The following is a 56,799-nucleotide window of genomic DNA, read 5'->3' as shown; positions in this document are numbered from 1 at the left end:
GATCCTTGAGCACGTTTACGTGGATGCCGCGCTGTTTACCGGCCTCGATCGCGACCCGGAAATTCTGCCCAATACCCTTTACCAGCTTTATCAGCAGAAATTCGCCTGCACCGTGGCGAATGCGCACGAACAGATTAAAGCCGTCAATGCGGGGCCGGAAGAGGTGCTGCATCTGGAGGCGGAGGAAGGTGAGGCGCTGCTGCGCGTTTACCGCATCGCGCGGGATTTTCAGGATAAACCGGTGGAGTACCGCGTCTCCACGGTACTCACCCGGCACCACGCGTACTTTAACCAGCTCTGATCCGCAACTGTTCCATGAGCGCGCCGGGCATCAGCAACGCATCGCTGTTTTGCCTGGCGACTTCCCGCCGCCGTTCGCCCGGCAAGCGCACCCCAGGCTGCGCCAGCATCGCGCTGAACAACGGCTCGCTGCGTTGCAGATACCCCGGCGGGAAAAACGCCGGGTTAAACAACAGTACCAGCTGCGCAATCAGCGGCGGTTCGCCTTCAGCGGTGAAAAACGAACTGGCCTGGAAGCCGTAGTTGCTGCCGGTTAAGCCCGCCGTTAACAGCTCCACCATCAGCGCCAGCGCGGCGCCCTTCGCGCCGCCGGTGGGGGCCATACTGCCCGCCAGCGCGGCATCAGGGTCGGTAGTCGGCTCGCCGTGGCGATCGAGCGCCCAGCCACAGGGGATCGCCTGCTGCTGCTGGCTGGCTATCATGATTTTCCCGCGCGCCACCTCAGAGAGCGACAGATCGATCACCAGGGGTTCGTCGTCCCTGCGCGGCGAAGCGAAGGCGATGGGATTAGTGCCGAACAGCGGCGTCTGCCCGCCCCAGGGGGCCATCGCCGCCGGGCCGTTGCTGAAGGCCAGGCACAGCATACCGCGCCGCGCCGCCTGCTCGACATAGTATCCCGCCATGCCGAAATGGTGCGAACGGCCAATCGCCACCGCCACCACGCCACACTCGTCCGTCAGCGCCAGGCCGCGCGCCAGCCCGGCCTGCACGGCGGGGAACGCCAGCCCGGCGTCAGCGTCGACGTTCAGCACCGCGCCGCGCTGGGTGATGGCGGGGCGCGCAGCCGGGTTGAGTTTGCCGCTGATCAACTGATCGAGATAGAACGGCAGCCGCGCGAAACCGTGCGAGGCAATGCCCGCACGTTCCGCCGCCATCAGCGCCTGGCAGGTCGCATCGGCGGCCTGCGCCGTGACGCCGGTTTTCACTAACGCCTGGCGGGCAAGGGCATCCAGCTGCGCCACGCTGACAGAAACGAGATCGTTCACGGCATACTCCTTTCTTCCGGCTCAGGGACCAGTGCATCCTGCGGCAGGGTAATCTTGCCGGGGCCGATGCGCAGCTGTTCCCGGGCCGTCGCCAGATCGAGCTTTTGCTCCCAGCGGGCGATCACCAGCGTCGCCACCACGTTGCCGATCATATTGGTGACGGCGCGCATCTCGTTCAGAATGCGGTCGATGCCCAGCACCAGAGTAATCCCCGCCAGCGGGATAATATTGTGGGTCGCCAGCGTCGCGGTGAGCGCGATCAGCGCCGCGCCCGCCACCCCCGCGCCGCCTTTGGAGGTCAGCAGTAAAATCAGCAGCAGGCTGATTTGCTGCCACAGGGTAAGATCGGTATTGGTGGCCTGGGCGATAAACAGCGCCGTCATGGTCAAATAAATCGCCGCGCCGTCCAGATTGAAGGAGTAGCCGGTCGGCAGCACCAGCCCAACGATGGCGCGGTCGCAGCCTAACTTTTCCATTTTGACCATCAGCCGGGGCAGCACCGATTCGGTGGTCGAGGTGCCCAGCACGATCAGCAGTTCTTCGCGGAAATAGAGGATCAGGCGCCACAAACTCACCCCCACCAGTTTGCAGATCAGCCCCAGCACGCCGCCGATAAACAAAAAACTGGTGATATACAGGCAGACGATCAGCATCCCGAGATGCTGCAACGAGGTCAGGCCATATTTCCCTACGGTAAAGGCGATCGCCCCGAACGCGCCGAGGGGCGCAAGGCGCATAATCAGCTCGACGATGCGCATCAGCACCTCGCCGCACTGCTCGATGGTTTTGGTGATAAACGCGCTGCGCTGGGACGCCAGCGACAGCGCCACGCCGAACAGCACCGAGAACAGCAGTACCTGGAGCAGGTTGCCCTGAGCGAATGCGCCGATCACCGAATCGGGAATGATCTGCTCCATAAAGCCTTTGCTGTGCTCGCTGGCATTGACGTAATGGTTCACGGCGCTGCCGTCCAGCTTGCTGGCGTCAACGTTCATGCCCGCGCCGGGCTTCATCACATCAGCGACCACCATGCCGATCACCAGCGCCAGGGTAGTGACCACTTCGAAGTAAATCAGCGTTTTGCCGCCGACTTTGCCCACCTGTTTCAGGCTTTCCATCCGGGCAATGCCAATCGCCACGGTACAAAAAATCACTAAGGTCACGATCATTTTGATAAGACGGATAAAGGTGTCGCCAAGGGGTTTCATCTGAACAGCAAAATCAGGAAAGGCGTACCCCACAGCGACCCCGGCGACCAGGCCGATTAAAACCTGGACGTAGAGGTGCTTGAGCAATCGCATCTGGATATCCTCGCGTGAGAATCGGCGCCCGAACGGCGCCGCAGGCAAGCGTAAAGAGAGACCCGCCAGGACGGCGGGCAAAGGGTCAGGCGCTTTCGAAAATACGGGTAAGAACAAACTCCCGGTGCCCCAGCGCCTCGGCGGCGGTCAGGCGGCCATTGGCGGTGCGCAACAGGCTCTCCAGCAGCGCATCCCCTGCGCCGTCGAGATTCATTTCGCGGCGTAAAATCGCCGAGACATCCACGTCAATGTGTTCCGACATGGTGCGCACGGTGCGCGGGTTGGCGCACACCTTGATCACCGGCAGGATGGGGTTGCCGATCACGTTGCCCTGGCCGGTGGGGAAGAAGTGCGCCACATAGCCCCCGGCGGCGCACAACGTCACCATTTCGGCGGCGGCGGAGGAGGAGTCCATAAACCACAGCCCCGGCCCGGTGGGCATTTCGGCTTTATCCAGCACGCCGTCCACCCGGCATTTCTTGCCGATTTTCTGGATGTTGCCGAGCGCTTTCTCTTCGATGGTGGTCAGCCCGCCTTCGATATTCCCTTTGGTGGGCTGCGACTCGGACAGATCGCTGGTTTTCCAGCGGTCGATCATCGCGCTGTAGCGGTCGAACATAAACTGGAACTTCTGGCGCACATCGTCACTGGCGCAGCGCGCCGCCACCAGATGCTCGCCGCCCGTCAACTCCGAGGTTTCACCGAACAGCAGGGTGTTGCCATTCTCATACAGCCGGTCGAACAGGTTGCCCACGGCAGGGTTGGCGCCGCAGCCGGAGGTGGTATCCGATTCGCCGCACTTGGTGGACACCCACAGCTCGCTGATGTCGCACATTTCGCGCTGTAGCTCAGAGGCATATTGTGAAAACTCGCGCGCTTTACGCGAGGCATTGCAGATGGTGTTGTGATCGCCGTTCTGCTCAATCCAGAAACCGGCGACCGGTTTGCCGGTGGCTTTAATGCCATCCACCACGCGCTGGGTCCAGCCCGGCTCGATGCCGATGACGATCACCGCCGCCACGTTAGGGTTGCAGCCGGTGCCGATCAGGGTACGAAAGTGCAGCTCCAGATCTTCGCCAAACTGCAAACGCCCGTAAGGGTGCGGCAGGGCAATGGTGCCCTTAATGTTGTTCGCCACCGCTTCCGCCGCCGCGTTGGAGATATCATCCACCGGCAGCACAATCACATGGTTGCGGATACCGACCCGGCCATTTTCACGGCGATAACCTGCAAACTGACGTCCTTTGATTTCCATCATTACCACCTTTTGGTTTTCACATTGTGTACATGCAGATGTTCGCCTTGCTTGATTGCCGAAACGACCCGGCCAATGTCTTCGCCATATTTAATGACCGAGTCATTGACGGCGAGATCGCGGATCGCCAGCTTATGGCCGATAGGGATGTCATTTTTGACTTCGAATTCAATGGTCTTGTTCTGATCCATAATCCAGCCGGTCAGCTTCTGTCCGGCTTCGACGCCCTCTATCACCACCACACCGACTGAATCACCGTCATCGTGTACGACAAAATCGATACTCATGTTCGCCTCCGTTTAGTGCACATTAAATCAACTCATGTATATGACATATATTAAATGACTGGAAAGGGGCAAATTTAATTTTCGCTGATGGCGCTTTTTTGGGATCCGGCTCACGAATAGCAGGGGGGCGCTGACAGGCTGCTGAAAGGGGAAAAGCGTTAATCGTTTAAATCGATGATTAATAATACTTTATTTAATAAGGGCTTTAAGATGTGAAAAAAATGTGATCGCGACAGGAGTTCTGGGGAACAGAAGCGATCGCGATCACTTTTTGTTCGATTGCTTTTTGCAGTTCGCGGCGTGGGTCACTATAGATAACGTTAGTCATGTATATGACAAAGGAATAACGCTTAGCCGTTCGGTCCGACCCCTTAAACAATCCGTGGAGAGACATATGTCCAGTAACTGGTTAAAGAAAGCGAGTAAAACACCGGAGTCCAACACGTTTGAAGCGCGTCGCGTGGTGGATGAGATGCTCGCCACCATTAAAGAGCAGGGTGAAGAGGCGGTGCGTCGCTACGCCAGTAAACTCGACAACTGGTCGGGCGACATCATGTTGACCCCGGAACAGATCGCTACCCAAATTCGCGAAGTGCCCGGCGACGTGCGTCGCGATATCGATTACGCCATCGAGCAGGTTTATACCTTTGCCTGCGCCCAGCGCGAATCCGTGAAAGATTTTGACGTCACATTGCCTTCCGGGCTGGTGGCGGGTCAAAAAGTGCTGCCGGTGACCACCGTCGGCTGCTACGCGCCCGCAGGCCGCTACGCCCATATCGCCTCCGCCTATATGGGCGTGGCGACCGCGAAAGCGGCAGGCGTGAAAAACATTATTGCCTGTTCCGGCCCCTATTCAGGGCAGTCGATTCATCCTTGCGTGCTGTACGCGTTTCACCGGGCAGGTGCGCACACCATTATGACGCTGGGCGGCGTACAGGCCATTGCCTCTATGGCGTGGGGGCTGTTTACCGGCAAGCCTGCTGATGTGGTGGTCGGGCCGGGCAACAAATTCGTCGCGGAAGCCAAGCGCACGTTGTTTGGCCAGGTGGGGATTGACGTGTTTGCCGGGCCGTCCGAAGTGGCGGTGATCGCCGACGACACCGCCGACGCCCATATCGTTGCCAGCGATCTGGTCGGCCAGGCTGAGCACGGGCATGAATCCCCCGCCTGGCTGTTCACCACCTCCCACGCCCTGGCGCAAGAGGTGCTGGAACGCGTCCCGCAGCTTATCGACCAGCTGCCGCCGGTAGCACGCGATGCCGCCAGCTGCGCCTGGCGCGATTACGGCGAAGTCATTGTCTGCGACACCCGCGAAGAAGTGGTGGAGATTTCCGACCGCTACGCCTCCGAGCACCTTGAAGTCCACGCCAGCGATCTGAACTGGTGGCGCGATAACCTGAGCTGCTACGGCTCGTTGTTCCTCGGCGAAGAAACCACCGTGGCGTTCGGCGACAAGTGCAGCGGCCCTAACCACGTCCTGCCGACCAAAGGCGCGGCGCGCTATTCCGGCGGCCTGTCGGTGCACAAATTCCTGAAAACCCTCACCTGGCAGCAGATGCCCCGGGAAGCGGTGCCGCAAATCGCCGAGACCACGGCGCGCATCTCGCGGCTGGAAGGCATGGAAGCGCACGCCCGTACCGCAGAAGTTCGGCTGGAGAAATATTTCGCCGGCGAGTCTTTCCTGACCGGCGTCCCGGTCACCCGTTGAGGAATTCCTATGCAACCTTCAGCTCTGTTTGATTTGACCGGCAAAACCGCGCTGGTCACCGGCGGCGGCAGCGGGATCGGCGCAGCGATGGCCGACGCGCTGACGCAGTCCGGGGCCATGGTGATCATCGCCGCCCGGCGCGAAGGCCAACTGGCCGAAACCGTCCAGCGCCTGTCAGCGGCGGGCGGGCGCGCCAGCTACCTGTGCGCGGACATCACCCAAAAAGCGGATATCGACAAACTGGCGGCGGCCTGCAGCGCGGTGGATATCCTGGTCAACGCGGCGGGCGTCAATTTGCGCCAGCCGTTTGAAGAGGTCAGCGAGTCGGCGTGGGATCAACAGCTGGCGCTGCATCTCAAAGCGCCGTTTTTCCTGACCCAGGCGCTGGCCCCGGGCATGGCCCGGCGGCGCTGGGGACGGATTATTAATATCGCCTCGCTCCAGTCGACGCGGGCGTTTGCCAACAGCGCGCCCTACGGCGCAGGCAAGGGCGGCGTGGTGCAGCTGACGCGGGCCATCGCGCAACGCTGGGGGCGTGACGGTGTCACGTGCAACGCCATTGGACCGGGTTTTTTCCCCACCGCATTAACCGGGCCGGTATTTGCCGACGAGGCGCTACGTGAACGTCACGCGCAGCACACCTGTCTGGGGCGTAACGGCGAGATGGAAGATTTGTATGGCGTGACGCTGTTTCTCGCCAGCCACGCCAGCGCCTATATCACCGGGCAAACCCTGATGGTCGACGGCGGATACAGCGCCATTTGATCTCTTCTTTTTAGCGCAGAGGAACACATCATGCATAAACCCGCTGCCGGTAACCTGCGACGCGTTACGCTGTCCAGCCTGTTTGGCTCGACCATTGAATGGTATGACTTTTTTCTCTACGGCACTGTCGCCGGGATGGTGTTTAATAAACTCTATTTCCCGGAGGGCGATCCGTTTATTACCACACTGCTTTCCTACGGCGTATTTGCTATCGGGTTTCTGACCCGGCCCCTCGGGGCGATTATTTTCGGCCACTTCGGCGACACCCTTGGGCGCAAAAATATGCTGATCCTGACGCTGGTGATCATGGGCGGCGCGACGGTGGTGATAGGGCTGATACCCAGCTATCAGCAGATTGGCCTGTGGGCGCCGTGCTTGCTGATTACCTGCCGTATGATTCAGGGCATCGGCCTCGGCGGCGAATGGGGCGGCGCAGTGCTGATGACCTACGAATCGGCTCCCGAAAAGAACCGGGCGTTCTTCGCCAGTATTCCCCAGGTCGGCATGTCTCTCGGGCTGCTGCTGGCCTCCGGCGCGATTGGCCTGGCGTCGTTTACGCTTTCCGATGAGGACTTTATGTCCTGGGGCTGGCGCGTGCCGTTCCTGCTCAGCGGGGTGTTTGTGATTATCGGCACCTATATCCGTAAAAACGTGGCGGAAACCGAGGACTTCCTGAAAGCCCAGGAAAAGCAAAAAGATGCGCCGAAGCGCATCCCGCTGGTGGAGTTGTTCCGCACCCATACCCGGCTGGTGTTTACCTGCATGGGGATGCGCCTGATCGACGGCGTGTTCTTTAATATCTTCGGGGTGTTTTCGCTGACATACCTGACGCAGACCCTGGACATTCCGCGCGATCAGGCGATTGTGGCGATACTCGGCAGCGCCTTTGTGATGAGCTTCTTTATTCCGTTCTGGGGCTATATGGCGGACCGCTGGGGTCGGGCGCGGGTCTACGCCATGGGGGCGGCGCTGTCCGGGCTGTCGGCCTTCCCGGCTTTTGCGATTATGCATTACAACGCGGATCACATCTGGCTGGTGTGGGCGGCGATCATCGTGCCGTTCGGGATTTTCCATGCGGCGGTGTTTGGCACCATGTCGTCGGTCTATTCGGAATGTTTCGACGCTTCGGTGCGTTATACCGGCATTTCATTTGCCTACCAGATTTCCGGCGTCTTCGCCGGGGGGTTAACGCCGGTGCTGGCGACCCTGTTCTCTGAATCGCTGGGCGGCGAGCCGTGGTTAATCTGCGCCTATGTACTGGTTATCGGCCTGATCAGCGCCGCCTGCGCGGTCTATCTGTGGCGACGTACCCACGGCGCGGGCCGTGTGGCGATCGCCCAATCCGTCATGATGAAGTGAGGATGCATGAAAGCACTTGTCTATACCCGCCCGATGGGCGTTGAGATTCAGGAGCGGCCTTATCCGCAGCTGCCGGAAGGCGGTGACCAGGTGGTGATCCGCATTGCCGCCGCCGGGATTTGCGGCTCGGATATGCACGCCTTTCACGGCAAAGATCCGCGTCGCCAGCCGGGGCTGGTGCTGGGGCATGAGCTGTCCGGCGAAATCGTCGAAAGCCAGTCGCCGCGCTTTACACCGGGCCAGCGGGTCACCGCCAATCCGCTGATCACCTGCGGGCAATGCGATTACTGCCGGGAAGGGCGCGACAACCTGTGCAGCGACCGTCATATGATCGGCATGGACTGGCCGGGCGCCTTCGCCGAATACGTGGCCATCCCGGCGGCCTCAGTGGTGGCGTTGCCCGATGGCTTATCCTTGCAGGACGCGGCAATCACCGAGCCCGCCGCCACCGTGGTGCACGCCCTGCGCCTGACCCAGCAGGCGATGCAGATGCCGCTGGCCGATGCCAGGGTGCTGGTGATCGGCGGCGGGGCCATCGGTCTGCTGACGGTGCTGGCGCTGCGGGCGTGGGGATGCCGGCAAATCACCCTGGCGGAAACCAACCCGCTGCGCGCCAACACGGCGCAGCAGTATACCGGGTGTGAGTGCGTTAACCCCATCGAGCAGTCGATTGATGGATCCAGCCGTCAGGTGGTGATTGACGCGGTGGGTTCCGCCATTACCCGCAAGCTGGCGATCAACACCGTGAAGCCGGGCGGCGTGGTGATGCACATCGGTTTGCAGGACTGGGACAGCGATATTGATATGCGCAAAATCACCCTCGGGGAAATCACGTTGCTGGGAACCTACACCTACACCATGGAAGATTTCCACTTAACGCTGTCGATGCTGGAACAGGGCGCATTTGGCACGCTGGGCTGGATAGAACAGCGGGAGCTGCTGGACGGGCAACTGGCATTTGATGACCTGGAGTTTCAGCGGGTGTCATCCGCGAAAATCTTGCTTATCCCCTGACGACAAAAAGAGAGCGGCAAAAATGCCGCTCTCTTTATAGATAATTAACCTAACGGAGGATAATCGGTATATCCCGTTGCGCCAGGCGCATAAATGGTGGCGTTATTCAGCTCGTTAAACGGCCCTTGCTGGCGAAAACGCGCCACCAGGTCGGGGTTAGCGATATACAGTTTGCCGAACGCGGCGGCATCCGCGTCGCCACGTTCAATCAGGGCTTCCGCCGATTGCCGGGTCAGCCCTTCATTGGCAATCCACGCGCCGTTGAATTTCTGCTTCACCTGCGGTCCCACGCGACCCGGGAAATCCTGCGACTCGCGGGCGAAGATATACGCCACGTTGCGCAGGCTAAGCTGTTCCGCCACGTAGCTGAACAGCGCCAGCGGATTGCTGTCTTCCATGGAATAGGAATTGGACATCAAATTCAGATGCACGCCCAGCCGGTCGGCGGGCCAGACGTTGAGCACCGCGTCCACCGCTTCCAGTAAAAAGCGGGCGCGATTTTCAATGCTGCCGCCGTAGCGATCGGTACGCTTGTTGGAGCCGTCATGCAGGAACTGATCGAACAGGTAGCCGTTGGCGGCATGGATCTCCACGCCATCGAACCCGGCGCGTTTGGCGTTTTCCGCCGCACGCACAAAATCCGCCACGATGGCCGGGATTTCGTCGGTTTCCAGCGCGCGCGGCGTTTCATACGGGCGCGGGGGGCGCACGGTGGTGACATGGCCTTCCGGCGCGATGGCGCTGGGAGCGACCGGCAGTTCGCCGTCGAGAAAAATTGGGTCGGAGACGCGGCCCACGTGCCAGAGCTGGCTGACGATTTTACCGCCCGCGGCATGCACCGCCTCGACGATCTCTTTCCACGCCTGTACCTGTTTTTCCGACCAGATACCCGGCGTATTCGGGTAACCCACGCCCTGCGGCGTGACCGAGGTAGCTTCGGTGAAGATCAGCCCGGCGCTGGCGCGCTGGACGTAATACGCTTTGGTCAGCGGGCCGGGCGCGCGATCGTCTACCGCGCGCATGCGAGTCAGCGGGGCCATCACGATGCGGTTTTTCAGCTCAAGCGCGCCGATTTTTACGGGGTCATACAGGGTTGGCATAGGTTTCTCCGGGTCTGAATCGTGCCCTCATTATGGACGCCCGGAGAAACGGCGGTTATCACTTTATGCGCTTAATTATTCCCACCGGTACTTACAGCGGCATGGATTTTCTGATCGAGGCTAACAGTAACTGCGCGCCCGCCGGGAGCGGTTTATCGACGCGCGTCAGAATGCCGATGGGTTCACCCACGCCGGGGTTGGCGATGGGCAGGGCGGTCAGGGTGTTCTGGCGCAGATCCTCTTTCACCGCGCCGGACGGCACAAACCACACATAGTCATAATCCACGGTCAGCTGGCGCGACAGCGAGGCGGAAAGCGTCTCAATGCAGGAGTTGGGCAGCTTGCAGTTCTGGCTCGCCAGCAGCGCGTCGGCGTGCTGGCGCGGCGCGGTGCCTTTCGGGGAGATCACCACCGGCCACTCCAGTACCCGGCTTAGCGTAATTGTATCGGCTAACAGCGGATGATTGGGGCGGACCACCAGCTTCATCGACTCCAGAAACAGCAGCTCATAATTAAGCCCGGTCATCATTTCCGGGTCGGACATGCGCCCGATGCCTAAATCCAGCTCGCCGGATTTCAGGCCCGACAGCAACATCGGGTTATTCATGGTGGCAACCTGAAGGGTCAGGTTGGTTTGCTGTTTGTGAAACGGGCCGATCACCGCAGGCAGAATGCCCAGCGCGGCGGTAGGCAGCGCGCCGATGCGCACCACGTCTTTGGATTGTTCTTCTTTGCGCGACAGGGCCTGCCCGGCGTGGTTTAGCGCATCCAGCACTTTAATGGCATGGGTGAGAAACTGTTCGCCCACCAGCGTCAGCTGCGCGCCCAGGCGGCCGCGATCGAACAGGCGCTCGCCCGTGAGCTGCTCGAGTTCATTGAGCGTTTTCGACAAGGCTGGCTGGCTTAAGTTAAGGGTTTCTGCCGCACGCCCCAGCGTTCCCTGTTGAGCGACGGCAACAAATGTATGTAAATGGCGCAAACGAATGCGCTGACTAAACAAACCGTTTTTTTCCATAATCGATGTTAAAAACGAAACGTGATCCGTGACAAGAAAAGTTGTGTGATTTTGATAACTTGATAGCAAATAATAATTAACATTACGGCATTTAAGTTAACAAAACAACGCGGATATATTCTAAAAATGGGGGATTTGCCCAGGCGTTGTTTGCAGATCAAATTCGACGTTCGGCTTAGAAAAGCATCACCCTCGCCTGAGATCACAGATTCCACATTCTTCCCGCCAACGTATTCCGTCGTTTCCTACAATCTCAGCAATATTCACTGGAGAAATGACATCATGGCGAACAGCATCACGGCAGATGAGATTCGGGAACAATTTTCGCAGGCTATGTCAGCGATGTACCAGAAAGAGGTGCCCCAGTACGGCACGCTGCTGGAGCTGGTGGCGGATGTGAACCTGGCGGTGCTGGAAAATAATCCGTCACTGCATGAACAACTGGTCAACGCCGACGAACTGGCGCGCCTGAATGTGGAGCGCCACGGGGCGATCCGGGTCGGCACGGCGGAGGAATTATTCACGCTGCGCCGGGTGTTCGCGGTGCTGGGCATGTACCCGGTGGGCTATTACGATCTCTCTCAGGCGGGCGTACCGGTGCACTCCACGGCGTTTCGCCCCGTCGACGATACCGCGCTGCAACGCAACCCGTTTCGCGTCTTTACCTCGCTGCTGCGCCTCGAACTGATCGAGGATGAAAAGCTGCGCCAGAAAGCCGCCCGCATCCTCGCCGCCCGGGATATTTTCACGCCGCGCTGCCGTGAACTGCTGGATATCTGTGATGCGCAGGGCGGGCTGGATGACAGTCAGGCGAAAGCGTTTGTCCGGGAAGCGCTGGAAACCTTCCGCTGGCACAGCCATGCCACCGTCGACAGCGAAACCTATCAGGCGCTGAACAAGGCCCACCGGCTGATAGCTGATGTGGTGTCGTTTCGCGGCTGCCACATCAATCACCTGACGCCGCGCACCCTGGATATCGACCGGGTCCAGTCGCTGATGCCGGAATACGGCATCGAACCGAAGATGATTATCGAAGGCCCGCCGCGCCGGGAGATCCCGATCCTGCTGCGTCAGACCAGCTTTAAAGCGCTGGAAGAGCCGATTATGTTTAACGGCGAACATCACGGCACCCATACCGCGCGCTTTGGCGAAATCGAACAGCGCGGCATTGCGCTCACGCCGAAGGGCCGGGCGCTGTATGACAAACTGCTGGGCGAGGCGGGCAGCGGCAGCGATAACCTGACCCATCAGCTCCATTTGCAGGAGGTGTTCCAGGCGTTCCCCGACAGCGATATGCTGCTGCGCCATCAGGGGCTGGCCTATTTCCGCTATCGCCTGACGCCGGTTGGGGAAACCCACCGCAAGCAAATCAATCCTGGCGACGATCCGCAGGCGCTGATTGAGCGTGGCTGGATCACCGCCCAGCCGATTATTTATGAGGACTTTCTGCCGGTCAGCGCGGCGGGGATTTTCCAGTCCAACCTGGGCGATGACGCGCGGGGGCGCAGCCACGGCAACGCCAGCCGGGAAGCGTTCGAAGAGGCGCTGGGCTGCCCGGTGCAGGATGAATTCGCGTTGTATCAGGAAGCCTCCGATCGCAGCAAACGCCGTTGCGGGCTACTGTAAAAGACGTCTTTTACAGGAAACCCGATGAAATCACTTCAACATCCGCAGGTCGCGACGGCTCAGGGGCAACTGCTCGGCCAGCAAATTGACGATATTTACGTCTGGCGCGGTATTCCCTATGCCGCGCCGCCCACGGGGGACTTACGCTGGCGCGCCCCGCAGCCGCCTGCGGCGTGGCAGGGCGTGCGCCATGCCGATACGTTCTCCCACGCCAGCTGGCAAAACCTCGACTACTGTAAGGCCATCGGCGGCGGCGATCCGGGGCAATTCTCTGAAGATTGTCTGTATCTCAATATCTGGGCTCCCGTCGACCCGCCTGAGCCGCTGCCGGTGATGGTGTGGATCCACGGCGGCGGCTATACCCTTGGCGCAGGCGGGTTGCCGCCCTATGACGGGCAGGCGCTGGCAAAACGCGGCGTGGTGCTGGTCACCCTCAATTACCGGTTGGGTCATCTGGGCTTTTTCGCGCATCCGGCGCTGGAAGGCGAAGATCCTGACGGGCCGACGCACAATTTCGCCTTGCTGGATCAGATTGCCGCGCTGCGCTGGGTGCAGCAAAACATCGCGGCGTTCGGCGGCGATCGTGACAACGTCACGCTGTTTGGCGAATCCGCCGGTGGGCGCAGCGTCCTGTCGCTGATGGCGTCACCGCTGGCTGCCGGGTTATTCCACAAAGCGATAGTGCAAAGCGCTTACACGTTACCGGATGTGGAGCGCGAGCTTGCGCTGGAGAAGGGCCAGCGCATCGCGCAGCATCTGGGGCTGGAACATGCCAGCGCAGAGCAACTTCGTCAGTTGCCCGCCGACGCCTTCTGGCCGCTGGAAGCGCCGTTAAATATCGGCCCCGCGCCCATCTGCGGCGATCGGGTGCTGCCGCAGCCGATGCTGGACGTGCTGTTTCACGCCCGGCAGCATCCGCTGCCGCTGATGATTGGCAGCAATAGCGATGAGGCCAGCGTGCTGGCTTATTTCGGCGTGTCGCTGGAGGCGCAAATCCAGAAACTGCGGCGGGAAAAGCGGCTGGGGCTGGGGTTAATCAAACTGCTCTATCCCGGGGTGCGCGACGACGAGGAATTAGGCCGTCAGGTATGCCGCGATATGGCGTTCACCACCATGGGTTATGTGGCGATGCAGGCCCAGCAGCGGATCAGGCAGCCCTGCTGGCGCTACTGGTTTGATTATGTGGCTGAAGCGGAGCGTGAAACCTATCCCAACGGCACCTGGCACGGCAACGAAGTCCCTTACGTGTTTGACACCTTAACGCTCAGCGAACCGGCGCGCCATTACGTTAACGCGCGGGATTTAACGTTCAGCGCCCGGGTGGCGGACTACTGGGTGAGCTTTGCGAAACACGCCAGCGCGCAACATACGGTATTAGAAGGGCCGCTGCGCTGGCCTGCCTGTTTGCCTGGCCGGGATCGGCTGATGCGCCTCGGCGTGGATCGGCAGCCGCGTTTTAAGGTGGAAAATCGTTTTATGCGCGCCCGGCTGGCGCTGTTCCGGCGGGTGATGCGCCATCATGTCAATCTGGAGTAAGTAACTGCGCGACAAACGCCGCCATCGGTTCGCTCTCCTGCGGCGCATCGCGCAGTACCAGACGGTAGCTGGCCCCGGTTTTCACGCTCTGCGGGAACGGGCGGATCAGCCGACCGGCGCGTAAATCCTCCGCCACCAGCCGCTCATCGGCAATCGCCACGCCAAAGCCCTGGATCGCCGCGCTGATGGCTAAATCCATGGTATCGAAGTGTTGATTTTTGCGCATAACCGGGCGCGGCGACGCCTGCCGGGTCAGCCACAGCGACCAGTCGGTTTTATCCCGGGTGGGATGCAAAAACGTCAACGGCGCCAGCGCGTCCAGCGCAGCGGGAGGGGGGGACGTGAGCGCAGGGCTGAGCACCGGGGTTAATGCCTCATCAAACAGCAAAAACCCCTGGGTTTTATGCGCGCCGAAAATAATCGCCGCGTCGTAGGGTTCGGTTTTGAAATTGACGTCATGATCGGTGGTGGTGGTAAGCGTCACCTGCACATCGCTAAGCGTTTTTTCCAGCTGCATCAGCTTCGGCACCAGCCAGCGGATGGCGCAGGTCGGCGCTTTCAGGCGGATGACGTTGTGCTGCTGGCGCGCCTGTTCGGCGGTGGTCATAAGCTGATCCCACGCGCTTTGCAGTTCCGGCAGCAGGGCGCTGCCCTGCGGCGTCAGCCGCAACCCGCGCGCATGGCGCTCAAACAGCGCAAAGCCGAACCAGCTTTCCAGCGCGGCGATTTTACGGCTCACCGCGCCCTGAGTCAGATACAACGAGCGCGCCGCGTGGGTGAGATTAAGGTGGCGGGCGGTGACCAGAAACGCCTCAAGCGCATTTAACGGCAGTGTACGGCGGGTCATAACGACTCCCTGAAGTCCTGAGCTATGCATTTTTTGCATGGCTATTATGACAACAAATCGGTTGTAGAGCTATCGCGCTGCGGTTTGAATAGTTATGCACTCAAAACGAGAAAGGAACCATTATGTCCCATCACACGCCGGTACAATTACGCTCTAAACTGCCCGATGTCGGCACCACTATTTTTACTGTGATTGGCCAGCTTTCCGCCCAACACCAGGCGATTAATCTTTCTCAGGGTGCGCCTAATTTTCCGTGCGATCCGCAGTTGATTGCCGGGGTCACCCGGGCGATGGAAGCCAACCGCAACCAGTACGCGCCGATGACCGGACTGGTTACGCTAAAGACGCTGATCGCCGAAAAAGTGGCGGCGCTGTATGGCGCGAACTACGACGCCGACAGCGAAGTGCTGATCACCGCCAGCGCCAGCGAAGGGATTTACTGCGCCATCAGCGGGCTGGTGCATCCGGGAGATGAAGTCATCTATTTCGAACCGTCATTCGACAGCTATGCGCCGATTGTCCGGTTGCAGGGCGCGACGCCGGTTGCCATCAAGCTTACGGTGCCGGATTTCGCCGTGGACTGGGATGAAGTGCAGGCCGCGATTACGCCGCGCACCCGGATGATTATCGTTAATACGCCGCATAACCCGAGCGGCCAGGTGTTCAGCCGCGACGATCTGGATAAGCTCGCCGCGATCACCCGTAATACCGATATCGTGATTTTGTCGGATGAAGTGTATGAGCATATCGTGTTCGACGGGCTGAAGCACCACGGTATGGCGACCCATCCACAGCTTGCGGAGCGCAGCGTGATTATCTCGTCGTTCGGCAAAACTTTTCATGTTACCGGCTGGCGCGTGGGCTATTGCCTGGCGCCGGCGGCGCTGATGGATGAAGTGATTAAAGTGCATCAGTTCCTGATGTTTTCCGCCGATACGCCGATGCAGTACGCTTTCGCCGATTACATGAGCGACCCGGCACGCTACCTGTCGCTGGGCGAGTTCTACCAGCGCAAACGCGATTTGATGCAAACGCTGCTGGCGGCGTCGCCGTTTAAACTGCTGCCGAGCGCCGGATCGTTCTTCCTGCTGGCGAGCTACGAACATTTCAGCGATGAAAGCGACAGCGAGATGGTGAAACGGCTGATCGTGGATTATGGTGTAGCAACGATTCCGCTGTCGGCGTTCTATACCGACGGAACCGATAATAAATTGATTCGCCTCTCTTTTGCCAAAGATGAAGCGACGTTACGGGCAGGGGCGCAGGCGCTCTGCCAGGTTAAGCCACGCTAAGAAGGGGATCACAATGAATAAAATGAAAATGCTGTGTCTGGCACTGGGGATGGTTTCATCGTTCTCTTCTCTGGCGGCGACCGAGCTGCGCTATGGCCTCGAAGCGGAGTATCCGCCGTTTGAAAGCCGTAACTCACAGGGCGAACTGGAAGGGTTTGATATTGAACTGGGGAAAGCCATTTGCCAGGCCGCCAGCCTGAAATGCAGCTGGGTGGAAACCTCGTTTGATACCCTGATCCCGGGCCTGGTGGCGAAGAAATTCGACGCCATCAACTCGGCAATGAACATTACCGAACAGCGCCGTCAGAGCATCGATTTTACCCAGCCCATCTACCGTATACCGTCTCAGCTGGTGGGGAAAGAAGGCAGCGCGCTGGACGCTACCGCAGACGCGCTGAAGGGCAAAACCATCGGCGTACTGCAGGGCTCCATCCAGGAGACCTATGCCAAAGAGCACTGGGAAAAGCAGGGCGTGGAAGTGGTGTCCTATAAAGATCAGAACCTGGCGTGGGGCGACCTGGTGAATGGACGTATCGACGCCACGCTGGTGATGTCGGCCGCCGGTCAGGGCGGTTTCCTGAGCAAACCGCAGGGTAAAGGCTTTGGCTTCATCGGCAAGCCGGTGGTTGACGATAAGATCCTCGGCAGCGGCATCGGATTCGGCCTGCGCAAAGGCGATGCGGAAACCAAAAAACAGCTGGATGCGGCGATTGATAAAGTGCGCGCCGACGGCACTATCACCAAACTGGCGGCGCAATACTTCCCGGGGATCGACGTTAGCGTCAAATAACCGTTCCCCCTGAAAAGTAAAAACCCCGATTTCTCGCGAAACGGGGTTTTTTTATGCCGCTGGACGTGTGAAGAGAACCCGGCAACGCCGGGCCACCACAAGCTATCATCATTACTATAATTTGGTGTCCGCCCGGTATTTTTTATTGTGTTACCGGGCCCTCTCAATGAGAGGAATAAAGGCATATACGCCAGGGAGAGGGTAATCCCACCCCAGGCGCGACGCTGAAACTACCCCGTCTTTTGCCGCCTGGCAAGCCCGCCGCAGGATATATTTCCGTTATGTGCGGACGTGCAAAATCACTCATCAGATGATTCTGTTTATCCCCGCGAGCGAAACAGAAACCGATTTGTCAAAACGTGCAAACCGCCAACCGTTGATGCTGCGAAATGAACAAATAACAACAGCTTATTTTATCTGAAAATTGACCTTTCTTTACATGGCGCACGATAACGCGTTTTTCCTTTCGGCAAGCGTGATGACGCGCGTGGAAAGCTATTGGCTTCAAAATGAATTTTGACTAGAGTGAGCGGTCGTAACAAATACAATAAATTGCCGCTGTTGACGCCGTGCGTCGCAGCACACTTTGACTCCAAAAGGACGCGTTCTCAGGCATGAATCGCAGACGTTTTATTAAAGCCTCAATGGCACTTGCCGCCGCTTGCGGTACTCCGGGTCTGATGACCCTGTTTTCCAACACAGCATGGGCGCAAGAGTCTGATATCGCCGACGGTCTGTCGCGCGCATTTGATTTTGACGTTCTGCAATCCATGGCGGGCGATTTAGCCAAAAAGCCCTGGGGCGGTGCGCCGCGTCCGCTGCCGGACACCCTGGCGACCCTGACCCCGCAGGCCTATAACAGCATTCAGTACGATGCGGAACATTCCCTGTGGAATAACATCCCTGGCCGCGAACTGGATGTGCAGTTTTTCCATGTCGGTATGGGATTTCGTCGCCGCGTGCGGATGTTCTCTCTCGATCCGTCCTCGCATCAGGCGCGTGAAATCCACTTCCGCCCCGAGCTGTTCAAATATCACGATGCGGGTGTCGATACCCGACAGCTGGTAGGCCAGTCGGATCTCGGCTTTGCGGGCTTCCGCGCTTTTAAGGCCCCGGAACTGGCGCGCCGCGATATCGTGTCGTTTTTGGGCGCAAGCTATTTCCGCGCAGTAGACAGCACCTACCAGTACGGCCTCTCCGCGCGCGGTCTGGCGGTAGATACCTTTACCGACACGCCGGAAGAGTTCCCGGATTTCACCGCCTTCTGGTTTGAAACCCCGAAAGCCGACGACACCACCTTTGTGGTGTATGCGCTGCTCGACAGCCCCAGCGTCACCGGTGCCTACAAATTCATTATCCACTGCGAAGAGAAGCGGGTGGTGATGGAAGTTGAAAACCGCTTGTACGCCCGTAAGGACATCAAACAGGTCGGGATCGCGCCGATGACCAGTATGTTCGCCTGCGGCACCAACGAACGCCGGATGTGCGACACTATCCATCCGCAAATCCACGACTCCGACCGCCTGGCGATGTGGCGCGGCAACGGCGAGTGGGTATGCCGTCCGCTGAATAACCCGCAGCGCTTGCAGTTTAACGCCTTTACCGACAACAACCCGAAAGGCTTCGGGCTGGTGCAGACCGACCGCAACTTCGAGAGCTATCAGGACATCATGGGCTGGTACAACAAACGCCCGAGCCTGTGGGTCGAGCCGACCAGTAAATGGGGCAAAGGCACCGTGGGCCTGATGGAGATCCCCACCACCGGGGAAACGCTGGATAACATCGTCTGCTTCTGGCAGCCGGAAAAACCGGTGAAAGCGGGCGACCAGCTTAATTTCAAATACAAGCTGTACTGGAGCGGCGAACCGCCGGTCCGCTCGCCGCTGGCGAATATCCTCGCCACCCGCACCGGGATGGGCAGTTTCCCGGAAGGCTGGGCGCCGGGCGAGCATTTCCCGACCACCTGGTCGCGCCGCTTCGCCATTGATTTTATTGGCGGCAATCTCAAAGAGGCCGCGCCGAAGGGCATCGAACCGGTGATTACGCTGTCCAGCGGCGAAGCGAAGCAGATTGAAATTCTGTATGTCGAACCCTTCGACGGCTACCGCATTCTGTTTGACTGGCACCCGACCTCCGATTCGACGGAGCCGGTGGAAATGCGCATGTTCCTGCGCTGCCAGGGCGAAACCATCAGCGAAACCTGGCTGTATCAGTACTTCCCGCCCGCGCCGGATAAACGTAATTACGTTGACGATCGCCAGATGCGCTAAGGGGCTGACGAATATTGAGGGGAGCGATGGCTCCCCTTTTTACGTTATGCTAATAAAAAAACTTAACCGGAGACGCCGCGTGCAAAATCCCGCTGACTGGCATGACGACATTATTATCGTTAACGACACCCTGAAACTGCACTCGGTGAACGATCCGTTTATTGAGCCGCTGTATGAACTGGTTGAACGTAATAAAGAGTATCTCCAGCAGGCGATGGACTGGCCAAAGTCGGTGACCAGCAGCAACGATATCCGCCGCACCGTGCAGGGCAATTATCAGTTGCACCATCGCGGCTACGCCAAAATGTTTATGATTCTGCATCATGACGCGGTATGCGGCGTGCTCTCCTTTAATCAGATTGAGCCGACCAACAAAGCCGCGTATATCGGTTACTGGCTGGATGAAGATTTACAGGGGCAGGGCATTATTTCTCAGGCGTTACAGGCGATGATGCAGCATTACGCCCGGGAAGGCAGCGTGCGCCGCTTCGTGATTAAATGCATCGTCACCAATCATGCCAGCAACCAGGTGGCGCTGCGTAACGGCTTCACCCTCGAAGGCTGCCTGAAACAGGCGGAGTACCTGAACGGCGCGTATCACGATCAGAATATCTACGCGCGGATTATTGATAAGCCGTGAACAAAAGGGGCCTTAAATGGCCCCAATCACCGGCGTGCGGGTAATGTACTCATCACCATTAAGTATTTTCGCGCCGCGGATATGCAGCGGATCGCCGTTAAAAGCTTCAATCGCCGCGTTATCCGTCACCGTCACCTGATTTTCGATCACGACGTTGCCGGTGACCCGCGCCTTGCCGCAAATCGTTACCCGATCGTCGAGCTGCACCGGGCCGCCGGTAATCACCGCGTCGTCAAACACGTGAACGTGATGCTTCAGCACACAATCGCCTGTAATTACCGCGTTACCGAACACCTGTGAGCTGTAGCGGAGGGTCGGGCACTGGTCGATTTCACTGCCGGCGACGATGCGCGCCTGGCCGTAGACTTGCGCGCAGTCGCAGACCCAGACGTTGTTCTCGTCATTGCCTTCTAAGATCGCGTCCTCATACACCGCGGCGCGATGCTCGATAAACGCATGCTTCACCAGCGCCCGGCCATAAATTTGCGCCTGATGGACGATGCGCGACGCGTTAACCGTGGCGTTATCGTAAATTTGCAGCCGCAGGTCGCGATCTTCGGTTAACCCCACGGCAGCGATCACCTGGCTTTGATGCATCACCCGCGCATCGCCAAAAATCCGGCACTCGCCGCGCACCTGCGAGGCCTGGATCATGGCGCGGTCAGATATCGTCGCGCCGTGGCTGATGTCCGCGCGATCTGCCCAGCAGCGATCGGTAAGCGATGCGCCATGGCTAATGGTGCAGCGCTGGGTAACGCGCGCGTCACCGCGAATGACCGCTCCGGCGAACACCGCGCTGTTGTGATCGTAAATCCAGCAGTCGCCGTCGTGGCTGAGGTTGTGCTCCTCCTCGATCCAGCCGCCCAGCGTTCCGGCTTTGATATCGCTGAAGTCACGCAGCGCCTCAATCTGGCGCAGAGTAAATTTGTGAGTGACGCCATTTTCCTGATAATCCACCGTTCTGGCGGCGTCCGTTAAGCGGTATTTTTCCATGCTACTGGCTCCGTAATGCGCATGGTCTAACCGTAGCAAACTTTTCTGCACCGTGCGGGTTATGGTAATTCATCCCCGACTGCCATAAAATGCATATCAAATATATTTTTAACCTTTAAACAAAATGAGTAAAACCATTGCCTGGCAATCGGCCAGCGAATCATTCCCCATCCTCAATTTGCCCGCCGGGTATTTCGGCATGGTACTTGGGACCATCGGGATCGGTTTCTCCTGGCGTTACGCAGCGACGATCTGGCCAGTGTCGCCGTGGATTGGCGAGGGGCTGATTGCGCTGGCGACGCTGATATGGTTTTTGCTGGCAGCGGCGTTTATCTGGCGTCTCATGACGCATCCGCAGACGGTAAAAGCAGAAATCCTGCATCCGTTGATGAGCAGTTACGTCAGCCTGTTCCCCGCCACCACCATGCTGGTATCGATCGGGCTGGCTCCGTGGGTGCGCCCGCTGGCTGTCGCGCTGTTCAGCATCGGCGCGGTGAGCCAGCTGTTGTACGCCGCATGGCAAAACGCCGGGCTATGGCGCGGCAATCATCCCCATGAGGCCACCACGCCGGGGCTTTATTTGCCCACGGTCGCCAATAACTTCATCAGCACCATGGCTTGCGGCGCGCTGGGTTTTCACGATCTCGGGATACTTTTTTTAGGTGCCGGGGTACTGTCATGGCTGAGTCTGGAGCCGGCAATTTTGCACCGCATGCGCAGCGCGGGTGAGATGCCGCCGGCGGTACGCACCTCGCTGGGCATTCAGATGGCCCCGGCGCTGGTGGCCTGTAGCGCGTTGTTAAGCATCAACGGCGGCGAGGCGGATATGTTCGCCAAAATGCTGTTTGGCTATGGCCTGTTGCAGGCGCTGTTTATGATCCGCCTTGCGCCCTGGTATATGGCCCAGCCGTTTAATCCCACTTTCTGGAGCTTCTCGTTCGGCCTGTCGGCGCTCGCCACCACCGCGCTGCATCTCGGGCACGCCGTACCGGGCGGCATTTTTGATTTTTTGGCGTTACCGCTGTTCGTATGCAGTAACGTGCTTATCGGCCTGCTGCTTACCCGCACGCTGATGTTGTTGTGCCAGGGCAAATTATTGATTCGTACTTCTGTTTCTCATACTTCCAGGAAATCACTATGACCGTTCGTGATGAAAACTATTTTACCGACAAATATGGCTTAACCCGCACCCATTCTGAAGTCATCGCCGCCATGCCTTATCTGACCCCGGGGAGGGTGCTGGATCTGGGCTGCGGCAATGGCCGCAACAGCCTGTATCTGGCGGCCAACGGATTTGACGTCACCGCCTGGGACAAAAATCCGATGAGCATCGCCAATCTGCAACGCGTCGCAGAAGCGGAAGGGCTGAACAACTTACAAAGCGACGTGCGCGATCTGAATAGTCTGACCTTCGACGGTGAATATGATTTTATTCTCTCCACCGTGGTAATGATGTTCCTTGAACCGACCACCATTGCAGGCCTGATTGACAACATGCAGCGCTGCACCAAAAGCGGCGGTTACAATCTGATTGTCGCGGCGATGGATACCGACGACTTCCCGTGCAACGTCGGCTTCCCGTTTGCCTTTCGCGAGGGCGAGCTGAGCGGCTATTACGCCGGTTGGGAAATCGTAAAATACAATGAAGAGCCTGGCGAACTGCACCGTACTGATGAAGCAGGCAACCGCATTAAATTACGTTTTGCCACCTTGTTGGCGCGTAAACGTTAATTAGCTGCTGGCGCGTTCCCCACGTGCCAGCTATTTATTTTCCCGCCGGTTGCTTACTCCGCTAATTAATTTTTAACATATCTTAACCTGTTTCATTTGCGTAAAAAATAAAGCTGCTTCAAATTTGCACAGATAAAAAAAATTTTTCTCATATAGCTATTTATGCCTCATTTCACTTCGCTGGCTTTGCTATAACTTCTTTGCTTATGTGCAATTACAGGTGCAAAAAATGAGAACCTCTTTATTAGTTAAGGCTTCGGTGCTTTGCGCAGCGCTCGCGCTTGCAGGCTGTGCGTCAAAAGTAACCTCACCGGAAAAATACTCCGGATTTTTGAAAGACTACTCCGGCTTACAGGAAACAACTTCTTCCACCGGCAAAACCGTGATGCGTTGGGTTGCACCTGACTTTAATCCGAACAATTACGACAGCATTGTCTATAACCCGATTGTGTATTACCCGGTACCTAAACCCACCACGCAGATTGGTGAGAAGGTCCTGACGCAACTGCTTAATTACACTAATCAGCAGATGAAAACAGCGGCCGCAGAACGTAAACCGCTGGTTGCCACCCCCGGCCCGCGCAGCCTGATTTTCCGTGGCGCGATCACCGGTGTTGACAGCAGCAAAGAAGGATTGCAGTTCTATGAAGTGGTGCCAGTTGCGCTGTTAGTGGCCGGAACGCAGATGGCCACCGGGCATCGCACCATGGACACCAACCTTTATTTCGAAGGCGAGTTGATTGATGCTGCAACCCAAAAGCCGGTATTTAAAGTGGTGCGCAAAGGTGAAGGCAAAGACCTGAACAATGAAAATACCCCAATGACATTAGAGAACTTAAAACAAGTGATCGACGATATGGCGACCGATGCCAGAATGTTTGATGTCACTAAAAAACAATAATCATATCGGGGGAGTTCGCTCCCCCGTTTTTGCGTCATGCAATGTCTTAAACACGCTTTTTTCGCCAGTCTCGTACCATTCCCGGCACCGCGTAGCCTATTCCACCGCCAATTAGCCCCCAGAACGCTGAGCCTGTTCCGCCGAGCGTCATACCCGACGCGGTAATTAAAAATGTCACTATCGCAGCGTCGCGCCCGGATTCATCAGTGAGCGCCTGTTGCAGACTGCCGCCAATGGTGCCCAGCAGCGCCAGGCCCGCCAGCATCTGGATCCACGCCAGCGGTAGCGCCGTCATCAGCGCGGTGATTGCGCCGCCGAAAATCCCGGCCAGCAGATAAAATCCGCCTGCCGCCGCCGAAGCAAGCCAGCGTTTATGCCTGTCGGGATGCGCATCGGGGCTCTGGCAAATCGCCGCCGTGATCGCGGCGATACACACCGAGAACACGCCAAACGGCGCCATCACCAGCGCAATCAAGCCGGTAACCGTCATCAGCGGCGACACCGGCACCTGATAGCCCGACGCTTTTAACGTCGCCACGCCGGGCGCGTTCTGCGACGCCATGGTCACCAGGAAAAATGGCACCCCGACGCCGAGTAAACTTTGTAGCGTGAAGTGCGGCAGGGTAAATCCGGGCAGCGCCGGGGCGATATTCGCCTGGCTGGGGGTAAACTGCCCGGTGACCAGGCAAATCGCCAGCCCGGCCACCAGCGTTGCGACAATGGCGTAGCGCGGCACAACGGCTCTGGCGATAAGCCAGGCGATCACCATCACGCCGCACAGCAGGCCATTAGCGGGCAGGGCGGCGAAGGCGTCTAGGCCAAAACGCAGCAGAATGCCGGCCAGCATCGCGGCGGCCAGGCTATGGGGGATCAGCTTCATCAGCCGGGCAAACAGGCCCGTTACGCCGCACAGTACAATCAGCGCGGAGGCAAAGATAAACACGCCGATCGCCTCATTCATCGTCACGCCATGCAGGCTGGTGGCGAGCAGCGCCGCACCCGGCGTCGACCAGGCGGTCAGCACCGGCGCGCGATACCACAGCGACAGCCCCAGGGTACTGACGCCCATGGCGATACCCAGCGCGGTCATCCATCCGGCGATCTGTTGCGCACTGGCACCTGCCGCAGCGGCGGCCTGCCAGATGATTGCCGCCGAGCTGGCGTAACCCACCAGCACCGCGACCAGCCCGGCCATTAACGTGGGGAAAGTGAATTGACGCATGGTTTGTGTCCGTTGTGCGTTATAGCGTCCATGGAAAATATCACTGTGCGTTATAACGCACAAGCAGCTAAACTGGGGTTTTTTCTACACGGGTATACGTCATGGATATTGCCGCCCATTTAAGCGATACGCTGAAAGCGCTGCGCCAGGCGCGCGGCTGGAGCTTAACCCAGGCTGCTGACCAGACCGGGGTATCAAAAGCGATGCTGGGGCAGATCGAGCGCCAGGAGTCCAGCCCGACGGTGGCGACGCTGTGGAAAATCGCCACCGGGTTTAACGTGCCGTTTTCGGCGTTTATCGGCACATCCGGGTCCAGCGAACGGCCGATTTACGACGCCCATCAGGGCATGACCGCCGAACCGCTGTTCCCGTTTGATGAACATCTGGGTTTTGATCTGCTGGTGGTCACCCTGGCCCCCGGCGCAATGAGCGAGTCCTCGGCCCATGAACTTGGCGCGATAGAACACGTCGTGGTGATTAGCGGCGAGTTGCAGTTGCGGCTGGAAGGAGAGTGGCAAACGCTGGCGGCGGGAGAGGGGCAACGCTTCCACGCCGATCGGACGCATGCCTACCGCAACCAGACCGTTGAACCGGTACGCTTCCATTCGTTAATCCACTACGCGCGGATATAACAAAAAAATACCGCAAGCGAGCTTGCGGTAGTCATAACGAACAATATAACCACACGACGATATGGGTATCTGATACAAGAAGGAATACGTGTTTAACTTACTTCAACATTCCCTCTCGCCAAACCCACAAAAAATGCGAAGCATTGCCGCAGAATGGCAAAAGACAGGTAGTACTTCTGATCTGCCCGCCTTGTGACTACAATAGCCGCCATTTCACAGACTGGATAACGACAAAACATGCGCCTGCACTCCCATCATCTTGAACTTCTGAGCCCGGCACGCGACACCGCCATCGCCCGCGAAGCGATCCTTCATGGCGCCGACGCGGTGTATATCGGCGGTCCCGGCTTTGGCGCGCGCCACAACGCCAGCAACAGCCTGCGCGATATCGCTGAGCTGGTGCCGTTTGCCCATCGCTACGGCGCGAAGATCTTCGTGACGCTCAACACCATTCTTCATGATGATGAACTCGAACCGGCGCAAGCGCTGATCCACCAACTGTGGCAGGCGGGCGTCGATGCGCTGATTGTTCAGGACATGGGCGTGCTGGAACTGGATATTCCGCCGATTGAGCTGCACGCCAGCACTCAGTGCGATATCCGCAGCGTGGAAAAGGCGAAATTTCTCTCCGACGTCGGGTTCTCGCAAATCGTGCTGGCGCGCGAGCTGAACCTCAACCAGATCAAGGCGATTCACGACAGCGTCGACGCCACCATTGAGTTCTTTATTCACGGCGCGCTGTGCGTGGCTTATTCCGGGCAGTGTAACATCTCCCATGCCCAGACGGGCCGCAGCGCCAACCGCGGCGACTGCTCCCAGGCCTGCCGTTTGCCGTACACCCTGAAAGACGATCAGGGCCGCGTGGTGGCGTATGAAAAGCACCTGCTGTCGATGAAAGACAACGATCAGAGCGCCAACCTGGCGGCGCTGGTCGATGCAGGCGTGCGCTCCTTCAAAATCGAAGGGCGCTACAAAGACATGAGCTACGTGAAAAACATCACGGCGTATTACCGCCAGTTGCTGGATGAAGTGATGGAGCAGCGCGGCGATCTGGCCCGCGCCTCGGCAGGCGTGACCCAGCACTTTTTTGTGCCGTCCCCGGATAAAACCTTCCATCGCGGCAGTACCGATTATTTTGTCAACGAGCGAAAGATTGACATCGGCGCCTTTGATTCACCGAAATTTATCGGCCTGCCGGTAGGCGAAGTGATGAAAGTGGCGAAAGATTACCTTGATGTCGACGTCAGCGAGCCGCTGTCAAACGGCGACGGGCTGAACGTGCTGGTGAAGCGTGACGTGGTCGGTTTCCGCGCCAACACCGTGGAAAAACTCGCCGAACGCCGCTTCCGCGTCTGGCCGAACGAGATGCCGGAGGTGCTGAAAACCCTGCGTCCGCACCATCCGCTGAACCGCAACCTGGATCACAACTGGCAACAGGCGCTGCTGAAAACCTCCAGCGAGCGCCGGGTGGCGGTGGATATCGAACTGGGCGGCTGGCAGGAGCAGCTTATCCTGACCATGACCTCCGAAGAGGGCGTCAGCGTGACGCGCACTCTGGACGGCGAGTTCAGCGAAGCCACTAACCCGGAAAAAGCCTACAACAGCCTGCGTGACGGTGTCACAAAACTCGGTCAGACGATGTATTTCGCCCGGGCGGTAACCATCAATTTGCCCGGCGCGCTGTTTGTGCCGAACAGTCTGCTAAACCAGCTGCGCCGCGAAACCAGCGAGGCGCTGGATGATGCCCGTCTGGCGGCGTATCAGCGTGCGACCCGCAAAGCGGTCAGCGAGCCTGCGCCGGTCTACCCGGACAGCCATTTAAGCTTCCTGGCCAACGTCTATAACCATAAAGCGCGCGAGTTTTACCACCGCTACGGCGTACAGCTGATTGACGCGGCGTTTGAAGCGCACCAGGAAAAAGGCGATGTGCCGGTGATGATCACCAAACACTGTCTGCGGTTTGCCTTTAATCTGTGCCCGAAACAGGCGAAGGGATCGATTAAGAGCTGGAAAGCGACGCCGATGCAGCTGATCCACGGCGATGAAGTGCTGACGCTGAAATTTGACTGCCGACCGTGCGAAATGCACGTTATCGGCAAAATCAAAAACCACATTCTGAAGATGCCGCTGCCGGGCAGCGGCGTAGTGGCGTCCATCAGCCCGGAAGAGCTGTTAAAAACCGTGCCGGGCCGCAAAGCCTGAAACAACAGCGCCGCCTCAAGGGCGGCGCTGTTGTATTACGGTTCTCCGTACAAACTGATTAACCGGCGGGTGACCCCGTTGGTCCAGCCAAAGCCGTCCTGCAACGGATACTCACCCCCGCCACCCGGCTGCGGTGCGTAATCCGCGATGTGGTATTTTTCCACCAGCTTGTTTTGCTCCATATACACGCGCTTAACGGTGCGCATCCAGTTATGGGCAATAATGTCCGCCAGTGAATCTTCGCTGTAGTTTTTGAGGCCCTGAATCGCCATCCACTGAAGCGGCGCCCAGCCGTTGGGTTTGTCCCACTGCTGGTCGCTTTCCACATCGGTCGCCAGAATACCGCCCGGCGTCAACAGGCGTTCGCGCACATTGACCGCGATTTTTTGCGCCTGCTCGTGAGTCGCCAGGCCGACATACAGCGGCACCACGCAGGCGGCGGAGAACGACGCCAGGCATTCGCGCCGCCAGTCGTAATCCCGGAACGTGCCGGTGGCCTCATCCCACAGGTAGCGGTTCATGGCGCTGCGGCGCGCCAGCGCTTTTTCCCGGAGGCGGGCCGCCATCAGGGCGTCCTGCTTCAGGCCGGCGATATTGGAAATCGCGGTTTCCAGCTTGTAGAGAAATGCGTTTAAATCCACCGGAATAAACTGGGTGGTGCGAATGCTCGCCAGACGGTCGGTATCGCGCAGCCAGCGGGTTGAGTAATCCCAGCCCGACTCCGCGCCTGCACGCAAGTCGCGGTACACTTCGCTGGCCGGTCGACCCGACAGTTTGGCGGTTTCCACGTCCTCATACCAGGATTCATCGCGCGGCGTGTCGCGGTCGTCCCAGTAGCGGTTGAGCAGCGCCCCGTCCGGCATTTTCACCGCGCGGCGATAGGCCTGGTTGAAATCCAGGTTATCCGCGCCGTCCATCCAGAAGGCGTATTCCATCAGCAGATGATCGAGATAGCGCCGCGCGCCGCGCACGCCATCCTCTTCAAACAGTTCGACCATCAGTGCAAACACCGGCGGCTGCGAGCGGCTGAGATAATACGTGCGGTTGCCGTTCGGGATATGTCCGTAGTTTTCGATCATCCAGGCAAAATTATCCGCCATGCAGCGCAGCAGATCGTTGCGGCCGCTTTCAGCCAGCCCCAGCATGGTGTAATAGGAGTCCCAGTAATAGGTCTCACGAAATCGCCCCCCCGGAACGATATAGGACTGGGGCAACGGCAGCAGCGAGGAGAACTCGATATGCTCCTGCGGCTCGCGGGTCAGTACCGGCCACAGGCTGTCGATATGGTCTTTCAGGCTGCGATCCGGGTCGGAAATATACTCTTTGCTGTAGTCTTTCGGCAGGTGAAAATGGTCGTGCACGAATTTGTCCAGGTTAAATCCCGGATAGCGTTTTGCACGACGGTAGTTAAGTAAAATCGCCAGCGGCGTCATTTTGGGCGCGCAGTCGGCAAACGTTTTGCTGTCCGGGAAAATACGCGAAGACTGCACGTTCTCATACAGCTCCAGATAACGATCCGCCGGGGTCAGCGCATCCGGAGCGGGCATGCCTTCAATTGTTTCGGGCAGCGGTTCCGCTTCGACCATCTCATCCAGCTTGAGCTCACAGGGATCGAACTCATACCGAACGTTTTCGTCGTAAGCTTCTGATTCCGTATATGTGAGTCGAGATGTCTGATTAAGCATACTAATAACAACCTCCAGAGTAGCTTTTATAAAAGCGTTACTCTTAAGTTTAGCAAATGGATTTGTCGGGCCGGTAAGCGGCAAGAACTCAGGGCGCAAAGGCCGATACAACTGACGCATCATGGATGCAAATGGGTAGTAAATTCATTTATTTCGCTGCATTTTCACTGCACGGGGAAATAATCTGATAATTCACCCTGACTCGCCCAGGTTTGTCTGGCCATGAGCGCGAAGGCATAATTGTAACGCGGTTGCCTGGTGGAAAATCAAGCAACTTTTTCTACAAACATCTCTATATTCGTAAATATTATGCGTTTTCCGGAAACACCCGGTAACCGGATATTAAACGCGGCAGGTTTTACCCGCAAAAATCGCCAACAGAGTCAGACAGTTCCTTTCTATACTGGACGGCAGCATTAAATTTACTGGAATTACCATCCCTGGAGGTTTGTGATGAGTCATCTGTTTTCTGCGGGTCATCTTGGCGAGCTTGCCCTGAGCAACCGTATTATTATCGCGCCAATGTGCCAGTATTCCGCCGACAACGGCGCGCCGACCAGCTGGCACAGCATGCATCTGGGCACCCTGGCGCAGTCAGGGGCCGGGCTGCTGATCATCGAAGCCACGTCGGTGACGCCGGAAGGGCGCATTTCGCCGTGGGATTTGGGCATCTGGTGCGATGAGCTGGGTGGTGCCTTGCAGCAGGAAGTCGAAAAAATTCGCCGCTGGTCGCCGGTTAAACTCGGGATTCAGTTAGGCCACGCGGGCCGCAAGGCCTCGGTGGACGCACCGTGGAAGGGCGGTAAAACCCTGTCGGATAGTGAAGGCGGCTGGGACACCCTCGGGCCGTCGGCGCTGGCGTTTGGTGAGTACCGCGCGCCGAAGGCCATGAGCGCAGAAGATATCGCCCGGATCAGGCAGGCGTTCGTTGACGGGGCGCGCCGTTCGCAAAAAGCGGGCTTTGACCTGATTGAACTGCATGCCGCTCACGGCTACCTGCTGCACCAGTTTCTGTCGCCGCTGTCAAACCAGCGCACGGACAATTACGGCGGCAGCCTGGAGAACCGCATCCGGCTGGTGTTGGAAATATTTGATGACGTTCAGGCCGCCGTGTCGCTGCCGGTGGGCGTGCGTATCTCCGCCACCGACTGGGCGGAAGGCGGCTGGGATATCGACAACTCGATTCAGCTGGCGAAAGCGCTGGAAGCCCGCGGCAGCGCCTATATTCACGTTTCTTCCGGCGGGCTGTCACCCGCGCAGCAGATCGCCATCAGTCCCAGCTATCAGGTGCCGTTTGCCCAGCAGATCCAGCAGCAGGTGAAGACGCCGGTTATCGCCGTGGGGCTGATCACCGAGCCGGAGCAGGCGGAAGCGATTATCGCCACCGGCCAGGCGGAGTTTATCGCCCTGGCGCGCGGGATCCTGTTTAACCCACGCTGGCCGTGGCATGCGGCGGCGAAGCTCGGCAGTAAAATCGCCGTTGCCCCGCAGTATCAGCGCAGCGAGCCGCATCACCTGCGCGGGCTGTTTTCAGTCTGAGCCGTTAACCCTGGTGCGTCCCCGGCTTGCGGGATTTGGACCAGTAATGGTGTTCCCGCACATCCAGCGCCGCCTCTTCGGCGGCGCTTCTTATTTCATCGCTGTCTGCGGAATGGCGCAGCGTGGCATCTGCGTTTTGCACGTTATAGAAAACATGTCCGTTGCGCTGTGCCGCGCTCTGGCCGGAAAAAAGCGCCGCGCATAACAGCAGGGCGCTTATCAGCTTCTTTATCATGAGGTTGCTCCGTTTCACAGGTGGCGCTAATTTCGCAATAATAACGTAGGGTTATTATTGCGAATATTAAAAGCCTGCAAACCCTGCGTCAGTTTTGCAAAGTCTCACGAAGAAGCGTGTTGGTTGCCCTTGCGTTGAGGTTGGCCGTGATTAACTGCGCGATCCTAATGGGATTTAAAACCGGCTGCCGCCATTATCACCCGGAAAAACAGCCCTACCGCCGCCAGCGTCAGCACGCTGCCGCCCCAAATTACCGCCAGCCAGAACAGGCGTTTCGACCAGAGTGCGGTTTTCATCAGTGATACCCCTCGCCATGCTGCACCTTGCCGCGAAATACGTAGTAGCTCCAGAAGGTGTAAATCAAAATAACCGGAATAATCAGCAGTGCGCCAATCAGCATAAAGCTGAGGCTGGAGGCGGGCGCGGCGGCCTGCCAGATGCTGATATGCGGCGGAATGATCTGCGGCCAGATGCTGATCCCAAGCCCGCTGAAGCCGAGGAAAATCAGCCCCAGCGTCAGGACAAACGGCAGCGTATGGCGGCGGCTGTCCATCACGCTGCGCCACAGCCACAGGCTGAAGAAGACAACCAGCAGCGGCACCGGCAGCAGCCAGAACAGATTGGGCAGGCTAAACCAGCGCGTGGCGATATCCGCATGGGCCAGCGGCGTCCAGAGACTGATCCCGGCAATAACCGCCAACAGCGCCAGCAGCAGCGGGCGGGTCAGGGCACGCATCCGCTGCTCGAGCGGGTTCTCGCTTTTCATCACCAGCCAGGTCGCGCCGAGCAGGGCGTAGGCCACCACTAATCCCAGGCCGCAGAACAGGTTGAACGCCGTCAGCCAGCCCAGCGGCGAGCCGCTAAAGGCGCGCCCGGTCACCTCAAACCCGCTGACCACCGCGCCGACCACCACGCCCTGGCAGAACGTCGCCAGAATCGAACCGGCCATAAAGGCTTTATCCCAGAACGGGCGGTGGCCCGGCGTGGCTTTGAAGCGGAATTCGAACGCCACGCCGCGAAAAATCAGCCCAATCAGCATCAATGACAGCGGAATGGTCAGGGCATCGACGATCACCGCGTAAGCCAGCGGAAACGCGCCGAACAGCCCGGCGCCGCCCAGCACCAGCCAGGTCTCGTTGCCGTCCCACACCGGGGCGACGCTGTTGACCATCACATCGCGGTCGTCGTTATCACGGATAAACGGAAACAGAATGCCAATCCCGAGATCGAACCCGTCCATGACGATGTACATCAGGGTGGCGAAGACAATAATCACAAACCAGATAATGGCGAAATCAAACATCATACGGCCTCCCCGGAGGTGGTTTGAGGGACGGCGGAGAGCGGCCGGGCGGGCGTGCCGTTGACCGGCGGCAGCGCGTCCTCGGGCTGCGGGCCTTTCTTAATCAGCCGCACCATATAGCTGTACCCGACGCCAAACACCGACATATACACCACGAAAAACGCCAGCAGGCTGATGCTCATATGCAGCGTGCCGTGGGCGGAAACCGCATCCGCCGTGCGTTGCAGGCCATACACCACCCAGGGCTGGCGGCCCACTTCGGTCGTCACCCAGCCCGCCAGAATGGCAATTAATCCCGAGGGCCCCATCCACAGCGCAAAACGCAGGAACGGACGCGAAGTGTACAGTCGTTGTTTGTAGCGCAACCACACCGCCAGCGCCCCGAGCAGCAGCATCAGCATGCCCAGCCCGGCCATAATGCGAAACGACCAGAACACTATCGTCGAATCAGGACGGTCGGCTTTGGGGAATTCTTTCAATGCCGGCACCTGCTTATCCAGACTGTGGGTCAAAATCAGGCTGCCGAGCGCCGGGATCGCCAGCCCATAACGGGTGCGTTCCTGCTCCATATCCGGCCAGCCGAACAGCAGCAGGGGCGTCGGCTCGCCGGGCAGGTTTTCCCAGTGGCCCTCAATGGCGGCAATTTTCGCGGGCTGATGCTCAAGCGTATTCAGCCCATGCATATCGCCCACCAGCGCCTGAACCGGCGCGACGATCAGCGTCATCCACAGCGCCATTGAAAACATGGTGCGGATGGCGGGGGTGTTGTTGCCGCGCAGCAGATGCCAGGCCGCCGATGCGCCGACAAACAGGGCGCTGCTTAAAAACGCGGCGATGGTCATGTGGAACAGACGGTAGGGGAACGACGGGTTGAAGATCACCGCGAACCAGTCCACCGGCACCACCTGGCCGTTAATGATTTCATGCCCCTGGGGCGTCTGCATCCAGCTGTTAGACGCCAGGATCCAGAACGTGGACATCAGCGTGCCCAACGCCACCATGCAGGTTGAGAAAAAGTGCAGCCCCGGCCCGACTTTGTTCCAGCCGAACAGCATCACGCCCAGAAAACCGGCTTCGAGGAAGAACGCGGTCAGCACTTCATAAGTGAGCAGCGGACCGGTAATGCTGCCCGCGAACTGGGAAAAACCGCTCCAGTTGGTGCCGAACTGATAGGCCATCACCAGCCCCGACACCACGCCCATCCCGAAGTTAACGGCGAAGATTTTTGACCAGAAGTGGTACAGCGAACGCCATACCGGATTTTTGGTTTTCAGCCACATGCCTTCCAGCACCGCCAGATAGCTGGCGAGCCCGATGGTGATGGCCGGAAAAATGATGTGAAAAGAAACGGTAAAGGCGAACTGTATTCGCGCTAAGTGAAACGCATCCAACTCAAACATGCCTGGCTCCTGACAATAGCTCTGGCGGGAGGATAGGCCCAGGTCAGGCGGATTATTAGAAACAGTGGCAGGGTATTTAGGTATAACAGTTCACCTCAAAGGGTTTTTTTTTAAGTTTTGTTATGGTTTTCGGGAAGGGGGTGAACGTGAACTCGGAACAGGCTTACGGGGTGAAATGATATATTTATCCCCTTAATTTTGCGCATTGATTTCTGCAGGAGTAGCCATGAAAAAAGTGATATCAGTAATGTGTTTAAGCTTGTCAGCGAGTTGTTTTTCTGCGGAATTGCCACCCAAAAAATTAGCCTGGATTGATGTAACCGATATTCATCAAAACGCGATGCATATTACGACGCCTGACGGCAAATGGACACTTATCCAACAATCAACACATGCTGATGAGAATGGTGGTTCCGATCCTGACGCGTGTGTTATTGAATATCAGACCGCTGACAAAAAGGCTGAGAAAACCTCATTTCGTTGCGTATCGTTAGAAGCAGTGGTTGGGGTAACGGCATTCCCGGTGAACAGCAAAACGATAATCATTGATTTTCAATCGGAACGTGGTGGCATTGATATTCTGTTTAGCCTTAATAAGGACAACGCCATTTCATCCACATTTATTCCCTATATGAGCGGCGATGAGGATGGAATAGCGTATTTCCTTAATGCAAATAATACGCTAACGGCGGTAAGCGCATTTGATAAGTTTACGTTAAGGCCTGACGAAAACAATGAGTACTGGATTACAGGCTATCAGGGGACCGGGGCAGGGCTGAAGGTTTACGGCGATTATCATTAACCCCGAACATCTTTCTGGTTAAAGCGGCGGGTTACCCCGGCCGCAGTCACCTTACTTAATGCTCACGGTGAGTGTATGCGGCACTTTGCTGCCTTTACGGGCGGTGGCGCGGGTCTGGAAGACCTGAACAGTATAGTTACCGCTGGCGGGCAGTTTCGCCGACCAGTCGCCGCCGACATAGCCGGAGCCTAACGCTTCCGCTGCGCCCGGCGTGGCGCCTGGGGCAAACACGTTGAAGTTGGCATTATTGCTGCCAGCGATTTTTATCGTCATTTGCTGGCCCTGTTTTGCCGTGACGGTGTAGTTAATGCTGTCGTACCCGGCGAAGGTGCCTTTCATCTGCGCGCTGGAGGTGCCTTTGGCGAACTGTACCGGCACCGTGGTGAAGTTATCCGCAGCGAAAGCCGGCGCGGAGAGCAAACAACAGAGCAGTGAGCTGGCAATATATTTTTTCATGAATCGCGTTCCGTTGGCGTGTTTTACTGACCTAAGCGTAGTGTATTTCTGGAACAGGAGAGATCAACGCAATCCATTGACCGGCATAATGTTCAGGAATGTTCTCAGTAAAAAACATCTTTTCTGTTATTGGCAGCCGAATACGTTGTTAATCGCTTTTACTGCCGCACGCAGAGGGTTGCGATATTGTTATACTCCTGCCACAAACGGGAGGGACCATGAAGAAATACCAGCGGCTGGCGCAGCAGATTATCGATCAAATTGAATTAGGTGTCTGGCAACCGGGCGACCGGCTTCCCTCCCTGCGTGAACAGTGCGCCAGCGGCGACATCAGTTTTATGACCGTCAGCCACGCCTATCAGACCCTGGAGAGCCAGGGGGTAATTGTGGCGCGTCCGCAGTCTGGCTATTACGTCGCGCCGCGCCCGACCACGCCGTCCCGCGCGCCTGCCGCGCAGGTGATGCGCAATGAAGCGGTAGACATAAATACTTATATTTTCGACGTCTTACAGGCCAGCTGCGATGCCAGCGTGGTGCCGTTTGGCTCGGCGTTTCCCGATCCGCGTTTGTTCCCGCTGGCCCAGCTCAACCGCTCGCTGGCGAACGTCAGTAAAACCGCCACGGCCATGAGCGTGATCGACAACCTGCCGCCGGGCAATGAAGCGTTGCGCCACGCCATCGCCCGACGCTATGCCCAGCAGGGGATTAACGTCTCGCCGGATGAAATCGTCATCACCGCCGGGGCGCTGGAGGCGCTCAACCTCAGCCTCCAGGCCGTTACTGAGCCGGGCGACTGGGTGATCGTTGAAAACCCCTGTTTTTACGGCGCGCTTCAGGCGCTGGAGCGGCTGCGTTTAAAAGCGCTGTCGGTGGCAACCACGCCGGAAAGCGGTATCGATCTGGCCGCCCTCGAACAGGCGCTGAATGAATACCCGGTGAAAGCCTGCTGGCTGATGACCAACAGCCAGAATCCGCTGGGATTCACCCTGAGCCCGGATAAGAAAGCGCAGCTGGTGGCGCTGCTGACGCGCCATAACGTGGCGCTGATCGAAGACGATGTCTATAGCGAGCTGTACTACGGGCGAGAGAAGCCGCTGCCCGCGCTGGCATGGGATACCCAGAGCCAGGTGCTGCACTGTTCGTCGTTCTCCAAATGCCTGGTGGCGGGCTTTCGCATCGGCTGGGTGGCCGCAGGCCGGCACGCCCGACGTATTCAGCATCTACAGTTAATGAGCACGCTTTCCACCAGTTCACCCATGCAGCTGGCGCTGGTGGACTATCTGGCCTCCCGGCGATATGACAATTATCTCCGCCGTCTGCGCCGGGAACTGGCGCAGCGCAAGCAGCAGGCCTGGCAGTCGCTGTGCCGCCATTTACCGCCGGAAGTGAAAATCCACCGCAGCGAAAGCGGCTATTTCTTATGGATAGAATTACCCGAAGGTCTGGATGCCGGGCAGCTTAGCGAACGCGCGCTGGCTCATAAAATCAGTATTGCGCCGGGAAAAATGTTCACCACCGAGCGTATTTACGACAGCTATTTCCGCTTTAACGCCTCCTGGGCGTGGGGCGACAGGGAAGAGCAGGCGGTAAAAACGTTGGGGATACTGATCGGTGAATTATCATCTCACCCTGGTAAATAATTAAATATGCGTATTGAATGATTATTTTCTCTTTCACTGAATAACTTATTTTCAGCGATTAACAATATCGCTGATTTTTAATGACGACTGTTTTTAGTAATTATAAAAATAACCGTCATAGGAAATGTCGATATCTGCAAAAAAAGCTAACTCCCTGTCTACACTATAAAAATGCCTTCGTGGCATTTCATGAAATTGTGCGCGGTTTGTCACATCCTTAATAAATTCCTGGCGATTAACAGGAATGGTTTTAAGGCGAAGGCTATTTTTTTATTGGGACATAATTTTACGGCAAGGCTGCCTGATACGACTTCAGACAGGAGTACCGTTTATGAGTAAGAAATTTGCGCTGAGCACATTGAGTGCGCTGTGCCTGACCGTGCTTACCGCTCAGGCTGCCGACAGCGAGGTTAAAGGGGAAGGGCGGCTGGATATTATCGCCTGGCCGGGGTACATCGAACGCGGGCAAACCGATAAACAATACGATTGGGTGACCCAGTTCGAGAAAGAGACCGGCTGCGAAGTGAACGTCAAGACTGCCGCCACCTCGGATGAGATGGTCAGCCTGATGGCGAAAGGCGGCTACGACCTGGTGACCGCCTCCGGCGATGCGTCGCTGCGCCTGATCATGGGCAAACGCGTTCAGCCCATCGATACCAGCAAAATTGCCAACTGGAAAAACGTCGATCCCCGGCTGGTGAAGGGCGAATGGTTTAACGTCGACGGCAAAGTTTACGGCACGCCGTATCAGTGGGGCCCGAACCTGCTGATGTACAACACCAAAACCTTTACCTCCCCGCCGGATAGCTGGGCCGTGCTGTTTGTGAAACAGGATTTGGCCGACGGTAAGTCTAACCAGGGCCGCGTGCAGGCCTATGACGGGCCGATTTATATCGCCGATGCCGCGCTGTACCTGAAAACCGCGCAGCCGGATTTAAAAATCAACGACCCGTATCAGCTCACCGAAGAGCAGTACCAGGCGGTGCTAAAAGTGCTGCGCGATCAGCATCAGCTGGTGCATCGCTACTGGCATGACACCACCGTCCAGATGAGCGATTTCAAAAACGAAGGGGTGGTTGCGTCCAGCGCCTGGCCGTATCAGGCCAACGCCCTGAAAGCCGAAGGCCAGCCCATCGCCACCGTGTTCCCGAAAGAGGGCGTCACTGGCTGGGCCGATACCACCATGCTGCACGCCCAGGCAAAACACCCGGTCTGCGCCTATCAGTGGATGAACTGGTCGCTGACCCCGAAAGTACAGGGCGATGTGGCAGCCTGGTTCGGCTCACTGCCGGCGGTGGTGGAAGGCTGTAAAGCCAGTCAGTTGTTGGGTGATAAAGGCTGCGAAACCAACGGCTTCAATTACTTCGATAAGATTATGTTCTGGAAAACCCCGGTTGCCAACGGCGGGAAGTTCGTTCCCTACAGCCGCTGGACGCAGGACTATATCGCCATTATGGGCGGACGATAATCGACCGATCCATGTGGTTATTTTAAAGCGGGGTGACCATGTCGTACGCAGTAGAATTTATCAATGTCAGCCGCCTGTACGGTGATGTGCGGGCGGTGGATGACGTCACCATCAGGATCAACGATGGTGAGTTTTTCTCCATGCTGGGGCCGTCCGGCTCCGGCAAAACCACCTGTCTGCGGCTTATCGCCGGTTTTGAACAGCTGTCGTCAGGCTCGATCCGCATCTTCGGCCAGGAAGCGCGCGACCTGCCGCCCTGGCAGCGCGATGTGAATACCGTATTTCAGGACTACGCGCTGTTCCCGCATATGTCGGTGCTGGAGAATGTGGCCTATGGGCTGATGGTCAAAGGCGTCGATAAAAAGACGCGGCTGGCGAAAGCGGCCCAGGCGCTGGACCAGGTGGCGCTCGGGTTTACGCACGCCCGTAAGCCGTCCCAGCTTTCCGGCGGCCAGCGTCAGCGCGTCGCCATCGCCCGCGCGCTGGTCAATCAGCCGCGCGTTCTGCTGCTGGATGAACCGCTCGGCGCGCTGGATCTCAAGCTGCGCGAGCAGATGCAGAGCGAACTGAAAAAACTTCAGCGCGAGCTGGGCATTACCTTTATTTTCGTCACCCACGATCAGGGCGAAGCGCTGTCGATGTCTGACCGGGTGGCGGTGTTTAACAATGGCCGTATCGAACAGGTGGATTCGCCGCGCGAACTGTACAGGCGCCCGCGCACCCCGTTTGTCGCCGGGTTTGTCGGCACCTCCAACGTGTTGACCGCCGAGCAGGTGCAGCGGCTGTGGGGCGGCAGCGGGGCCTATTCCCTGCGCCCGGAACATATCACGCTGAATCAGCCGGGCGACATTCAGGTGCAGGGCACGGTGCAGGAGATCCAGTACCAGGGCGCGGCGACGCGTCTTGAACTGCGGCTCGACGACGGCGGGCGGCTGCTGGTCAGCCAGGCCAACCTTTATGATGCCCAGCCCGACGGCGCGTTTCGTATCGGTCAGCCGGTGCTGGCCTCCTGGTCCCGTGACGCGATGATCCCATTGCACGCGGAGGGATGACATGGATATGACGCTCCCGCAACCCGCTCAACAGCCCGGCCTGATGCGTCGCGTGACCGCCTTCTTCTGGGCGCGCCCGACGCTGTGGCTGCTGCTATTGCTGTTGCCGCCGCTGATGTGGTTCGGCGTGGTCTATTTAGGATCGCTGCTGACCCTGCTGTGGCAAGGCTTCTACACTTTTGATGACTTCACCATGTCGGTGACGTCGGATTTGACCCTGGCTAACCTGCAAGCCCTGTTCCAGCCGGCGAACTACGACATCATTGTGCGCACCGTGACGATGGCGATTGTCGTGACCCTCGCCAGCGCGGTGGTGGCGTTCCCCATTGCGTATTACATGGCGCGCTACGTACACGGCAAAATGAAAGCCTTCTTTTATATCGCCGTGATGCTGCCGATGTGGGCCAGCTATATCGTCAAGGCTTATGCCTGGACGCTGTTGCTGGCGAAGGACGGCGTGGCGCAGTGGTTCCTGCAACACATGGGATTAGACGGCGCGCTGGCGGCGTTTCTCTCGCTGCCGCTGGTGGGGGGCAACACGCTGTCGACCTCCGGTTTCGGGCGCTTCCTGGTGTTCGTCTATATCTGGCTGCCGTTTATGATCCTGCCGATTCAGGCGGCGCTGGAACGTCTGCCGCCGTCGCTGCTTCAGGCCTCGGCAGATTTAGGGGCCACGCCGACCCAAACGTTTCGTTTCGTGATCCTCCCTCTCGCCATACCGGGCGTGGCGGCGGGCTCTATCTTTACGTTCTCCCTGACGCTGGGCGACTTTATCGTGCCGCAGCTGGTTGGCCCGCCGGGGTATTTCATCGGCAACATGGTTTATTCCCAGCAGGGGGCGATCGGCAATATGCCTATGGCGGCAGCGTTTACGCTGGTGCCGATCGTGTTAATTGCCCTTTATCTGGCGATCGTGAAACGACTGGGGGCCTTCGATGCACTCTGAACGCGCACCAATTTGGCTCAAAATCGCCGCCTGGGGCGCGATTGTGTTCCTTCACTGGCCGCTTTTCGTTATTGGCGCCTATGCTTTTAATACCGAGGATGCGGCCTTTAGCTTTCCACCGCAGGGTTTCACCCTGAAGTGGTTTAGCGTGGCGGCGCAGCGCGGCGATATTCTGGACGCGGTGATGTTATCGGTGAAGATTGCCTCCCTCGCCACGGCGCTGGCATTAGTACTTGGCACGCTTGCTGCAGCAGCGCTCTGGCGACGTGATTTCTTTGGCAAGAACGCCATCTCGCTGCTGTTACTGCTGCCGATTGCGCTGCCGGGGATCATCACCGGTATCGCGCTGTTGACCGCCTTTAAAACGGTCGATCTGGAACCTGGTTTTCTGACTATCGTGGTGGGCCACGCCACGTTTTGCGTGGTGGTGGTGTTCAACAACGTGATCGCCCGGTTCCGGCGCACCTCGTACAGCCTGATTGAAGCATCTATGGATTTGGGCGCCGACGGCTGGCAGACCTTCCGCTACGTGATCATGCCGAATCTCGGTTCGGCGCTGCTGGCGGGCGGGATGCTGGCGTTTGCGCTGTCGTTTGACGAAATCATCGTCACCACGTTCACGGCGGGGCATGAACGTACGCTGCCGCTGTGGTTGCTCAACCAGCTCGGAAGACCGCGCGATGTGCCCGTCACCAATGTGGTGGCGCTTTGCGTGATGCTGGTCACCACCATCCCGATCCTCGGGGCCTGGTGGCTCACGCGCGATGGCGAAATGGTCGCCGGTAGCGGTAAATAAAATTCGATATCGATGAGGCAGGCTATGCAGAGTCAATTATTGATCAATGGACAACTGGTAGACGGCAACGGCGAGCGTCTGCCGGTTTACAACCCGGCGACGGGCGAAGTGCTGCTGGACATCCCCGAAGCCACGGCGCAGCAGGTGAATGACGCCGTCGAAGCCGCCGACGCCGCGTTCGACCAGTGGGGGCAAACTTCCCCGAAAGAGCGTGCCGACGCGCTGCTGAAACTGGCGGATGTGATTGAGCAAAATGCTGAAACCTTCGCGAAACTCGAATCCCTTAACTGCGGCAAGCCATATCACTGCGTGCTGAATGACGAGATCCCGGCGGTGGTGGACGTGTTCCGCTTCTTCGCTGGCGCGGCGCGCTGTCTGAACGGCCTGGCGGCGGGCGAATATTTGCCGGGGCACACCTCGATGATCCGCCGCGATCCGGTAGGCGTGGTGGCGTCTATCGCGCCGTGGAACTATCCGCTGATGATGGCGGCCTGGAAACTCGGGCCGGCGCTGGCGGCGGGCAACTGCGTGGTGCTCAAACCGTCGGAAATCACGCCGCTCACCGCCTTTAAGCTGGCGGAACTGGCGAAAGATATCTTCCCGGCAGGGGTGCTAAATGTGCTGTTCGGCACCGGGAAAAACGTCGGCGATCCGTTAACCGGGCATGACAAAGTGCGCATGGTGTCATTGACCGGCTCCATCGCGACCGGCGCGCACATTGTGGGCCGCACCGCCAGCACCCTGAAGCGCACCCATATGGAACTGGGCGGTAAAGCGCCGGTACTGGTGTTTGACGACGCGGATCTTGATGCCGTCGTTGAGGGTATTCGCACCTTCGGGTTTTACAACGCGGGGCAGGACTGTACCGCTGCCTGTCGCATCTACGCCCAGTCGGGCATTTACGCCAGGCTGGTGGAAAAGCTCGGCGACGCGGTGGGCAGCCTCAAGTACGGCGCGCCGGATGATGAATCCACCGAGCTCGGGCCGCTCAGCTCACAGGCCCACCTGGAGCGCGTCACCCAGGCGGTGAACGACGCCAAAGCGCTGGACCATATCAAGGTGGTGACCGGCGGCGAGAAAGTCGAGGGTCCCGGCTATTTCTTCAAGCCTACCGTACTGGCCGGGGCAAAGCAGGACGACGCCATTGTGCAGCACGAAGTATTCGGCCCGGTCATCAGCGTGACCGAGTTTAGCGATGAAGCGCAAGCGCTGGCGTGGGCCAACGATTCCCGGTACGGGCTGGCATCATCGGTGTGGACTCAGGACGTAGGCCGCGCCCATCGCTTAAGCGCCCGTTTACAGTACGGCTGCACCTGGGTAAACACCCACTTTATGCTGGTCAGCGAAATGCCGCACGGCGGGCAAAAACTTTCCGGCTACGGTAAGGACATGTCGGTGTATGGCTTAGAAGATTACACGCTTGTCCGGCATGTAATGATTAAGCACTAAATAGCTCAAACCCGCAGGGATAACACCGTTTATCCCTGCGGGTTTATTCATTGCGCAGGCGCTATGCGGCGACGTTTTTAGCGGGCTGGAAAAGTTGATTGCAGTGCGGGCAGATAAGAGTGGAGCCTTTTTGTACGCGTGTGAAGCTGTGTTCAGAGTTTTTTTCGCACTTAGGGCATTGGCAGGTAACAAGGTAATTGCGGGCTTTTTTAACGTTTTTCCGTTCAGTCATCGATTCTTTCCTGTAGAAATGGCAGGCAACCTTACACGCTTTTTACTTCTGCGACAAATTATAGTGAAAAGTTAATTAAGGATGAGCGCTTGCTTAAATCGGTGGAACATGCGTTAATGAACGGTCGGTCAACAGATTTAATTATTTTTCGCGGTTTCAAAGTCATTCTCATCACTCGTATCTTTCAGATATTTCCTTTTGAGTTTTTTCTTTTTTTACCTCATAACGTTAGTGCGTTGAACATTTCCGTCAGACAGAAATTGACGGTTACAACAAATAAAAAATCACGTACCGAACAAGCAATGCGTTAAGGAAGGAACGCGCCAGTTTCACCCTTGTGATCATGCGCTCAACCCCCTGCACGCTAAAGATAAAAATTAACCCAACGCTGCTGCTCCTGCCGTCCTGCTAAACAACAAAAGCCACTGGACGAAGACAGATGGAGTGCAGTGTCAGGCTACTGCCAGCGCGATGACGCTGAGAGGATATTTTATGACATTACATATTCATTTTCGCTGCCCTTGCTGCCATGGTTCTCAATACCGAACCTCGCATTTTGATGTTTCTGCCCAAAACCCATTCGGCGCAAAATGTATTTTTTGCAAATCGCCGATGGTGACGCTGGATACCCTCACGGCACAAAACCGGGTGATGCAAATTTCCGGACAGATACATAATTAGAATTTTGGCTGATAAAAAGCCTCGTGGATGCGAGGCTTTTTATATTTTCAATAATGTGTGGTTATTTTATTCCGCTACCGCAAAAACCACCTCTGCGTCAGTTAAAATACCTCTGCGCGGCTCCCTAAAGCCTCTGGAGCTATAAATCGTTGAGAAGAACATTTCGATCCTCTCAGGCTTATAGTCCCTCCAGTAACCCTCTCATCCCCATCCACTCCGGGATCCTCTCCGGCAACAGCGGCCTGGAAAAATAATACCCTTGCACCTCATCGCACCCAAACGCCTTCAATATCCGCGCCGTCGCGATATCCTCCACCCCTTCGGCCAGCACCTGATAATCCAGCTCTTTCAGCATCACAATCACGTTGCGTACAATCACCAGACTGGCTTCATCAGTGGTGATCTGGCTGATGAGCGAACGGTCCAGCTTGATAATATCGATGGGGATCCGCCGCAGATAATTAATATTGCTGTACCCCGCGCCAAAATCGTCGAGCAAAATTAAAAACCCTTTTGCCTTGAGTAAATCCAGCTCCATCAGGGCCACCTCGCTTTCCAGTACTTTATCGGTTTCCAGGCATTCAATGCGGAAATCCTTGCAGGTCAGCCCGGCCTTCAGCACCTGTCGCTCCAGATCGCTGGCGAAACCGGGAACGGAGAAATCGCTTACCGTGACGTTAATCGAGATCGGCAGATAAATACCGCTTTTGCGCCAGATTAATGTCTGGCGGATGGCTTCCCGAATGACCCACTGGGTGATATCTCTCATCAGCGTGGTTCTTTCCACCAGCGCGACGATGGTGGAAGGGGGAATATTGCCGCGCGTCGGGTGGTCCCAGCGCAATAACGCTTCCGCGCCGATGGTCTCTCCGGTGTGCAACGAGATTTTCGGCTGATACACCAGAGAGAGCTGCCCGGGCGCTTTAATCGCTTCGCCGATGTCGTACAGCAGCTTAAAGTCGTCGTTGCGTTTGCGGTCCAGCACCGGGTCGAAGGCTTTTACCGGCACGCCCTGACGAATGGCCTCATGCAGCGCGCTGATAACGTGGCGGAACACCTCCTGTCCGCTGGTCTGGGAAGGGCAGAACAGCGCGTAGCCGGTATGGGTTTGCAGCTGTAACTCGATATCTCCGGTAATGCTCGCCAGCGTCGGCGGCATGCGCTCGGCTTTTTCCACAATCGCGCTGGCCTGACTGGCTTTGACCAGCACCGCGAAGCGCCCGGTCGCGAAGGAATAAAGCGGGATGGTCCTGCTCAGATCGAGGCGCAGCCGCAGCAGCGCGCCGAAGTTGCGCAGCATGGTTTCCACGGCGGCAACCCCTAAGTAGCGCGAAAGCTCATACAGCTTAGGGATTTCGATGCAGTCGAAAAGCAGCAGCGTATGCAACTCGGTGGTTTTCGACCGCACGATCCTTTCCAGTTCATTGAGTAGGTTCTGCCGGTTAGGCAAGCCGGTTAACGCATCAATCTGCCCGACGGAATACCAGGCTTCCAGATACGCGCTGGCCAGCGAGGCGATATGCAGGAACTGGTCGATCTTTTCCTGTGAAGGTTTTACCGGGTACTGTTCGGTGACGCAGAGCGTACCCAGCACAAACTCATCGCGGGTTTTAAGCGGCGAGGCGGCGTAGAACACCGCTGCGCCGCTCTGTACCAGCGGATGATGATGAAAGCGCGCATCCTGGCGGGCGTCGGGGCAAATAATCGATTCGCAGGCGTACACCGAGTGCTGGCACATCGACTGCTCCGCCGGTATTTTCTCGGGCAGCGCGATGTTATGGGCGTATTTGATGTACTGGAATTTAGGATCGAAAATCGTGACAAAACAGCCGGAAACACCCATGATCGTGCTCGCCAGACGCGCGAATTCACCTAAGATCCGATCGCGTGGCGTATCATCCCGGCGCAGCAGATCCAGCGCCGCGAGCTTTTTGGTTTCGTCTTGATTGAGTCCTGAAAACATAATGCGCTCCTGCACCCTGAGTCTTTAAGGATAAGAAATTCTGGGACATTCGCCGAATTTGATGCGTGAATTTGTGGCCTGGGTACAACGGGGTGGGGAAAAGGCATTTGCGCAATCTGGCAATGGAAATGCGGATAAAGTGGTTTGTTCCGCCAGTCCTGCTCTTTAAGGTGATGTTTCCGCACACTATTGAGGAACATCCCATGAGTACGTCGGTCAACGCTTTCGATCACGCGTTTTCATTAGTAGACATTCACCCGGTCGCGGGAAATATTGGCGCTGAAGTCAGAGGCGTGCGTTTATCTCCCGATCTGGACGATGCGTTGTTCGCCCAAATTGAAGCGGCGTTAATCAAATATAAAGTCCTGTTCTTTCGCCAGCAGCAGCATCTGACGGATGAAACCCATCAGGCGTTTGGCGCGCGATTCGGCAAGATTGTGCCTCATCCCACCGTACCTGCGCCGGGCAACAGCAAACTGTTTGAACTCGATGCCTCAAAAGGCGGCGGGCGCGCCGACTCATGGCATACCGATGTCACCTTTGTTGAGGCATTCCCTAAAATCTCGATCCTGCGCGGGGTGACCATACCGGCATATGGCGGCGATACGGTGTGGGCCAATACCGCAGCGGCCTATGAACAGTTGCCGGAAGCGCTCAAACGCTTCGCCGAGTCGCTGCGCGCGGTACACAGCAACGACTATGATTACGGCGCGGAGCGCACGGTGACCGAGGCCCACCGGCTGGAGCATCACCAGAAAGTGTTCGTCTCCTCGGTCTGGGAAGCGGAGCATCCGCTGGTGCATGTTCATCCGGTCTCAGGCGAACGGGCGCTGCTGCTGGGGCATTTCTTTAAGCGGCTGGTGGGCTTCAGCAGTAAAGAATCGGCGAAGATTTTCGAGCTGCTGCAAAATCGCATTACCCGGCTGGAAAACACCGTGCGCTGGCAGTGGCAGCAGGACGATGTGGCGATCTGGGATAACCGTACCACCCAGCATTACGCGGTAAATGACTATGGCAATCAGCCGCGGCTGGTGCGTCGCGTGACGGTGGAAGGAGAAAGCGCGGTGGCGGTAGACGGTTCGCGCAGCCGGACGCTGGTCAGTCCGGTCGAACAGGCGCAGAAGGTGGCCTGAGGGTGAACACCGGGAACGCATCCCGGTGTCAGCGCTTAATTTTCGTGTTGCGTAACATACTCTTTCAACATTGAAATCGCATACACCACCGCCTGCTGAAGCACTGAAACGCTGTCGCCGTCAAAGCGTTTTACCGCCGTTTTAATATTCTCCGCCTGTCCCCATGCGAACCATACCGTTCCGGCGGGCGTGCCGTCGGAGCCGCCGTCCGGCCCGGCGTAGCCGCTGATCGCGACGCCGATATCTTCTCCCGATCGCGCAATGGCACCGGCCACCATCTCTTCCACTGTCTGCTGGCTCACGGCGGTGTAGCGGGCGAGCGTTTCCGGCCGGACGTTCACCAGTTTGCTTTTCGCCTCATCGTTAAACGTGATAAAACCGCAGCTGTAAAAATCCGGGGTATTTTCCGCCGCGCACAGCGCCACGGCCAGCTGCCCGCCAGTGCAGGATTCCGCCGTGGTCAGGCGCAGCTTTTTGGCAATAAACAGTTTTCCCAGTTCTTCTGCTTGTTGAATTAATTTTTCCTGATCCATAGTAAGCGCTCTGTTTTATTGATAGGGGATAATGGATATCTGGCCATTCTTTTCAAGAATAGCAAACTTGATATCTTTGATATCGATAATGCTCTGATTACAACGCGCCGCCACCATCACATCATCAACGCTGATGTCAGTCATTTTCAGTTTTTTCTGATTAGGAATGCCGTCCGCCACTAAAATAACCGGGACGCCGTCAATCATATTATCGACGCCGGGAACGTATTTTTTCAGAATGCCAAAAATAATATCGGCGCAGATCAGGGTAATAATGGTTAGCGACGCGCCAACGACAGAAAAATCGTTGCCTAATAACGCCTGTTGGGTGGCTTCGCTGATAATCAAAATTAAAATCAGATCGAAATTGGTCATTTGCAGCAGGGTGCGGCGACCGGCGATTTTAAACACGATCACCAGCACAATATAAACGCTGACCGCTCTCAGTACCGTTTCCATACCTGGCGCCTCGTTAGGGAAGGATAAACTGATTAAAGGTCAGCGTTTTGTCGCCGGACCGCAGAGTATAGTGATGCTCGCCAACCTGACGAGGCGTTACGCCCAGCCAGACGGCAAACGGGCCGGGCGTCGGGCTGGCGCGGTAGTGTAATACCAGCTCGCCGTTATGGCTGGTCATCCGTTCTGCTGCCGGGTAAAGCGATGTGATTTCGTTGGCTTCCATCAGGTCGCCGCCGAGCACCAGCGTGACATTTTCTCCCGTCGTCGCCGTTTCGATTTTAATATTCATGTCGCTGTCAATACGACCCATTTTTTCATATTCCACGCTTAACGCGTGAGACGGATCGCTGATGCGTTTAGAACTTAACACCCCGTCAGAAAATAACCCCAGCAGCCCCAGGCAAACAATGCTAACCAGCGCCACGCCGCCATACTTTTGCATGATATATTCAAAGGCCAGCCATTGAGGGCTCTCTTTAACCGGTATTTTATTTTGCACCGAGGCGGGTTTTGCCATAATTCAACCTGTTCATTTTTAACAGAATACGTGATCCCGATGGGATTTAACGCAACGCTTAATAAGTGTAGGAGAGTTCGGCAGGTATTCCATTACGCCTGAATAGCAGCAAAGCGCAGCGGTAATAACGCAGAGAATAATCCTGAATTTCATCAATATAGTATTTTCGCGCCGTCAACTTAACGGGAGTATGCCAGGCTTAGGTATCATATAAAAATGACGGGAGAGCATGATGAAAGCGATTCACGGTATTCTTTTCCTGACCTTAGTGGGTTTCGGCGCACAGGCCCAGCAGGGCGATGTGCTGAAGCAGGACAAAGCGCCGCCGCCCGCGCATGACCAAACCGACGGCTATCGCGGTATGGAGGATGCCCGCTCAATGACGGTGAAACAGGCGATGGCGATGCATGACGGGGCTTCCGTATCGCTGCGTGGCAACCTGATCGAACAGTCGGACAATCACCGCTACGTATTACGCGATCGTACCGGGGAAGTCGAAGTGGTGATCCCGCCGGAGGTGGCGAAAGATCGCCAGGCCAGCCCGGATGAGCTGGTGGGCATCAGCGGTACGCTGGAGAAAAAAGGCAAAACGGCGCACATTGTGGCGCACCGCTTTCAAAAACAATAATCGATAAAGGCCTGCTTTAAGCGGGCTGCTTACGCTGAACCACGTTGCACCAACGACCAGGGAAGCATTTCGTACACCGGCGTCATCGCCGGGTTATCGATCCGCTCCAGCAGTAACTGCACGCTACGCACGCCCAGCTGATGAATCGGCTGGGCGATTGTCGTCAGCGGCGGGGTAGTGATCTCGCCAAACGGAATGCCGTCAAACCCGACAATCGCCAATTGTTCCGGCACCTTCAGCCCGCGTTGATGGGCGCAGGCCAGCGCGCCGCCCGCCAGCGAATCGGAAATAGCGAACACCGCGTCGGGTTTATCCGCCTGAGCCAGCAGTTGCTCCATCGCCTGAAACCCGGCCTGATACTCCAGACTTTCGGTATACACCACCTGCTGCCAGCGGCCTTCGCAGGCTTCGCGATAGCCCGCTTCGCGCTGGGAAGCGTACAGATAGCGCACGTCGCCGTTGATCATGGCGATGCGCTGATAACCTTGCGCCACCAGATAATCCACCGCCGCTTTGGCGGCCAGACCATTATCAATGGTCACCGATGAGGCGTTATATCCCGGATCGCCTTCGCCGCACTGCACCCATGGCGAGTCGCCAATGAGTGTAGTCAGGCCGGGCAAACAGCTGATGGCATCCATCGTGATCACCCCGTCCACCACTTTGCCGCTCAGCAAACGCAGGTAAGCCGATTCACGATTGAGCCGCGACTCCGAATTGCACAACAGAATGTGATAGCCGTGTTTCTCGGCTTCTTCTTCAATGCCGCGTACCACGCCCGCGCAGAAGGGGTTGAGAATGCTCGACACCAGCACCAGCAGCATATTGCTGCGCGAGGTGCGCAGCTGGCGCGCCAGCAAATTGGGTTGATAGTCGCAGGTGGCGATGGCGGCCAGGACCTTTTCGCGGGTAAGGGGCTTCACGCCGGGATTGCCATTCAGCACCCGGGAAACGGTGGCAGTAGAAACGCCGGCGACTCGCGCCACTTTATCGATCGACATGCTTATCCTTGAACTGTGAAGCGCCTTGCAGAATTGCGTCAATCATACCAAAAAGCCGTTCCCGAGATTGGAGAAGCTTTCTGAAATCGATTACATTTTACCTCAGTATAACATGTAATCGATTACAAGGACGTTCCACTTACCTCAACTACATCTCTGGAGGATGCTATGTCTTCTCAATCCGCCGTCGGCGCACAGGTCGCCACCCACAAGTGGGTCATACCGCGCTTGTCACTTATGATGTTTCTGGAGTTTTTCGTCTGGGGGGCGTGGTACGTTACCCTGGGGATTGTGATGTCAAAGTACGGCCTGGGCGCGTTGATTGGCGATGCGTTCTCTACCGGGCCGATCGCCTCGATTCTGTCGCCGTTCCTGCTGGGGATGCTGGTGGACCGCTTCTTCGCCTCGCAAAAGGTGCTGGGGATCCTGCATCTGGTGGGCGCGGCGCTGCTGTGGTGGCTGCCGACGCTGTTTGAAAGCGGGCAGAGCGGGCTGCTGTGGATCATCTTCGCCTATATGCTGTGCTATATGCCGACCATCGCGCTCAGCAACAACGTTGCGTTTCACAGCCTGAGCAACAGCGAGAAGGGCTTCCCGATTGTCCGCGCGTTCGGCACCATCGGCTGGATTGTCGCGGGGCTGATCGTTGGCGCTACCGGGCTTTCCGACAGCACCGGCATCTTCACGCTGGCGGCGGTCGCCTCGGTGATCCTGGGTATTTATAGCTTTACGCTGCCGCACACCCCCGCGCCGGATCGCGGCAAGCCGCTGTCGATGCGCGACCTGATGTGCGCCGACGCGTTCGCGCTGCTGAAACAGCGCCATTTCCTGGTGTTTATTATCTGCGCCACGCTGATCTCCATTCCGCTGGCCGCCTATTACGCTTACGCCGCGCCGTTTATCTCCGCCCTCGGCTTTGAAAACGTCAGCGGGGTGATGGCGTTTGGCCAGATGTCCGAGTTGCTGTTTATGCTGCTGATCCCGTTCTTCTTCCGGGCGCTGGGCATCAAAATGATGCTGCTGATCGGGATGCTGGCATGGTTCCTGCGCTACGCCATGTTTGCCCTGAGCATCAATGAAGAAACCCGCTGGATGATCTACATCGGCATCATTCTGCACGGCGTCTGTTACGACTTCTTTTTCGTGATCGGCTTTATCTACACCGATAAAGTGGCGGGCAACAAAGTTAAAGGCCAGGCTCAAAGCTTGCTGGTGCTGTTCACCTACGGTCTGGGGATGCTGATCGGTTCGCAAATCAGCGGCGCGGTGTTTAACCGTTCCGTTACCGCCGAGGGTGCAGAAGCGCTGGCCCAGTGGCAGGACTTCTGGTGGCTGCCGGCAATCGCGGCGGTGATTATTTCCGCCATCTTCTTCTTCACCTTCAACTACCGCGAGGAGAAACAGCATGGCTAAACCGCTGCGCATTGTGGTGGTCGGGTGCGGCAACATGGGCAGCGCGCACGCGCTGGCCCTGGACGCCATGCCGGAATTCATCCTGTGCGGACTGGTGGCGCGCGGCGACTCCAAAGCCCGCCTGCGGGAAAAACTCACCGGCGACCCGGCGCTGTATGACACGCTCGCGGATGCGCTGAGCGACGCCCGGCCCGACGCGGTGTGTATCGCGACCTGGCCTGACAGCCATGAGCAACTGGCTATTGACGCGCTGAACGCCGGTTGCCATTTGTTTATCGAAAAACCGCTCGCCACCACGGTGAGCGGTGCTCAAAGGGTGGCGGATGCCGCCGCCCGCGCCGGTAAAAAAGTGGTGGTGGGCTACATTCTGCGCCAGCATCCGGTGTGGCAGCGTTTTATCGAACTCAGCCATACCCTCGGCAAGCCGCTGGTGATGCGCATGAACCTCAACCAGCAGAGCGCGGGCGAGGCGTGGCAGACGCATAAAGCGCTGATGCAGTCGCTGTCGCCAATTGTCGATTGCGGGGTGCATTATCTGGACGTGATGTGCCAGATGACCCAAAGCACGCCGGAATCGGTGAGCGCCATCGGCGTGCGGCTTTCTGAGGAAATCCCCGAACAGCAGTACAACTACGGCCAGCTGCAGGTGCGTTTCAGCGACGGTTCGGTAGGCTGGTACGAGGCGGGCTGGGGGCCGATGATGAGCCAGACCGCGTTCTTTGTGAAAGACGTCATTGGCCCCAACGGCTCGGCGTCCATCGTGGCGCGCGAGGCGGGCGGCGAAGGGCAGTCGGCGAACGTCGAGGCCCATACCCGCACCGAATCCCTGCGCTTGCATCATGCCGGGCTGGACGCCCGGGGGCAGTTCATCACTGCCGATGAGTGGATCGATACCGATGACGAGCCCGATCATTACGAGCTGTGCCGCAGGGAACAACAATTTTTTGCCCATGCGATTGCCAGCGATGCGCCGCTGGACACCCACCTGCAACAGGCGATAGACAGTCTGGCGGTGGTGCTGGCGGCGGACCGCGCGGTACGCGAACAGCGAACGGTATTTATTAAGGAGGTGTATTTGTGAAAACCCTGAAAGGACCATCCCTGTTTCTCTCCCAGTTTATCGGCGACGCGCCGCCGTTTAATAAACTGGACACCTTAGCCGCCTGGGCGGCGGGGCTGGGCTACAAGGCGGTGCAGATCCCCACCCATCTCCCCCATATTTTCGATCTCGACCAGGCCGCCGTCAGCAAGACTTACTGCGATGACGTGCGCGGCAAGCTGGCGGATGTCGGTCTGGTGATCAGTGAACTGTCGACCCATTTACAGGGCCAACTGGTGGCCGTGCATCCGGCTTACGAACTGGCCTTCGCCGGATTTGCGCCTGACGCGCTGCGCAACGATCGCGCCGGACGCCAGCAGTGGGCGGTGCAACAGCTAAAAAACGCCGCCAAAGCCTCGCAGCAGCTCGGTTTAAAAGCCCACGCCACCTTTTCTGGCGCGCTGGCCTGGCCCTATTTTTACCCGTGGCCGCCGCGCAACGTCGCGCTGATCGACGAAGCCTTTACCTCCCTGGCCCAGCGCTGGACGCCGATCCTCGACAGCTTTGACGAGGCGGGCGTGGACCTGTGTTATGAACTCCATCCCGGCGAAGATCTCCATGACGGCGCAACCTTTGGGCGCTTTCTCGAGCTGACCGGCAACCATCCGCGCTGCAACATCCTGTTTGACCCGAGCCACATGGTGCTCCAGCAAATGGATTACCTCGGCTTTATCGACTTCTGGCATGAGCGCATCCGTGCGTTTCACGTTAAAGACGCCGAATTTACCCCCAGCGCGCAGAGCGGCGTTTACGGCGGTTACCAGGCGTGGGTCGACCGCCCCGGCCGTTTCCGTTCGCTGGGCGACGGACAGGTGGATTTCAAAGGCATCTTCAGCAAGCTGGCGCAGTACGATTACCCCGGCTGGGCGACGCTGGAATGGGAGTGCTGCCTGAAAAACGGCGAGACCGGCGCGCGGGAAGGGGCGAAATTTATCTCCGATCATATTATCCACGTGGCCGACCACGCCTTTGATGACTTTGCGCTGCGCAACAGCGACCGCACGGCCATCCGCCAGATGCTCGGTTTAGCGGAGGGCTCATGACGCGTCGTTTACGGTTAGGCATGGTGGGCGGCGGCGAAGGGGCGTTTATCGGCGCGGTCCACCGCATCGCGGCGCGGCTGGACGACCAGTTTGAACTGGTCGCCGGGGCGTTTTCATCCCGGGCAGACGTGGCGGCGCGCTCCGGCGCAGCGCTGTTTATCGCTCCGGATCGCAGTTACGCCAGCTGGCAGGAGATGGCGGCGCGCGAAGCGGCGCGGGAGGACGGCATAGATGTGGTGTCGATTGTGACCCCAAATCATCTGCATGTGCCGGTGGCGCAGGCGTTTCTTGAGCGCGGCATCCACGTCATCTGCGATAAGCCGCTCGGCATCAGCCTGGACGAGGGCCGGGCGCTGGCGAAAACAGTCCGCGACAGCGGTTGCCGGTTTATCCTCACCCACAATTACAGCGCCTTGCCGATGGTGCGTGAAGCCCGGGCACGGGTCGCGGCGGGTGAACTGGGCGATATCCGGCGCATCGACGTGGAGTACCTGCAGGGATGGCTCAGCGAACGACTGGAAGAGACCGACAATAAACAGGCGCGCTGGCGTGGCGATCCGACGCTCGCAGGAGCGGGCGCGATTGGCGATATTGGCACCCACGCGTGGCAACTGGCGGCCTTTGTCAGCGGAATGGAGCCGGTTTCTCTGCGTGGCGAGCTGATGACCCGCGTGGAGGGCCGACGGCTCGACGACGAGGTGGTGGCCGATATGCGTTACGCCAACGGCGCGCAGGGTCGGCTTCTGGCAAGCCAGGTGGCGGGCGGTTATCTCAACGATTTGCGGCTGCGGATTATCGGCAGCCTTGCCAGCCTGAGCTTTCATCAGCAACATCCCGAACAGCTGGTCATCTACCCGCAGGGCGCCAGTAGTTACACTGTCACGCGAAACGGGCCTGAAAACCGTGATGACACCCGCGCGCTGTGCCGCACGCCCGCCGGGCATCCGGAAGGGTATCTGGAGGGTTTTGCGCAAATTTATCGCGAGGCCGCACAGTGGATCCGTGGCGAGAGCGACGCGCCGCTGTTGCCGGGCATTGATGCCGGGATAAGCGGGATGAAATTTATCGAAACGGTGAAGGCCAGCAGCGCCCGTGGAGGAGAATGGCTGGCGTGGTAGCCGCCTGACGTAAATCAAAAAGCCAGACGTGGAAGCGCCTGGCTTTTTGATTATGCGAGTTGTGAAAGCAGTTTTTCTAACGCCTTCCGGTCCTGGGTTTTCACCGCTTCCGGGTGCTGATAACCCTGATTCCCGCGCGCCTGATGGTACAACATCACCAGCCAGTCATAGACATAGCCGGTTGCGGCATGGGCGGGTTGTTCGCTGAGCCTGGTCAACCGCGAATTACAGCCAGGTTGCGGCGCGAAGACCGGTTTGCCGGCGTTTACCCGGCTGGCCGGGCGCGCGTCCGGCGGCAGATTGTTGACGCCGAGCCAGGTGATAAAGTTGCCCAGCCCGGCATACAGCAGCGCGCCGCACACGCCTTCTTCACGGGCGATGGCGTCCAGCTGCGCGTCCAGCCGCAGCCGATAGCTGGTGACAATCAGGGTTTCCGCCAGCCAGGCCAGCGCCGCTGGCTCCAGATCCAGCAGGCGCGCCTGCTCCGGCTGTTGGCTCCACAGGCGGACATGGTTAATCCACAGCTGATGCGTCCGGGTGGCAAGCGTACCCTGAGTGGCGATTGCCGATGAATCACCCGACTGCGGTTCAGCGAACAGATCGATATGCCGATCGAACAATCCCTGCGCATGAGTCACCGGCGCGCTATCCGGGGTGTCGCACAGCGCCTGTAGCGTGGCGACCGGCGGCAGCAGCGCCGCCAGGATATCGCCGTGTCGCGCCGCCTGGCGTTGCAGCGCGCGGATCGCCTGCTCGGCATCGAGGGCGGCGGTGTTGTCGTCATGATAAGGGGCAAATGCCTCTCTCAGCGCCTGGCGCAGGCGCTGTTGCTGCGCCGCCAGACGCTGCGCGCGCCGTTGTTCGCTCAGCGCTTCCTGCATCCATTCAAGCAGGCGCGGCAGGCTGCGATTATCCAGCGCCTGAAGCGTACCCCAGCGCTGCCCCGGTTTACCCAGCAACCGCTGTACGCCGTCATCCAGATGTTGTTCGCCGCTGAATCGCGCGTCGCCCGGGGTGATCGCCCACACCAGGCCTGGCAGCGTATCGTCCTGTACCGGATGCGTTTCCTGCGCCCAGCGCAGCAGGGTGCGGGCGATGGCGGGCGTCGAGGCGCGGTCCGGCGTCGCGCCGCACATCACCAGCAGATCGATAGCCGCCTGCTGGCGGTAGCAGTCCAGCAAAAATGCGCGTTTGGTCTGCCACAGCGGCGCGCCGGCAGAAAATGCCGGGGCCGGCAGGTCGAGCAGATCCACATCCCCCAACGCGCACGGGCTTTCCAGCGGCAGCGTCAGCTCTGCGCACAGCAGCGCCAGCTGGCTCACCGCCACGCTGAGCGCCGGTTGTAGCGCGTCGCCGTTGATGGCGCAGACCAGCACGTCACGGGCGCTGGTGCTGTCCTGATGCTCGCACAGCAAGAAGCCTTCTTCAGGCAGAGAGAAGTTGTCGACCAACAGACTGAGCGGCGCGGCGACGGTGCGGTGGTAACCCAACAGTTGCAGAGTTTCCGCCAGCCCCAGCCATTGCGCGGTGAACTCGCGCTGATCGCCCCACAGCAGCGCGTACAGCTGGCTGCGTTCGCTGAGACCGAGGTGCGGGATCAGCGACGCAAAGCGGTGCCAGGTTTCCATCTGTACGCTGCGGGCGCGAATACCGGCGCGGCGGGTAAACGTTTCAATCACCACGGCCAGGCGGGCGGTGGTGATGGCGCTGTCGGCCAGCGGCTGGCGCAGCGGCTGCAGCTCATCCAGGCGCTTACGCAGCAGCCCGTCGTCCACGCCGCGCGGATTCGGCTGGTGGTGGTAGTGTTCAATAAACAGCGTCACCAGCTCCGCTTCGCTCAGCAGACGTAAGGTCAGCGGAAACGCGTCGCTCAGCGATGCGTCCGCGCTAAAACGCAGCGCCATGGCGCTGGCGTTATGGCCTGGGTTGATATGCGTCAGGTAATCAAGATGCTTGCCCGGCGTCACCGGCAACCGGCCCTGTTCGCCGCCGCAAAACGCGCTCAGTAAAAAGGCTTTGCTGGCCTGGCCTGCGCCGCACAGCGCGAGAGTGCGTTTTGACGCGGCCTGTTTTTGCAGGGCCTGGTCGCTGGCGCTCAACCGGGCGAGGACCAGTTGCAGCGCGCTGGCCTGGGCATCCAGCAGCGCCGAACGCTGGCGCGCCTGCGCCAGCCAGTCTTCCAGCGCCGGAAGTGAGGAAGTTACAGACATTTGAGGTACACACTCCCGCTATCAATCCAGTAGTGGCTGCCGCTGCTGCGACGGTCCGCCAGGGTATTCAGTTTGAACGTCAGTTGATCCACCGGCACTTTGCTGCCGTCGGAAAGCCAGGCTTCCGCCAGGGTAAAACCTTCCGGCGGGCGCGATTTGTCGCCGTGTAGCGCCAGACGGACGTTGAGCACGCCATTCCCGGCGATGGCTTTCGCCAGCGAGGTGG

The 56,799-nt window shown here is 58.2% G+C and carries 54 protein-coding genes (2 of these 54 only partly in view); 31 read left to right on the top strand and 23 right to left on the bottom strand.

The annotated features are described in order from the left end of the window. A protein-coding gene (locus GV764_RS17895; protein ID WP_161661299.1) for a GntR family transcriptional regulator crosses the window boundary here: on the top strand, positions 1 to 301 show its final stretch. It extends 446 nt beyond the left edge of the window; 301 of the gene's 747 nt are visible here — the last part of the coding sequence; the start codon falls outside the window, past its left edge; it ends in the stop codon at positions 299 to 301. Here the strand turns inward: GV764_RS17895 and GV764_RS17890 are convergent. The 4 genes from GV764_RS17890 to GV764_RS17875 form a co-directional block, all read right to left on the bottom strand. After that, the gene (locus GV764_RS17890) at positions 288 to 1,286 is read right to left on the bottom strand and encodes an Ldh family oxidoreductase (protein ID WP_161661298.1); all 999 of its coding nucleotides are present in this window, start codon (positions 1,284 to 1,286) and stop codon (positions 288 to 290) included. The genes GV764_RS17895 and GV764_RS17890 overlap by 14 nt on opposite strands. Then, positions 1,283 to 2,587 carry a C4-dicarboxylate transporter DctA gene (dctA, locus tag GV764_RS17885; RefSeq protein WP_161661297.1) on the bottom strand — a complete coding sequence of 435 codons (1,305 nt, stop codon included), beginning with the start codon at positions 2,585 to 2,587 and terminating at the stop codon, positions 1,283 to 1,285. The genes GV764_RS17890 and dctA overlap by 4 nt, the downstream gene beginning before the upstream one ends. Before the next feature lie 85 nt (positions 2,588 to 2,672). Continuing rightward, the gene (locus GV764_RS17880) at positions 2,673 to 3,842 is read right to left on the bottom strand and encodes a UxaA family hydrolase (RefSeq protein ID WP_161661318.1); all 1,170 of its coding nucleotides are present in this window, start codon (positions 3,840 to 3,842) and stop codon (positions 2,673 to 2,675) included. Positions 3,843 to 3,844: 2 nt separating this feature from the next. Beyond that, positions 3,845 to 4,129, bottom strand: a complete 285-nt coding sequence (locus tag GV764_RS17875) for a UxaA family hydrolase (protein WP_144129505.1) — start codon at positions 4,127 to 4,129, stop codon at positions 3,845 to 3,847. A gap of 394 nt (positions 4,130 to 4,523) precedes the next feature. Here GV764_RS17875 and hpsN point away from each other — a divergent pair, with 394 nt between their 5' ends. The 4 genes from hpsN to GV764_RS17855 are packed head-to-tail and all read left to right on the top strand — an operon-like array spanning position 4,524 to position 8,975. Further along, positions 4,524 to 5,837: a sulfopropanediol 3-dehydrogenase gene (gene hpsN / locus GV764_RS17870; protein WP_161661296.1), complete on the top strand. Its 1,314-nt coding sequence runs from the start codon at positions 4,524 to 4,526 to the stop codon at positions 5,835 to 5,837. 9 nt (positions 5,838 to 5,846) lie between these two features. Next, positions 5,847 to 6,602, top strand: coding sequence for an SDR family NAD(P)-dependent oxidoreductase (locus GV764_RS17865; RefSeq protein WP_161661295.1), 756 nt, complete (start codon positions 5,847 to 5,849; stop codon positions 6,600 to 6,602). 30 nt (positions 6,603 to 6,632) lie between these two features. Then, positions 6,633 to 7,961, top strand: a complete 1,329-nt coding sequence (locus GV764_RS17860) for an MFS transporter (protein WP_161661294.1) — start codon at positions 6,633 to 6,635, stop codon at positions 7,959 to 7,961. Between the two features lie 6 nt (positions 7,962 to 7,967). Beyond that, a complete protein-coding gene (locus tag GV764_RS17855; protein WP_161661293.1) occupies positions 7,968 to 8,975 on the top strand; it encodes a galactitol-1-phosphate 5-dehydrogenase in 1,008 nt (335 codons plus the stop codon). A gap of 44 nt (positions 8,976 to 9,019) precedes the next feature. Here the strand turns inward: GV764_RS17855 and GV764_RS17850 are convergent, their stop codons facing one another. Continuing rightward, complete coding sequence (locus GV764_RS17850) at positions 9,020 to 10,075, bottom strand: alkene reductase (protein ID WP_161661292.1); 1,056 nt, start codon at positions 10,073 to 10,075, stop codon at positions 9,020 to 9,022. 91 nt (positions 10,076 to 10,166) lie between these two features. Beyond that, positions 10,167 to 11,090 carry a LysR substrate-binding domain-containing protein gene (locus tag GV764_RS17845; protein ID WP_201743246.1) on the bottom strand — a complete coding sequence of 308 codons (924 nt, stop codon included), beginning with the start codon at positions 11,088 to 11,090 and terminating at the stop codon, positions 10,167 to 10,169. Positions 11,091 to 11,372: 282 nt separating this feature from the next. On the opposite strand from GV764_RS17845, the gene hglS reads away from it, so the two are divergent. Both hglS and GV764_RS17835 read left to right on the top strand, forming a co-directional pair. Then, a complete protein-coding gene (gene hglS / locus GV764_RS17840) occupies positions 11,373 to 12,716 on the top strand; it encodes a 2-oxoadipate dioxygenase/decarboxylase HglS (protein ID WP_161661290.1) in 1,344 nt (447 codons plus the stop codon). A gap of 24 nt (positions 12,717 to 12,740) precedes the next feature. Beyond that, a complete protein-coding gene (locus GV764_RS17835) occupies positions 12,741 to 14,252 on the top strand; it encodes a carboxylesterase/lipase family protein (RefSeq protein ID WP_161661289.1) in 1,512 nt (503 codons plus the stop codon). Here GV764_RS17835 and GV764_RS17830 read toward each other — a convergent pair. Beyond that, positions 14,239 to 15,099, bottom strand: coding sequence for a LysR substrate-binding domain-containing protein (locus tag GV764_RS17830; protein ID WP_161661288.1), 861 nt, complete (start codon positions 15,097 to 15,099; stop codon positions 14,239 to 14,241). The two genes, GV764_RS17835 and GV764_RS17830, sit on opposite strands and share 14 nt — an antisense overlap. 122 nt (positions 15,100 to 15,221) lie before the next feature. Between GV764_RS17830 and GV764_RS17825 the strand changes: the two genes are divergently transcribed. The 4 genes from GV764_RS17825 to rimL all read left to right on the top strand — a co-directional run bounded on the left by GV764_RS17825 (position 15,222) and on the right by rimL (position 20,091). Beyond that, positions 15,222 to 16,391 (top strand): pyridoxal phosphate-dependent aminotransferase, encoded by a 1,170-nt coding sequence (locus GV764_RS17825; RefSeq protein ID WP_161661287.1) that lies wholly within the window; start codon positions 15,222 to 15,224, stop codon positions 16,389 to 16,391. A gap of 13 nt (positions 16,392 to 16,404) precedes the next feature. Then, the gene (locus tag GV764_RS17820; RefSeq protein WP_125294460.1) at positions 16,405 to 17,181 is read left to right on the top strand and encodes an ABC transporter substrate-binding protein; all 777 of its coding nucleotides are present in this window, start codon (positions 16,405 to 16,407) and stop codon (positions 17,179 to 17,181) included. Between the two features lie 614 nt (positions 17,182 to 17,795). Further along, positions 17,796 to 19,451 carry a glucan biosynthesis protein D gene (locus tag GV764_RS17815; protein WP_161661286.1) on the top strand — a complete coding sequence of 552 codons (1,656 nt, stop codon included), beginning with the start codon at positions 17,796 to 17,798 and terminating at the stop codon, positions 19,449 to 19,451. A gap of 79 nt (positions 19,452 to 19,530) precedes the next feature. Further along, positions 19,531 to 20,091, top strand: coding sequence for a 50S ribosomal protein L7/L12-serine acetyltransferase (gene rimL / locus GV764_RS17810; RefSeq protein WP_328515180.1), 561 nt, complete (start codon positions 19,531 to 19,533; stop codon positions 20,089 to 20,091). Positions 20,092 to 20,103: 12 nt separating this feature from the next. Here rimL and ydcK read toward each other — a convergent pair whose 3' ends face one another. Further along, a complete protein-coding gene (gene ydcK / locus GV764_RS17805) occupies positions 20,104 to 21,084 on the bottom strand; it encodes a YdcK family protein (RefSeq protein WP_161661284.1) in 981 nt (326 codons plus the stop codon). 124 nt (positions 21,085 to 21,208) lie between these two features. Between ydcK and tehA the strand changes: the two genes are divergently transcribed. The 3 genes from tehA (at position 21,209) to GV764_RS17790 (ending at position 23,716) form a co-directional block, all read left to right on the top strand. Then, positions 21,209 to 22,225: a dicarboxylate transporter/tellurite-resistance protein TehA gene (gene tehA / locus GV764_RS17800; RefSeq protein ID WP_161661283.1), complete on the top strand. Its 1,017-nt coding sequence runs from the start codon at positions 21,209 to 21,211 to the stop codon at positions 22,223 to 22,225. Beyond that, a complete protein-coding gene (gene tehB, locus GV764_RS17795; RefSeq protein ID WP_161661282.1) occupies positions 22,222 to 22,815 on the top strand; it encodes a tellurite resistance methyltransferase TehB in 594 nt (197 codons plus the stop codon). The genes tehA and tehB overlap by 4 nt, the downstream gene beginning before the upstream one ends. Positions 22,816 to 23,044: 229 nt before the next feature. Then, entirely contained in the window at positions 23,045 to 23,716 is a 672-nt protein-coding gene (locus tag GV764_RS17790) for a DUF3313 domain-containing protein (protein WP_161661281.1), read from the top strand. Between the two features lie 46 nt (positions 23,717 to 23,762). On the opposite strand, the gene GV764_RS17785 is transcribed toward GV764_RS17790, so the two are convergent. Continuing rightward, on the bottom strand, positions 23,763 to 24,938 hold the full coding sequence (locus tag GV764_RS17785; RefSeq protein WP_161661280.1) for a benzoate/H(+) symporter BenE family transporter: 1,176 nt from the start codon (positions 24,936 to 24,938) through the stop codon (positions 23,763 to 23,765). 101 nt (positions 24,939 to 25,039) lie between these two features. Between GV764_RS17785 and GV764_RS17780 the strand changes: the two genes are divergently transcribed. Next, positions 25,040 to 25,570 carry a helix-turn-helix domain-containing protein gene (locus tag GV764_RS17780; RefSeq protein ID WP_161661279.1) on the top strand — a complete coding sequence of 177 codons (531 nt, stop codon included), beginning with the start codon at positions 25,040 to 25,042 and terminating at the stop codon, positions 25,568 to 25,570. 237 nt (positions 25,571 to 25,807) lie between these two features. Beyond that, entirely contained in the window at positions 25,808 to 27,772 is a 1,965-nt protein-coding gene (locus GV764_RS17775) for a peptidase U32 family protein (RefSeq protein ID WP_161661278.1), read from the top strand. Positions 27,773 to 27,807: 35 nt separating this feature from the next. Here GV764_RS17775 and treF read toward each other — a convergent pair whose 3' ends face one another. After that, entirely contained in the window at positions 27,808 to 29,457 is a 1,650-nt protein-coding gene (treF, locus tag GV764_RS17770) for an alpha,alpha-trehalase TreF (RefSeq protein ID WP_161661277.1), read from the bottom strand. 453 nt (positions 29,458 to 29,910) lie between these two features. Between treF and GV764_RS17765 the strand changes: the two genes are divergently transcribed. Continuing rightward, the gene (locus GV764_RS17765; protein WP_161661276.1) at positions 29,911 to 30,996 is read left to right on the top strand and encodes an NADH:flavin oxidoreductase/NADH oxidase; all 1,086 of its coding nucleotides are present in this window, start codon (positions 29,911 to 29,913) and stop codon (positions 30,994 to 30,996) included. A 4-nt stretch (positions 30,997 to 31,000) separates the two neighbouring features. Here the strand turns inward: GV764_RS17765 and GV764_RS17760 are convergent, their stop codons facing one another. From GV764_RS17760 to GV764_RS17745, 4 genes are all read right to left on the bottom strand, one after another. Continuing rightward, entirely contained in the window at positions 31,001 to 31,231 is a 231-nt protein-coding gene (locus GV764_RS17760) for a DUF2554 family protein (protein ID WP_161661275.1), read from the bottom strand. Between the two features lie 164 nt (positions 31,232 to 31,395). Further along, complete coding sequence (locus GV764_RS17755) at positions 31,396 to 31,527, bottom strand: DUF2474 domain-containing protein (RefSeq protein ID WP_161661274.1); 132 nt, start codon at positions 31,525 to 31,527, stop codon at positions 31,396 to 31,398. Beyond that, entirely contained in the window at positions 31,527 to 32,537 is a 1,011-nt protein-coding gene (gene cydB, locus GV764_RS17750; RefSeq protein ID WP_161661273.1) for a cytochrome d ubiquinol oxidase subunit II, read from the bottom strand. Before cydB ends, GV764_RS17755 begins: the two co-directional genes overlap by 1 nt. Beyond that, complete coding sequence (locus GV764_RS17745) at positions 32,534 to 33,934, bottom strand: cytochrome ubiquinol oxidase subunit I (RefSeq protein ID WP_161661272.1); 1,401 nt, start codon at positions 33,932 to 33,934, stop codon at positions 32,534 to 32,536. Before GV764_RS17745 ends, cydB begins: the two co-directional genes overlap by 4 nt. Before the next feature lie 226 nt (positions 33,935 to 34,160). Between GV764_RS17745 and GV764_RS17740 the strand changes: the two genes are divergently transcribed. After that, on the top strand, positions 34,161 to 34,736 hold the full coding sequence (locus GV764_RS17740; RefSeq protein ID WP_161661271.1) for a hypothetical protein: 576 nt from the start codon (positions 34,161 to 34,163) through the stop codon (positions 34,734 to 34,736). 51 nt (positions 34,737 to 34,787) lie between these two features. Here GV764_RS17740 and GV764_RS17735 read toward each other — a convergent pair whose 3' ends face one another. Then, on the bottom strand, positions 34,788 to 35,192 hold the full coding sequence (locus tag GV764_RS17735; protein WP_161661270.1) for a g-type lysozyme inhibitor: 405 nt from the start codon (positions 35,190 to 35,192) through the stop codon (positions 34,788 to 34,790). Positions 35,193 to 35,410: 218 nt separating this feature from the next. Here GV764_RS17735 and GV764_RS17730 point away from each other — a divergent pair, with 218 nt between their 5' ends. The 6 genes from GV764_RS17730 (at position 35,411) to patD (ending at position 42,543) form a co-directional block, all read left to right on the top strand. Further along, positions 35,411 to 36,832, top strand: a complete 1,422-nt coding sequence (locus tag GV764_RS17730; protein ID WP_161661269.1) for an aminotransferase-like domain-containing protein — start codon at positions 35,411 to 35,413, stop codon at positions 36,830 to 36,832. 331 nt (positions 36,833 to 37,163) lie between these two features. Then, the gene (gene ydcS, locus GV764_RS17725; RefSeq protein WP_161661268.1) at positions 37,164 to 38,300 is read left to right on the top strand and encodes a putative ABC transporter substrate-binding protein YdcS; all 1,137 of its coding nucleotides are present in this window, start codon (positions 37,164 to 37,166) and stop codon (positions 38,298 to 38,300) included. A 38-nt stretch (positions 38,301 to 38,338) separates the two neighbouring features. Beyond that, complete coding sequence (locus tag GV764_RS17720) at positions 38,339 to 39,352, top strand: ABC transporter ATP-binding protein (RefSeq protein ID WP_161661267.1); 1,014 nt, start codon at positions 38,339 to 38,341, stop codon at positions 39,350 to 39,352. A gap of 1 nt (position 39,353) precedes the next feature. Beyond that, positions 39,354 to 40,298 (top strand): ABC transporter permease, encoded by a 945-nt coding sequence (locus GV764_RS17715; RefSeq protein WP_161661266.1) that lies wholly within the window; start codon positions 39,354 to 39,356, stop codon positions 40,296 to 40,298. Then, positions 40,288 to 41,094, top strand: coding sequence for an ABC transporter permease (locus GV764_RS17710; protein ID WP_161661265.1), 807 nt, complete (start codon positions 40,288 to 40,290; stop codon positions 41,092 to 41,094). Before GV764_RS17715 ends, GV764_RS17710 begins: the two co-directional genes overlap by 11 nt. 24 nt (positions 41,095 to 41,118) lie before the next feature. After that, complete coding sequence (gene patD, locus GV764_RS17705; RefSeq protein WP_161661264.1) at positions 41,119 to 42,543, top strand: aminobutyraldehyde dehydrogenase; 1,425 nt, start codon at positions 41,119 to 41,121, stop codon at positions 42,541 to 42,543. A gap of 61 nt (positions 42,544 to 42,604) precedes the next feature. Here patD and GV764_RS22160 read toward each other — a convergent pair whose 3' ends face one another. Beyond that, positions 42,605 to 42,775, bottom strand: coding sequence for a YnfU family zinc-binding protein (locus GV764_RS22160; RefSeq protein WP_220265733.1), 171 nt, complete (start codon positions 42,773 to 42,775; stop codon positions 42,605 to 42,607). 492 nt (positions 42,776 to 43,267) lie between these two features. On the opposite strand from GV764_RS22160, the gene ymcF reads away from it, so the two are divergent. Next, a complete protein-coding gene (ymcF, locus tag GV764_RS17700) occupies positions 43,268 to 43,456 on the top strand; it encodes a cold shock small protein YmcF (protein ID WP_161661263.1) in 189 nt (62 codons plus the stop codon). 178 nt (positions 43,457 to 43,634) lie between these two features. On the opposite strand, the gene GV764_RS17695 is transcribed toward ymcF, so the two are convergent. Then, on the bottom strand, positions 43,635 to 45,419 hold the full coding sequence (locus GV764_RS17695; RefSeq protein WP_161661262.1) for an EAL domain-containing protein: 1,785 nt from the start codon (positions 45,417 to 45,419) through the stop codon (positions 43,635 to 43,637). Between the two features lie 203 nt (positions 45,420 to 45,622). Here GV764_RS17695 and GV764_RS17690 point away from each other — a divergent pair, with 203 nt between their 5' ends. After that, positions 45,623 to 46,552 (top strand): TauD/TfdA dioxygenase family protein, encoded by a 930-nt coding sequence (locus GV764_RS17690; RefSeq protein ID WP_161661261.1) that lies wholly within the window; start codon positions 45,623 to 45,625, stop codon positions 46,550 to 46,552. A 35-nt stretch (positions 46,553 to 46,587) separates the two neighbouring features. Here the strand turns inward: GV764_RS17690 and GV764_RS17685 are convergent, their stop codons facing one another. The 3 genes from GV764_RS17685 to GV764_RS17675 are packed head-to-tail and all read right to left on the bottom strand — an operon-like array spanning position 46,588 to position 48,061. After that, on the bottom strand, positions 46,588 to 47,085 hold the full coding sequence (locus tag GV764_RS17685; protein ID WP_161661260.1) for a 2-oxo-tetronate isomerase: 498 nt from the start codon (positions 47,083 to 47,085) through the stop codon (positions 46,588 to 46,590). Positions 47,086 to 47,100: 15 nt separating this feature from the next. Then, positions 47,101 to 47,544: a DUF421 domain-containing protein gene (locus tag GV764_RS17680; RefSeq protein WP_161661259.1), complete on the bottom strand. Its 444-nt coding sequence runs from the start codon at positions 47,542 to 47,544 to the stop codon at positions 47,101 to 47,103. Positions 47,545 to 47,557: 13 nt separating this feature from the next. Next, entirely contained in the window at positions 47,558 to 48,061 is a 504-nt protein-coding gene (locus GV764_RS17675; RefSeq protein WP_161661258.1) for a hypothetical protein, read from the bottom strand. 232 nt (positions 48,062 to 48,293) lie between these two features. Here GV764_RS17675 and GV764_RS17670 point away from each other — a divergent pair, with 232 nt between their 5' ends. Continuing rightward, positions 48,294 to 48,689 (top strand): NirD/YgiW/YdeI family stress tolerance protein, encoded by a 396-nt coding sequence (locus tag GV764_RS17670; protein WP_161661317.1) that lies wholly within the window; start codon positions 48,294 to 48,296, stop codon positions 48,687 to 48,689. A gap of 29 nt (positions 48,690 to 48,718) precedes the next feature. On the opposite strand, the gene GV764_RS17665 is transcribed toward GV764_RS17670, so the two are convergent. Beyond that, positions 48,719 to 49,690, bottom strand: a complete 972-nt coding sequence (locus tag GV764_RS17665; RefSeq protein WP_161661257.1) for a LacI family DNA-binding transcriptional regulator — start codon at positions 49,688 to 49,690, stop codon at positions 48,719 to 48,721. 168 nt (positions 49,691 to 49,858) lie between these two features. Between GV764_RS17665 and GV764_RS17660 the strand changes: the two genes are divergently transcribed. From GV764_RS17660 to GV764_RS17645, 4 genes are read left to right on the top strand one after another with little or no spacing between them, the layout of a single operon-like run. Continuing rightward, complete coding sequence (locus tag GV764_RS17660) at positions 49,859 to 51,103, top strand: MFS transporter (protein WP_161661256.1); 1,245 nt, start codon at positions 49,859 to 49,861, stop codon at positions 51,101 to 51,103. Further along, positions 51,096 to 52,184 carry a Gfo/Idh/MocA family protein gene (locus GV764_RS17655; protein ID WP_161661255.1) on the top strand — a complete coding sequence of 363 codons (1,089 nt, stop codon included), beginning with the start codon at positions 51,096 to 51,098 and terminating at the stop codon, positions 52,182 to 52,184. The genes GV764_RS17660 and GV764_RS17655 overlap by 8 nt, the downstream gene beginning before the upstream one ends. Beyond that, a complete protein-coding gene (locus tag GV764_RS17650; protein WP_161661254.1) occupies positions 52,181 to 53,245 on the top strand; it encodes a sugar phosphate isomerase/epimerase family protein in 1,065 nt (354 codons plus the stop codon). Before GV764_RS17655 ends, GV764_RS17650 begins: the two co-directional genes overlap by 4 nt. Beyond that, positions 53,242 to 54,363, top strand: coding sequence for a Gfo/Idh/MocA family protein (locus GV764_RS17645; protein WP_161661253.1), 1,122 nt, complete (start codon positions 53,242 to 53,244; stop codon positions 54,361 to 54,363). Before GV764_RS17650 ends, GV764_RS17645 begins: the two co-directional genes overlap by 4 nt. Before the next feature lie 50 nt (positions 54,364 to 54,413). Here the strand turns inward: GV764_RS17645 and GV764_RS17640 are convergent, their stop codons facing one another. Next, the gene (locus GV764_RS17640; RefSeq protein ID WP_161661252.1) at positions 54,414 to 56,573 is read right to left on the bottom strand and encodes a virulence factor SrfC family protein; all 2,160 of its coding nucleotides are present in this window, start codon (positions 56,571 to 56,573) and stop codon (positions 54,414 to 54,416) included. After that, on the bottom strand, positions 56,564 to 56,799 hold the 3' end of the coding sequence (locus GV764_RS17635) for a virulence factor SrfB (protein WP_161661251.1). The gene runs 2,752 nt beyond the window's last position; 236 of the gene's 2,988 nt are visible here — the last part of the coding sequence; the start codon falls outside the window, past its right edge; it ends in the stop codon at positions 56,564 to 56,566. The genes GV764_RS17640 and GV764_RS17635 overlap by 10 nt, the downstream gene beginning before the upstream one ends.

Source organism: Atlantibacter hermannii, from assembly GCF_009907385.1.
Classification (GTDB): Bacteria; Pseudomonadota; Gammaproteobacteria; order Enterobacterales; family Enterobacteriaceae; genus Atlantibacter; species Atlantibacter hermannii_A.
Note: the sequence above shows the minus strand (reverse complement) of the source record. Positions and strands in the feature narration are given on the sequence as shown.

Coding starts and splice junctions, on each gene's coding strand:
- dctA (WP_161661297.1), bottom strand. CDS start 2,587: ATGCGATTGCTCAAGCACCTCTACGTCCAGGTTTTAATCGGCCTGGTC.
- GV764_RS17880 (WP_161661318.1), bottom strand. CDS start 3,842: ATGGAAATCAAAGGACGTCAGTTTGCAGGTTATCGCCGTGAAAATGGC.
- GV764_RS17875 (WP_144129505.1), bottom strand. CDS start 4,129: ATGAGTATCGATTTTGTCGTACACGATGACGGTGATTCAGTCGGTGTG.
- hpsN (WP_161661296.1), top strand. CDS start 4,524: ATGTCCAGTAACTGGTTAAAGAAAGCGAGTAAAACACCGGAGTCCAAC.
- GV764_RS17865 (WP_161661295.1), top strand. CDS start 5,847: ATGCAACCTTCAGCTCTGTTTGATTTGACCGGCAAAACCGCGCTGGTC.
- GV764_RS17860 (WP_161661294.1), top strand. CDS start 6,633: ATGCATAAACCCGCTGCCGGTAACCTGCGACGCGTTACGCTGTCCAGC.
- GV764_RS17855 (WP_161661293.1), top strand. CDS start 7,968: ATGAAAGCACTTGTCTATACCCGCCCGATGGGCGTTGAGATTCAGGAG.
- GV764_RS17850 (WP_161661292.1), bottom strand. CDS start 10,075: ATGCCAACCCTGTATGACCCCGTAAAAATCGGCGCGCTTGAGCTGAAA.
- GV764_RS17845 (WP_201743246.1), bottom strand. CDS start 11,090: ATGGAAAAAAACGGTTTGTTTAGTCAGCGCATTCGTTTGCGCCATTTA.
- hglS (WP_161661290.1), top strand. CDS start 11,373: ATGGCGAACAGCATCACGGCAGATGAGATTCGGGAACAATTTTCGCAG.
- GV764_RS17835 (WP_161661289.1), top strand. CDS start 12,741: ATGAAATCACTTCAACATCCGCAGGTCGCGACGGCTCAGGGGCAACTG.
- GV764_RS17830 (WP_161661288.1), bottom strand. CDS start 15,099: ATGACCCGCCGTACACTGCCGTTAAATGCGCTTGAGGCGTTTCTGGTC.
- GV764_RS17825 (WP_161661287.1), top strand. CDS start 15,222: ATGTCCCATCACACGCCGGTACAATTACGCTCTAAACTGCCCGATGTC.
- GV764_RS17820 (WP_125294460.1), top strand. CDS start 16,405: ATGAATAAAATGAAAATGCTGTGTCTGGCACTGGGGATGGTTTCATCG.
- GV764_RS17815 (WP_161661286.1), top strand. CDS start 17,796: ATGAATCGCAGACGTTTTATTAAAGCCTCAATGGCACTTGCCGCCGCT.
- ydcK (WP_161661284.1), bottom strand. CDS start 21,084: ATGGAAAAATACCGCTTAACGGACGCCGCCAGAACGGTGGATTATCAG.
- tehA (WP_161661283.1), top strand. CDS start 21,209: ATGAGTAAAACCATTGCCTGGCAATCGGCCAGCGAATCATTCCCCATC.
- tehB (WP_161661282.1), top strand. CDS start 22,222: ATGACCGTTCGTGATGAAAACTATTTTACCGACAAATATGGCTTAACC.
- GV764_RS17790 (WP_161661281.1), top strand. CDS start 23,045: ATGAGAACCTCTTTATTAGTTAAGGCTTCGGTGCTTTGCGCAGCGCTC.
- GV764_RS17785 (WP_161661280.1), bottom strand. CDS start 24,938: ATGCGTCAATTCACTTTCCCCACGTTAATGGCCGGGCTGGTCGCGGTG.
- GV764_RS17780 (WP_161661279.1), top strand. CDS start 25,040: ATGGATATTGCCGCCCATTTAAGCGATACGCTGAAAGCGCTGCGCCAG.
- GV764_RS17775 (WP_161661278.1), top strand. CDS start 25,808: ATGCGCCTGCACTCCCATCATCTTGAACTTCTGAGCCCGGCACGCGAC.
- treF (WP_161661277.1), bottom strand. CDS start 29,457: ATGCTTAATCAGACATCTCGACTCACATATACGGAATCAGAAGCTTAC.
- GV764_RS17765 (WP_161661276.1), top strand. CDS start 29,911: ATGAGTCATCTGTTTTCTGCGGGTCATCTTGGCGAGCTTGCCCTGAGC.
- GV764_RS17760 (WP_161661275.1), bottom strand. CDS start 31,231: ATGATAAAGAAGCTGATAAGCGCCCTGCTGTTATGCGCGGCGCTTTTT.
- GV764_RS17755 (WP_161661274.1), bottom strand. CDS start 31,527: ATGAAAACCGCACTCTGGTCGAAACGCCTGTTCTGGCTGGCGGTAATT.
- cydB (WP_161661273.1), bottom strand. CDS start 32,537: ATGATGTTTGATTTCGCCATTATCTGGTTTGTGATTATTGTCTTCGCC.
- GV764_RS17745 (WP_161661272.1), bottom strand. CDS start 33,934: ATGTTTGAGTTGGATGCGTTTCACTTAGCGCGAATACAGTTCGCCTTT.
- GV764_RS17740 (WP_161661271.1), top strand. CDS start 34,161: ATGAAAAAAGTGATATCAGTAATGTGTTTAAGCTTGTCAGCGAGTTGT.
- GV764_RS17735 (WP_161661270.1), bottom strand. CDS start 35,192: ATGAAAAAATATATTGCCAGCTCACTGCTCTGTTGTTTGCTCTCCGCG.
- GV764_RS17730 (WP_161661269.1), top strand. CDS start 35,411: ATGAAGAAATACCAGCGGCTGGCGCAGCAGATTATCGATCAAATTGAA.
- ydcS (WP_161661268.1), top strand. CDS start 37,164: ATGAGTAAGAAATTTGCGCTGAGCACATTGAGTGCGCTGTGCCTGACC.
- GV764_RS17720 (WP_161661267.1), top strand. CDS start 38,339: ATGTCGTACGCAGTAGAATTTATCAATGTCAGCCGCCTGTACGGTGAT.
- GV764_RS17715 (WP_161661266.1), top strand. CDS start 39,354: ATGGATATGACGCTCCCGCAACCCGCTCAACAGCCCGGCCTGATGCGT.
- GV764_RS17710 (WP_161661265.1), top strand. CDS start 40,288: ATGCACTCTGAACGCGCACCAATTTGGCTCAAAATCGCCGCCTGGGGC.
- patD (WP_161661264.1), top strand. CDS start 41,119: ATGCAGAGTCAATTATTGATCAATGGACAACTGGTAGACGGCAACGGC.
- GV764_RS22160 (WP_220265733.1), bottom strand. CDS start 42,775: ATGACTGAACGGAAAAACGTTAAAAAAGCCCGCAATTACCTTGTTACC.
- ymcF (WP_161661263.1), top strand. CDS start 43,268: ATGACATTACATATTCATTTTCGCTGCCCTTGCTGCCATGGTTCTCAA.
- GV764_RS17695 (WP_161661262.1), bottom strand. CDS start 45,419: ATGTTTTCAGGACTCAATCAAGACGAAACCAAAAAGCTCGCGGCGCTG.
- GV764_RS17690 (WP_161661261.1), top strand. CDS start 45,623: ATGAGTACGTCGGTCAACGCTTTCGATCACGCGTTTTCATTAGTAGAC.
- GV764_RS17685 (WP_161661260.1), bottom strand. CDS start 47,085: ATGGATCAGGAAAAATTAATTCAACAAGCAGAAGAACTGGGAAAACTG.
- GV764_RS17680 (WP_161661259.1), bottom strand. CDS start 47,544: ATGGAAACGGTACTGAGAGCGGTCAGCGTTTATATTGTGCTGGTGATC.
- GV764_RS17675 (WP_161661258.1), bottom strand. CDS start 48,061: ATGGCAAAACCCGCCTCGGTGCAAAATAAAATACCGGTTAAAGAGAGC.
- GV764_RS17670 (WP_161661317.1), top strand. CDS start 48,294: ATGAAAGCGATTCACGGTATTCTTTTCCTGACCTTAGTGGGTTTCGGC.
- GV764_RS17665 (WP_161661257.1), bottom strand. CDS start 49,690: ATGTCGATCGATAAAGTGGCGCGAGTCGCCGGCGTTTCTACTGCCACC.
- GV764_RS17660 (WP_161661256.1), top strand. CDS start 49,859: ATGTCTTCTCAATCCGCCGTCGGCGCACAGGTCGCCACCCACAAGTGG.
- GV764_RS17655 (WP_161661255.1), top strand. CDS start 51,096: ATGGCTAAACCGCTGCGCATTGTGGTGGTCGGGTGCGGCAACATGGGC.
- GV764_RS17645 (WP_161661253.1), top strand. CDS start 53,242: ATGACGCGTCGTTTACGGTTAGGCATGGTGGGCGGCGGCGAAGGGGCG.
- GV764_RS17640 (WP_161661252.1), bottom strand. CDS start 56,573: ATGTCTGTAACTTCCTCACTTCCGGCGCTGGAAGACTGGCTGGCGCAG.